This window comes from Nostoc sp. DedQUE02, assembly GCF_034531035.1.
Classification (GTDB): Bacteria; Cyanobacteriota; Cyanobacteriia; order Cyanobacteriales; family Nostocaceae; genus Nostoc.
Map to the genome: position 1 here is coordinate 57672 of NZ_JAVRBY020000019.1, position 56548 is coordinate 114219.

A 56548-nucleotide genomic window follows, 5' to 3' on the forward strand; every position below is an offset into this window, starting at 1 on the left:
AATAGAATATGGTGTCCCAGATGTAGCTAATAACTTTCTAAATTCAACTGGCTACGATATAAATAGCTTGGTGTTTGATTTAAAAACGCTGTCCTATAATAATCCAGATTCTACTCCACCAATTGAGAATGAAACAGTGGAGTGGGGAGATGTTAATGGAGATGGGAAGATAGGCAACTCTATTAACCCCGATCTGAAGGATATTTTTACAGACATTACCATCAAGGGTAGTACTATCACTTTTAGTGGTGGTGTAATCCGAAATGGAAGCATATTCTACAACCCATTTGCGACCCTACCCAATCTCGCGCCAGGTGGTGGAATTATTCCACCAATACCAGCAGAGCAAGAGGATAAAGATGGGCCGATCAGAGTTGCTGCTTATTACACCGCCGTTCCTGAATCAACTAACGTTTTGGGTGTACTAGTCTTTGGTACTTTAGGCGTAGCTTTAAAACTAAAGCGATCGCTCTGTTAAATCTGTTACTGGGGACTGGGGAGACAAGGAAAGAATTTCTTTAATGCCCAATGCCCCATATCCCATGCCCTCATTCTGTAATTAACTCACGATACACTGTCATTGTTTCCTGATGGACACGGGCAACACTCAACCTTTCTAGGTTTTTATTTGCCCGTTGTTTCCACTCGTGCAACATCTCGGCATTACTAAGTAATTGTACTAAAACCCCAGCTAAAGCATTACTATCTTTTACTGGCACCAAAAGCCCAGCTTGCCCATTATCCAAAGCTTCAGGAATCCCGTCTACTTGAGTACCAACGATCGCAGTTCCAGTTTCCCTAGCTTCCGAAAGTACTAAAGGGCAAGGATCGCGGTGGGAAGCTAGCACAAATATGTCACAAGATATTAGATAACGTTGAGGTTCCGGTTGAAAACCTTCAAAATGAATACGTTCTTTTACAGAAGTTGCTTGTGCCTGTGCCTCAAATAGCTGTTTATCAGGGCCATTTCCTACCAAATAGAGATGGGCTTGGGGAAAATCTGAGGCAATTTGTTCAAAGGCAGCAATTAACTCAGCAATTCCCTTACGTTGATACATCCCGGCAACAGTGGCGATCGCTGGATGCTGTAATGGTAAAGGTTGATAATCTTGTATCTGTCGGGTACGGGGACTGCCCAAAGTCCCGTTACATACCACCCGCAACTTATTTTCTGGAATACCACGCCTAATCATAGAATCTTGCACAGCTTTACTGACAGCAATTACCCTGTCAGCTAAACCCATCAGCAGACTGGCACGCTGAAATTCGTTATGAACTGTGGAAACTAAAGCATATTTGTTTCCTTTAAAAATACGTGCTAGTATTACCCCCGTCATCATGTGGGCATGAACGATATCCGGCTGAAATTCAGCTGCGATCGCTCGGTAACATATAGCTGCTTTGATCGTATTTATCGGTTTCCTGCTTTGGTCTAATTGGTAATGTTTAACACCACAAATATCTAGTAAAGTCTCGTATTCCCCACCAGCAGAAACAACCGCTACCTCATAACCAGATTTTGCCTGTAGACAAGCCAAATCCACAGCCACATTTACAATACCGTTACCTATTTCTTGAACGTGGTTCAAAATATGTATGATTCGCATAATTTTTGAGATGTGTATAAAAAATAAAGATAAGTAACTGAGTATAAATCAACATAATTTTTGAAGTCTTCAGCGACAACTCAAAAGTGATCAGTAGTGCGTAAAATTGACCACTTTCTACTGATTAAGAGCGTTTATAACCAGTTACTTAGCTTAAAGACTTATTCAGTAACGGCTCAATAAATCGGGGTAAAACTTCAAAATTCTGAAGACTGAATCTGCTATCTTAAGTCGCTACAGCCTTATTTTCTATTTCCCAATACCTGACATCGAACTCTAATACAGCACAGCAGATATATAAATCCCATTCAATACAGCAGCCAAAACAGAGAATAAAAGTCTTTTAATTTTGAGTTACAAGTACTCTAGATTGAAGCAGGTCAAGCATCGCGTCCTTGTTTCAATCCCGTGTTTCTCTCAAGAGTCTGTTAACAGTTCATTTATCAGCACTCCTGAAATACTGCTTTACAAAAATAGCAACTTGCCTGATGATAAAAAAGGAAATTAATAGTAACAAATAATTCATTATTACTGTTAATAATTGTGTGAAAACCCTGTAATGGCAAAGCTTCAGTCAGTTTGAGTTGAACTCATAACCTTAATTTGAGGTAACAAAATGGCAACGTTACATACTCCACACTTCCAATTAAATACCGTAATTCCCAACTTATATACACATAACCTGGTCTTCATTGACACGAGAGTTGAAGACTATCAGAGTTTAATTAACGGTGTTATCTCCAACACCGAAGTATTCGTTATTGACCCGACACAGAACGGTGTTGAGCAAATTACGGAGATTTTGGCAACTCATGCTGACCAGAATATTAGCAGTATTCATATTGTTTGCCACGGTGCCCCTGGTAGCTTGCAATTGGGCAACACTTACTTGGAACTCGATACCCTCGAATACCATAGCCAGCAACTCCAACAATGGCAAAAAATATTTTCTACCTCGTCCAAAATCGTTAAACCGTTAGTTACATCTGCCACAACAGTAACCAACTTACTCATCTATGGTTGCAACGTCGCTGACGGTGATGTGGGAGCAGAATTTATTGCCAAACTGCACCAACTTACAGGGGCAAATATTGCTGCTTCGCGTCAGATGATAGGTAGTGCGGCATTAGGAGGTAACTGGGAACTGGAAGTACGCACTGCCGAGATGGAAGTGAGTTTAGCGTTTGCAGAAACGACGCAGCAAGCTTACGTGGGAGTATTGGCGACATTTACGGTGAATAATACCGGGGACGCAGATGATGGTAATGCGAACAACGGTATTACTACACTCCGCGAAGCAATAAACTTAGCCAATGCGACTGCTGGAGATGATACCATTACCTTTGGGGGAGTGTTCAACGATACCACCCCAGATGTTATCACCCTCACCTCTGGGCAACTGACAATTACCGATGATCTTACCATCTTGGGGACTGGGGTATCCAAGCTCACCGTGAGTGGAAATAATGCTTCCAGGGTGTTTGAGATATCGGGATTAGGAAGAGATGTCAGTATTGATGGTTTAAAAATTGCTAACGGTAATGATAGCGGTATTTTGGTTAATAACAATACCCTCCTTAGCCTGACCAATAGTAATGTATCTGACAATACAGCAACCTCTAACGGCGGCGGTATCAATAACAAAGGCACTCTTAAGCTCACCAATACTAATGTATCTGGCAATACAGCAACCTCCAACGGCGGCGGTATCTCTAATCAAGGGGTTCTTAGCTTAACTAAAAGCAGCATCTTTGACAATACGGCAACCTCCAGCGGTGGCGGCATTTATAGCGAAGGCGTCCTCAACCTAACAGAAAGCAGCGTCTCTGGCAATACAACAACCTCCATCGGTGGCGGCATTTATACCGAAGGCGACTTAAAGCTGACCAATAGCACTGTCTCTAACAATACGGCGAATAACGGGGCTGGCATTTATAACGGAGGAGATGATCTTCCTTTTAATGTCGGTACAGCTACCCTGACTAATAGCAGCATCTCTGGCAATAAGGCATTAGATAATGGGGGTGGCATTTATAACTTTACCAACCTTAGCATCATCAATAGCACGATTACGAATAACACCGCTGACTCAAACGGTGATGGTGTTGGTGACGGTGGTGGCATTTTCAGTAGTGAGTTTGGTTCATACAAGGACCCACTCGCCGTTGTGGGCAACACCATTATTGCAGGCAACTTCGACAAATCTAGCTCTGGCGATATCAACCCCGACGTGTCCGGTAGCACTTTCATCGACTCGGGCAATAACCTAATTGGTAATCAGACTGGTAGCATTATTAGCCAAAGTAGTAATGGGATTGATAGCACTGGTTTTATCACCAGCACCTTAGTGGGCACAAACGCCAACCCCATTGACCCAAAACTCGGCCCTCTGCAAAATAACGGTGGTGCAACTTTTACTTATGCCTTACTTGCAGGTAGTCCCGCCATTAACGCAGGCAATAATTCCTTAGTTCCAGCTAATGTCACCACTGACCAAAGAGGTGTTGGATTTAACCGATTTTTCAATAGTAAAGTTGATATCGGTGCTTATGAAGTCCAGTCTCCCATCACCCCGCTACCTGTTAACACTGACACAGTGGTGACTAATACCAACGATTCTGGGGCAGGGTCATTGCGGCAGGCGCTCCTGAATGCCAATGCAACTGCTGGGGCGGATACGATTACCTTTGCAGGCAGCGTGTTCACTGATGCTACTCCAGATATCATCACTCTTACCTCTGGCCAACTGACGATTACTGATGATGTAACCATTGTCGGAACTGGAGCATCTAAGTTGACCATCAGTGGTAATAATGCCTTTAGTGTGTTCAAGATCGCGGGGACAGGGACAGATGTCAGCATTGATGGCTTGAAGATTGCCAATGCTAATGATGCGATATATGGCAGTATTTTTCTTGATAGCAATACCAGCCTCAACTTGACTAATAGCACTGTCTCAGGCAATCAAGGAGCCGTGGGAGGCATCTTTAACAGAGGCAACCTCAGCCTGACCAACACTACTATCTCCGGCAATCAGGGGTCATCATTAGGCGGTGGTGTATTTAACACAGGTACTCTTAGCCTGACTAACAGTACTGTCTCTGGTAATAGTGCATACATTTACAGATCATTCAATGCCTACGGTGGCGGCATATTTAACACGGGCACCCTTAAGATAACAGGAAGCACTGTCTCTAATAATACAGCATATGCCAAAGGTCTGGAGTACCGTACTCCTAATATCTACCCGTCTTATGGTGGTGGCATTTATAACTCCGGCACTGTCGATATATCGAGAAGCACTATCTCTGGTAATCGAGCAGGAGACGGCGGTGGCATCTTTAACGATGGTACTTTTAGCCTGACTAACAGTACTGTCTCTGATAATAATGTAGATATTAGAGGTGGTGGCATCTATAACAACAGCGGCACCCTCACCCTCACCAACGACACTATTACCAATAACAAGGCAACAGGTGGCTACTACAGTTATGCTGAAAATGGAGGCGTTTTCAATGAATCTAATGGCACTGTTATCGTTGGAAATACCATTATTGCAGGCAACTTAATAGGTAGTGTTTCCACCGACGTTGAAGGAAACTTCACCGACCTTGGCAATAACTTGATTGGCAATAACACTGGTAGCACTGGCTTTACTACCAGCACCCTCGTAGGCACCAGCGCCAACCCTATCGACCCTAGACTCAGCCCCTTGCAAAATAACGGCGGTGCAACTTTTACTAATGCCTTAATTGGAGATAGCCCCGCCATTAATGCAGGCAATAATGCTCTGATTCCAACAGGTATAACCACCGACCAACGCGGCGCTGGATTTGACAGAATATCTGAGGGTACAGTTGATATTGGTGCCTTAGAGTTCAACGGGGTGAATGGAACCAATGGCGCTGATAATCTAGTGGGCAATAATTCTAATGAAATAATTAACGGTCAAGCCGGGAATGATACCATCACAGGTAATCAAGGCAACGACATCTTAACTGGTGGCGGTGGCAAAGATGAATTTGTTTACAATTTAGGTGATGGTGTTGATATCATCACTGATTTTGGTGGGTTAGGTAAAGGCTCAAATCCCTCGCCAGCAATCATTGGCGAATTGGATACCCTCAAATTCCAAGGTGCTGGATTGACTGCCCAAAATCTGCTACTCACGCAGAATGGTAATAATCTAGAGCTTACTTTTGAAGGGGTGGCTGATGACAAAGTAATCTTGCAAAACTTTGCTCTGGAAAACCTAGAGAACCTATTGACACTTGGCAATATCTTATTTGATGGGCAAAGCAGCATTCGTGACAGCTTTGATGTCTTCAATGCCAACTCTACCCAAAACACAATCTTCAACAAAAACACAGTCACCTTTCTTAATGACCTGAACAACAATGTCAATGGTTTTGACAACTCAGCTGATGTCATTAATGGTCAGGGTGGTAATGACCGCATCGACGGCAAGAGTGGCAACGATCTACTACGCGGCGGTGCAGATTACGGTTATGATACGCTCATTGGTGGTGCTGGTAACGATACCCTGGTTGGAGGTAATGGTAGTGACATCCTGGTTGGAGGTACTGGTAATGACATTCTTATTAGTGGCGGAGAGTACGATACCCTGACTGGCGGTGGCGGTCGTGACCAGTTCATCTATCAAGCCTTGAAGTATAACACTGATACAATCACTGACTTTAATCAAAGTGAGGATAAGTTAGTCCTGACTGATGTGTTGAAGAGTCAAGGCTACAGTGGCAGCAACCCCATCTCAGATGGCAAGCTGCGGTTTGTGCAATCAGATGCTTCTACACAAGTTCAGATTAACTACGGTAGTGGGAGTTACTATTTTTATACCTTGGTGACTTTGGATAATTTCACTGCGACAAATCTAGTAGTTGGTAGTAATGTCCTCGTCTAGCGTTCGGAGTTCAAATTAACACTCACTCTGAAGTCCACCAGTCGCCAGGATTTAAAATTAAATTCTGGCGACTGGTGCTTTTATTCTGGGTATTTTGCCAGATATCATAATTACGACTCAATCAATACAAGTTTACGCACCTGAGAATTGTTTCCCTGTGAACGGCGTGATGAGGTAGCAGTTAGCAAAAACTTCCAAGACTGAGGAGAAAGTATAGACGAATCTATCATTGAAAGAAAACTCTTGAGATTTTTTTGCTTTAGTGCTACTAAAATCCAATGAAGTTTCAGGTAATTTTTTATATCCTCAAAGACGGGAATCTTTGAGCGATGTTGCTCGTTTACCAAGGCGTAAATTTTTTCCTTCATCAAAATATTTGTTGCCAACCGCCGAGACAAAGAAAACTTTTGATTATACGCACCCGGCCAGATAGTCCGGTAAGCAAGACACTGGTTGAAGAAAATAGCATCGCCAAACTGAGCAATCCGAATCCAGGAATCGATGTCATCGCAGTTAGCATCGAGTGTGGAGTCCCAACCACCAGTTTGGAGGAAAGCATCACGCCGACAAGCTACTTGTACAGGTGTGCCAAAGGGTACAAGCTCTAAAAGCATACCGTAGTGAATATCGGCTTGGGGGATATAAAAAGCTAAACCGGGCCCAACTTGGGGGGTGCGAGAGAGTTCAACTTCATTACCATCTACCTGAGCCGCCACACAAGAGCAGATTACAGCATCGGGACGAAGTGCGATCGCCTTTGCCATCTTTTCTATGCAGTTGGGCGCTAAATAGTCGTCATCATCTAAAAACTTGATCCAGTCGCCGCTAGCTTTGGCAACTCCCGCATTTACCGTTGCTGCATGACCAAGGTTGACTTCGTTACGATGGTAAACAACCTTGTCCCCTAAGCTTTTGAGATAGCTTTGGGTATCATCAGATGAACAGTCATCGGCAACAACCACCTCGCACTCGATTGTTTGGTTCCGAGCCGAATCAATTGCTCTTTGCAGCAAATTCAAGCGATTATAGGTACTGATGACGACGCTAAATTTCATAAATTTCACCCCTGTGGTACAGCATTCTGCAATATAGCTTTGATATGCAGGCTGTTGTATCAGTAAAATTATCAATCCGAACAACTAGACTGAAATAGGATTATCGATTTATCATTGATGATTGTGAGTTTTTTTTAAGCAGATAGAAAGACTATGAACGCTCAAGAGATTATCCGCTCCATTGAAGCGGAACAGATAAAATCAAATGTACCCGACATTTATGTAGGCGACACTGTAAAAGTGGGAGTGAAAATCAAGGAAGGCGAAAAATACCGCGTACAACCCTACGAGGGAGTAGTGATTGCCAAGCGCAATGGCGGCATCAACGAAACTATTACAGTCCGTAAGGTTTTTCAAGGCGTGGGCGTTGAGCGGGTATTTTTGTTGCATTCTCCCCGGATTGACAGCATCAAGGTATTACGTCGTGGTAAAGTCCGCCGTGCTAAACTGTATTATCTCCGCGATCGCGTAGGTAAAGCAACCCGGATCAAGCAACGGTTTGACCGCCCTTTGTGATTCGTCCTTCAAAAATATGGGAGAAATCTCAAGCCTCAAGCGGCATCTGCCGCTGACTTGTTTTCCCAGCGAAATTGAGGTATGATAAAAATCGCATATTGCGTTAAACTGAAATCTAGTTCAGCGCAATCAGTGAATCAAAAACAGCTTGTGCGCTCTTAGTTCAGTTGGTAGAACGCAGGTCTCCAAAACCTGATGTCGGGGGTTCAAGTCCTCCAGGGCGCGCTCAAGAGCAAAAAACAAAGCCCGAAATAATTACGCAACTGCTAATATAGCAGTTAGCGATAATAATTTCGGGTAAAATTATTGTATTTGCAGTTGTTTTGCTTTCAATTGAGTGGAATAGAGTCGAAACTGCAAACCTGGACGAACAAAGAGTAACAAACAAGGGGATAAACGGTCGTGGCCAAAAAAAGTGAAGCAGAATTGCCAGAAACTCCCAACGGATTTAGCTTTGGCAACTTCATACAGGGAACCAAAGAAGAACTTGAAAAAGTAGTTTGGCCCAGTCGGCAACAGATTGTAAGCGAATCCGCTGCTGTGTTATTAATGGTAGCGCTCTCCGCATCTTTGATATACTTGGTCGATGGATTGTTTCACTGGGCAGCAAAACAGGTGTTCTGATGACTTTTGCAACAGATGAACCACGCAACTCAACGTTGCAGTCGGAGGAAACAGCAGAAACAGCAGAAACAGCGTCCAAAGAAGCACGCTGGTATGCAGTGCAAGTAGCCTCAGGCTGTGAAAAGCGTGTAAAGACTAACTTAGAGCAACGCATTCAAACTTTTGATGTAGCTGACAAAATTGTTCAAGTAGAAATTCCGCAGACGCCGGCGGTGAAAATCCGCAAAGATGGCAGTCGCCAGCATACAGAAGAAAAAGTTTTCCCTGGCTATGTGCTGGTGCGGATGATGATGGATGATGATACTTGGCAGGTGGTACGTAACACCTCTCATGTAATCAACTTTGTCGGTTCAGAACAAAAACGTGGTAGCAGTAAGGGTCGCGGTCATGTCAACCCCATACCACTGAGTGCTTCAGAAGTCGAACGTATATTCAAACAAACCAGCGAACAAGAAGCTGTTGTCAAAATTGACATGGCTACTGGTGATAAGATAATGGTGCTTTCTGGGCCGTTTAAAGATTTTGAAGGCGAGGTAATTGAAGTTTCTCCAGAGCGGAGTAAACTCAAAGCTTTGCTCTCAATTTTCGGTAGGGATACACCAGTAGAATTGGAATTTAATCAGGTAGAGAAACAGAGTTAAATACAAATGGCGAAGAAAGTAGTGGCGGTCATTAAACTGGCCTTGAATGCTGGAAAAGCCAACCCAGCACCGCCAGTCGGGCCCGCCTTGGGTCAACATGGTGTTAACATCATGATGTTTTGTAAAGAGTACAACGCCAAAACAGCAGACCAAGCTGGAATGGTGATACCTGTAGAAATTTCGGTTTTTGAAGACCGGAGTTTTACATTTGTACTCAAAACTCCGCCAGCATCAGTGCTGATTCGGAAAGCAGCGAAAGTTGAAAAAGGCTCGAATGAACCCAACAAAAAGAAAGTTGGGTCAATTACCAAAGCACAATTGCAAGAAATAGCCCAAACGAAACTCCCCGACCTCAATGCCAACGATATCGACGCGGCAATGAAGATTGTGGCAGGAACGGCTAAAAATATGGGCGTAACAGTCACCGATTAGTCATTGGTCATTGGTCATTAGTAAAAAATCAACAAATGACAAAGACAAATGGCAATGGACTCATAATTAAAAATTATCGGGGGAGAGGCGAGGCTTCGGAATTACCCCAGGAGAAAAAATGCCAAAAATATCCCGTCGTTTGCAGGGACTGCAAGCAAAAGTAGAAGACAAGGACTATCATCCTCTAGAGGCTTTAACCCTTCTTAAGGACACAGCAACAGCTAAATTTACCGAAGCTGCGGAAGCGCACATCCGGTTGGGAATTGACCCCAAATATACAGACCAACAGTTGCGGACAACGGTAGCATTGCCCAAAGGTACAGGACAAATCGTCCGGGTGGCGGTGATAGCCAGAGGCGAAAAAGTAAACGAAGCTAGCAGTGCTGGTGCTGATTTAGTTGGGTCAGAAGAACTTATTGACGAAATCCAGAAAGGTAGACTGGATTTTGACAAGCTGATTGCCACACCCGATGTGATGCCACAGGTGGCAAAACTGGGTAAGTTGCTTGGGCCGCGTGGTTTGATGCCATCGCCCAAGGGTGGAACTGTGACATTTGATTTAGCAGGTGCGATCGCAGAATTCAAAGCTGGTAAATTAGAATTCCGAGCTGACCGAACTGGCATTGTCCATGTTATGTTTGGTAAGACAACATTCTCGCCTGAAGATTTGTTAGTCAACCTGAAGGCATTACAAGAGACGATTGACCGTAACCGTCCTTCAGGGGCTAAAGGTCGTTATTGGCGCACATTTTATGTGTCAGCCACAATGGGGCCATCGATTAAAATTGATGTCACCGCCCTACGAGATTTGAAACTGAGCGAAGCTGGTTAATTTTTAGTCATTTGTCCTTAGTCATTAGTCATTTGTAAAGGCAAAGGGTAAAAGACAAAGGACAAATGATAAATAACAAAATTAAATAGGCGAAGCCGGAGACAGCAGGTGCTAATAGCTTAAATATCCTGCCGAGGTTAAAACTCTAATAGTCAGAATTACCACCATTAAAGGTGTGATAACTATGGCGTTAAGAGTCTTAATACTCGACCCCGGCTAAGTTAGCTGGGGTTTGTTGTTTGGGTTCAGATTTAGAAGAAACTTACAAGTAGGGCACTTCCCCGATTATTTTAAGGAGGTGAGATTGGAATGGGTAGAACACTAGAAAATAAAAAAGAGATAGTAGCCGACCTCAAAGAAACTTTGAGTAAGTCAACTCTGGCACTGGTAATAGAGTATCAGGGACTAACTGTTGCTGAAATTAGCGATTTACGGCGGCGGCTGCGTCCTAGTGGTACTGTTTGTAAGGTGACGAAGAACACCCTAATGGGCATTGCCATTAAAGATGATGAAAAATGGCAGCCTATGTCGGAATTGCTCAACGGTTCTTCCGCCTTTTTGCTGGTAAAAGAAGATTTTTCATCGGCAATTAAGGCATACCAAGAATTCCAAAAAGCCACCAAGAAAACAGAACTTCGTGGTGGTGTATTGGAAGGTCGCCTACTCAAAGAACCTGATGTCAAGGTATTAGGAGACTTGCCATCTAAGGAACAACTCATCGCTCAAATTGCTGGGGCTATCAACGCCTTGGCAACCAAGATTGCTGTGGGTATCAACGAAGTTCCTGGTTCACTGGCTCGTGCTTTGCAGGCTGTGGCTGATCAAGAGCAAAGTGGTGGTAGCACCGAAGCTGCTGTTCAAGATAGCAGCACCGAAGCTGCTGAATAGACTTCATGGTTCATCAGTCAACAGTCAAAAGCTAATGACTAATGACTAACAAATAATCAAAATTACAGGAGTTATATCAATGTCTGCTGCAACCGATCAAATTTTAGAACAACTAAAAACCCTTTCTTTGCTGGAAGCTTCTGAGTTAGTCAAGCAAATTGAAGAAGCTTTTGGCGTGAGTGCTGCTGCACCTGTTGGCGGTATGATGATGATGCCTGGCGGTGGTGGTGGTGGTGCTCCGGCTGAGGAAGCTGTTGAGCAAACTGAGTTTGAAGTGGTTCTCGAATCAGTACCAGCTGATAAGAAGATTGCCGTACTGAAGATTGTCCGGGAATTGACTGGTTTGGGTCTGAAAGAAGCTAAAGACTTGGTAGAAGCTGCGCCCAAGGCAGTTAAAGAAGGTGTTGCTAAGGATGCTGCTGAAGATGCTAAGAAGCGCATCGAAGAAGCTGGCGGTAAGGTGACTATCAAGTAGTCATAATTCCATTACTAGTTTTTTATTAAGGAGCCTAAGTTAGGCTCCTTTTTTATTTACTTTCCACCAAGACGCTCAGATCGCCGACTTCTTTAAGAAGTCGATGAGCTTTTTGTTGATAATTTATTTTAGGATTGCTATGGACTACATTAGTGAACCAATTCTGTCGATTGCGATCGCTGATTAGAAAATTTTAAGGCTTTGAGGTTCCTGTTTCTGGCTGGATCAGAATAGGCACTGCGCCTTTTTCAGAACCAATAATTACAAGCTTAGAATTATTAGATTGAGCTAACTTTTCTGTGGCTTCAATGGCTCGTAATTGTAGCATTTGGTTGCTAAGTCCACCAGAGATAATTTTTTGGGAATCGGCTATGCCTTGCGCTTCAATACGCTTTCGTTCTGCCTCTTGACGCTCTTTCTCTAAAACAAATTTCATCTGCTGATTTTCTTGTTCTGTCTTGAGTTTGTTTTGGATTGCAGCTTGTAGAGTATCAGGCATTTTGACGTTTCGTAAAAGAGCTTCCTCAACGATGAAACCTAAAGCGGGTATCTCCTGGGTGAGTTGTTGGTCAATTTTCTGCGCGATTTCTTGGCGTTTGGTAGAGTAAATAGCACTGGCTGGGTAATTTGCCGTGATGGCGCGGACAGTAGAGCGGAATCTGGAAATCACCAGTTGTGTTTCATCAGTTCCAATTGTTTTATATACTGTAGCTGCCTTCTGCGGATCGAGCTTGTACTGAAGACTGACATCAAGATTTAGGCTCAAACCTTCTTGGGATGTTGTATCTACGTTTTCCTTCACATCCTTAAGGCGAGTGGAAAAATTCAGCACCTTGCTAAAGGGGTTAAGCAAGTGGACACCAGGATTAAGAGTAGTTTCGGAAACCTCACCAAAGAAATTGACGACACCGACATTACCAGGTGGGACAATCACTAAAAGCCTAGAAATAGAATTCAGTACTGCAATACTACCAATCAATATCGTAATTGTGCCTATTGCTAAACGTGATTTTTCGCTAGATATCCTACCAATATTGAGATAAACAAGAGTTGCAATTAGGCTAGTTAAGAGAGAGACTATAAAGCCCATAAGTTTTTGTCTGTGCTTAAGACGAATATACTTAATCACATAATTCCCAAATACTTTTATGAAATTAACCTATAGAAATCCGGTTTGATTACTGAAATCATTTGCGTGGGTAGGGAATAGGGAATAGGAAATAGGGAATAGGGAATAGGCAATAGGCAATAGGCAATAGGTAATAGGATTTCAGAAGATTAAGGTATACCGAATTTCTTTTTTAAATCAAATATGAGTCCTATAGTGATACTACATTGATTAATCACTTGAGGAGCAGAAGCATAATAAATGCCCCTCAAAAGATTTTTTAATTAGAGTTAAAGAATCAGAAAAAGATTTGATAAATAAATATCTCAATCATTTTAGACTCCTGATAACTTCTGACTTCTGACTCCTGGGTGCTGAATTCTTCCGAGGTCAAAATACATTAGTTACAAAGTAATATATTGTACTCAACGGATACGCACAAATCCAGCTTCATTCATAAGTTTTTGCCCTTGGCTTGTTAGCAGCATATTGGCGTATGCCTCGCCTGCTTGTTGTTCTAGACCGCCATTTTGTTTGACAATGACAAACATCTGGCGTGTAATTGGATACTCACCTGTTTTGAAAGCATTGATATTTAACTTGTTGCGGTGATTTGGACATTGCTCGGCTTTAATCAAAGGTTCTGTATAAGGAGGTACAAAATTGTTTCCTTGTTTGGCGATTGGCAGTGCCTTAATATGACATTGTGGGACGACTTCTGGAGCGGAAGCGTAGTAAATACCACTGCGATCGCTTGCTAATTTTCTCAGGGCTTCTGTTGTATCTTGGACGTATACTACATTACTTCCTAGCTTTTCTTTACCGAGTATATTGTCAACTAAAAACTCGACAGTGCCTCCGTCTTCAAAACGACGAGAGTAGGCAGTAATTTTGAGGTTAGGCCCACCAACCTGATTCCAGTTAGTTATTTTACCAGTGTAAATATCTTTGATTTGCCTTAAGGTTAGCCCTGGAATTTGGAGATCGGGGTGAACGGCGATCGCTAATCCTTCCAAAGCCACTGGAATTTGTTTGAGACTCAATCCCCGTTGTTGAGATTGTTGATATTCTCTGTCTGCGATCGGACGGGAAGATTGAGAAAACGTCAGTTGTCCTGACAACAACATCCGAATTCCCGTACCGGAACCTGGTGTAGCATTAATCGCATCGGTATAACGTAACTCAAACTGCGGATGAGCTTTTTTGATTTCAGGATCTACATATTGTCGAATTGGTGCCCAAGATGTGCTACCACCATATAACCATGTTCCTTCAGGAGCAGTTACAGAACTAAAATCGGAGTTGACTTTTTTCCTAATTAAATATGCTGCACCACTACTGACAACCACAGCCAGTAAACCAATTAATAACCACGACTTGATATTTTTCTTGGGTTGATGAGTTGAATCCTCTAGCTTGATTGGAGTCAGCTTTGGCGGAGAACTTTCACGCAACCCTTGCCAAGTCAACGGTTCAACATTGGCTTCAATACAAATTGTTGGCAACCAAATTGCACCTGGGTAATCAGATTTAAAATGTTCTAGGCGTTTGCGTGCTTTTTTGACAGAAGTAAATAGTGACTTATTATTATGGGTAAATTCTTTAAAAAAGTACCTTAAAAAATCCACTGCTACCGGGTCTGGCACGGGTTCCCGCATGACAATAACTTGAGGCAAATGTAGTTGTGCAAGTTGGTTAGCTAATCCCAAACCATCACAAGAATTAAAAATTGCTAACTGTAATCCCTTATCAATAGCTTGCTTCAAAGCTTCCTTAAATTCTTCAATAGTCAAACTCTCTTCGTCGTTAAGTTCAATCCAACCTATTTGCCCATCTTCTTGACTTCCACTATGCCCGGTAAAAACGAAAATATGATAGCCTTGTTCATCCCAAAGTGCTTCGCACAAATCCCTGCGGCTAGGCTTAATTAAACAGCGTACTTCTACCCCATCTGTCTCTAAATCTTGAATTACCTTTAAGTCATCTTTTGTATTAATACCGTTACTCCTACCAACCGCAACTAAAATTCTGACTTTTGTACTTTTAGGAACAAGCTTATTTATCTTGGGATTGAAGCTTTTAGGTGCGCTGAGGGCGACTTCGGCATTGGGATAGTGTTCTTCAAATAAATTCCATGCCTGCCAAGGAAGGCGGCGTAAATCGATATCTTTGGCATCAATGATCACGCGAATCTCATCATTTGACTGATGCAATTGTTGAGCGATCGCAATTAGTCTATCTCGGATTGGTTGCCACTTGCTATCTCCAGAGTTGAGCCATTGATTTAGATAATCTTTGACTGCTCCTGTATGTTCAGCATGAGAATGAATCGTGATACTTTTGGGTGTAAGACGTAACCCTGGCGCGGGAGCAACACAAGAACGCACAGCCTCAATTTGACGATAGGCTGACTGCCATTTATTGAAAGATGATTCTAATTCTGGTAGTAATGGAGGTAGAAACCCTTCTGTTTCTTCATCCAAATTCTTTGCCCTGAGAATTACTAAAAATCCCTCATCTGAGGTGCGCCTGAGTTTCAAGTTGACGATTGCCATTGCTGTCTCCTTTTGTTTGTCTTAAACAACAAACTCTTCCATCAGACTTGTTTCCCCTAACACTATCTTGACACTGAATTTTTCTTCGTGTTGACAACTGAACTCTAGTTGCATCCAGTCATCTGCACTTCTTGATTGCACTTCCATCCCGGTGTTTCCTGCTTCATCCAGAACAATCAGTTGTAAATTTGGTGGTAGATGAATAGCATTATCACCTGGATAAACCCGCAGGCGAATGTCGAAAACTGCACTATCGGTGGGAGTTAACTGCACTAATAAGAGTACTTGGCTTTCCAAATCAATCACCTTTGCCCGACTGATGGAGTTAGTTGAGGGGCGAGTTATTGTACTACTGCTTCTCAAATTGCTAGCAAGCAGTAACTCTGGGGATTGCCAATCTGGCTGGAAGATTCCCGTAATCCATTGACGCAGATTTATTAATCGCGTTCGCATCTGTATAATCTCAATCAAAGCATCAAAGGATTGCAGTTGTGCTATTTGAAGTATTGCTGGTGATTCAGTCATTTCTCTTACGGGAAGAAATCCCAGCAATTCTACATAATCTAATTGCTGACTAAACTGAACTCCTACATAACCAATGCGGTCTTGTGTCATGCTTGGAGACAAAGCGATCGTAACCTCACCCGGTAACACTGGACGACATTCGAGTTTGCCAACATCCGGCAACACTAAATCAGCAACATCAAAAATTGCCCTAAAACCGCGATGCCAGCTATCGCCTTGATTTAGTGCCGTTTTGATGTTCAGCCATTTCAGGTAGCTGTGAACGGCATAAACAGCCAGAGTATTGAGATAAACTTGTTTTCCCTTTTGGGGGTTATCTTGTTGGGCGGCAAATTCTTCAGCCCAACGGTGGGCATTTTTGGGGAGAGGGACGCTTAAAATATCTGGTTGTGTGTTACTCATTAGTCAGATCCGAAATTCATACCAATTTCTCTTAACAGAGGAAGACAATTTTTCTTCCAGTGGGAGTAAAGAGTTTGATTGCTTATATTTAACTCTCTAGCAATATCAGCAATTTTATGAGGTGGTTGTTGGAGAAGTAAGCGCATTGCCAATAAGTGACAATGGCATTCGGGATTTTTGCGGGGATGGCTAGCTGTTAATTTACCCTCTTCGTCTTGCTCAATATATTGCCAGATGCGTTTGCCAAGGCACTGGCGCTCAGTTTCTTGGATTTGGGCAATTTTGATATCCAGCAGATTTAAAGAAATAGTTTCTGACTGCCGATCTGGCAAGATATCTAACAAGGTTGTTTCGTCACCCTCATCGTTGCGGGTAAGTCTGTCTAAACTGATTGTATAGTTGCTATCTGGTATATATAAATCTTTAATGCGCCACTTAAGATAGCCATTAATCCAAGTTACTATGCTTTGTTGCAACGAAGGCGATACTCCTTCCCTTCGGGACGCTACGCGAACGGAGTCACTTCGTGAACGCACTTCAAACTCGCAAATCTTCCGGCTCACCCATTCCCAAGTTTGATTCAAAGCTTCTAAATAGTCTTGGTGTCCAGACTTATAAATCCCTGGTAGTTGTTGAATGAGTATAAGCACTCTATTTAGTGCTTTCTGCCTCTCTGGACTGGGATCTGGGTAACAGCACACTTCATCTATAAGTTTTTTAAGTTGTTCATCCACAACGGTTTTGCTCCCAAGCTGCTATGGCGCTGTTAATTGCTTACCTGAAAGACAACAAAGCTTTTGCTGCTTGAGTTTACCTGATTTTTAATTCACTTATTACGTGTGGATGTTACAAATATCAAAAACTTTTTATTACTCTTGCTAGAGAAAAATTTCTCAGTGAATGGCACGAACTTAAGCCAAAATCCAAAAGCCTTTTAGAGCAATGGCATTGGCTATACTACTTTTGCACAGGTAATGTGTAGGGCATTGATTTTAAATAAATCCAAAATTACTTGCCGTTGCCATTACCACTATTTCCATTGCTATGAATGACTCGTTCGGCGAGTTTTTCCGGTACTTCTTGCAGATGGTCATATTCCCAGTGGAAAGAACCAACGCCCAAGGTGAGCGATCGCTCTTTATAAGTAGTTTTTGCACCGACCTACTTATCCGGTTTAACAATAGATAAAAACTTTCGACATATTGGGCTAGCTACTTGATTAACAATAAACTCTTTATGTAAAGCAATCTCAGCATAAGTTGTCCTGCTACCATCTATTTTAAGAGTAATAGTTCCTCCACAACAGCTATTACTATTAAGCCCTCTGGCAGGAAGTGTCGTTAAATGTGTAGGCTTTGAACTAGGAAGACTAGTAGTACATTGTTGAGATAATTGAGTACATAAAATATGAGCATCTGGAACTGAAGAAATAATACCCTCTACTATTTCTGTGCGGGGATTATTAAAACGATTACGATCAATTGAGAAGATTATTAACTTTGGTTGAATAAAAGTACAAAATTGCTGGGCAAATATTCTAGGATCTGCACTCCCTGGTCTTCCACCATGATGAGGAAAAACAAGTATGTCAGCAGGACAATGATGTATGTCTTCAACAATATTCTCAAATCCTACATCGTCAATATCTCCTGCCAGTACAGCTACTCTATGAGAATCATGGACTATACCAATCACCGCTGATATTGAGTTAGAATTCAATTTTCTTTTTTTTAAATCAGTTGCACCTGCACCACCAAGTATTAATTCATAGGTTGGTGCAAGTACTTCTAAATTGACTGAGCCAATATTAAACTTTCCTGTCTCTGTTGTCGTTAGTTTAGAAAGTACAGTTCCGAAACGTTTTTTTGAATCTGCTAAAGCAATACGTAAGTCTAACCAAATTGCACTTTTCTTAATTGCATCAGGGTTTATATGTACGTTGTGAATTTTGATATCTTCATTTGAGAGTAAGTCAATCATACCTCCAATATGATCTGCATCAGAATGGGAAATGAGGATATGTAAAATTTCTTTAATAAATAGATGCTCAAGAGTTTCTGCCAACGTACCCCCAGGTGGACAGTCAATAACGATTACACCATTTACATCTCTGATTAACGCACAATTTCCATGTCCAACATCTAAAATAATCAGTTCAGGCGAGTCCATCATCTTCATCTGGTTCAGGTGCTAATTCAAATTTTTCAAAATACAGGTCATCAGATTTTTCTGCTCCTGTGTTTACGTGAGCAAATAAACGGATATTTGGTTTTAATACAACTCTAATATTTTCTGGAATCAGAGAAGCTGGAAAACGAACAGCCTTATGGGGATTCCAACCTGGAACAAATGCATCTACAACACGTTCATGAGATTCTTCATCAATATTAGTAATCCTAACTATCGTTCTACGAGGTTTTCTAGTACTAGGTATTTTACCAGAAAGTTCTAAGGTACAATCTTCTATTCCCTTAGCAATACTTGAAGCATCGGCTTCTTCTCGACTTAGTAGTACAGGTATTTTATGTCTCCATTTTCTAATCGAAAAAGATGTATCCATTTCTGTATACTGAGTTATTAACAATGATGGAAATTTACAATCGTAAAGATTTGCAACTAATTCTGCTCCATAAAAATTAGCAAATCCAGAATTACTCAATCGATGATCGCACACAGCACCTTGAGTATTTTCTCTAATAAGTGATACCAAGTCACTGACATTGCGAAAATGTCTATTGTCTAATAAAAATGGTTGGTAGCCTGCTTCTTCTACTTCCCAAGCTGTTACCTCAGCTAGGTTTTTATCATCATCAATTATAGCTATTTTCCTATCATTCACAACTTGTGTCATACTCATAAAACTTACTCTCTAATAAGTGTTAATTCTACAATAAATTCTGCTCCACCTAATTTACCCTTTGGAATTGCATCTACCGAGCCTCCCAGATCAGTTACAGAATCTCTGACAATTGTCAATCCTAAACCTGTACCACCTTCCCTAGTAGTTTTACCAGGTAGCCAAATTTCATCTATTTTGATATTATGAATTCCTGAACCATTATCTAAAAATTTAATTTTTAAATTACTTCCTTCAATTTCAGTTCTGATAATTACTTTACGTTCTTCTATACGTCCACCTTCAATATTAAAAGCATTGATAGCATTTGTTAAAAAATTTGTAATAATTGCTTCTAGCAAAGCATCGCTTCCATAAATGCAAGGTTTAGTATCAACTTTTTCTTTAATAACTTGAATTTCACCTTCATCAAAAAAAGGTTGAAAAAGTGCAATTATATCATCAATAACACTATGGACATCTACAACACCTGCACGACGTTTTTCTCGTTTCAACAGATGCAGGGGAAAATTGGAAAAGCGTTGTAATGACTTACTTACTTGATAAAGCTTTCTAACTGGGTCTCCTAAATAGTGTTCATATTTTTCTCCCAGAAATTTTTTACCCATTTTTTCTATTCTGTTAGCTATTTTTTCAATTGAAGTCACTGGTTTGCCAGATTCATGAGCGAAAACTGCTGCGGTTGTTCCGGCTGTAGCTAGACTACGATACAACTGAAGGTCTTCACGTAATACCTTGGTTTCACGTTCTGTTACAGTTTCGTATTGCTGAACAGCTTCTAAGACTTTAGGACGAGATTCTTGAGGAACTTCTGCTTCAATAACTTCTTCAATTCTGGCTTTAGCTTCTGTAATATCACGAGGAACTAGTTTCTTAACCCTTTGTCTTTGAGTTTCAGTGACTTTAAGCCTTTCTTTCGCCATCCATTCCAACACATCAATTGCGAAGCGTTTTAATTCTAAAAAAGCTTCATTTTCAATAAAACCAAGCCGATCAGTTTTCTGAAGTAACATATCTTCCGGGTCATTAACAATTACTCTACCAATAACTGTTTTTGTTGAAGGGCGAACCTCTGGATTTCTTGCTCGTGCATAATTTAAGTTCAACCAATCATCGTCCGGATCTCCATAGGGTTTTACCCGCAAACCTCTATGGTAGAGACGAACATTCCCTACTTGAGCAAGCCATTCTCTAACTTGTGTGAAAGAAACAGAAGTCTTTCTAGCTGAAAAAGTTTGAGGATTTAGAAAGAATACCCACAGATCAAATTCTGTTGCAGGTGTTTTGTAAGGCTCTTGAGAAATATCACTATGTTTTGCATGAAAAATTACGTTCTTCTGCCAGTCTAGCAATCTTGCTTCAGCAATCCCAAGTTCATTTATGCTAGTTTGCAATTGATATTCTGCATCATCAAAGTAAGCATTATTTACTTGTTTTTCAATTTCAGAAAATTCTGGAGCAATAAGTTTAAGGCGAAAACCTACATGATTTTCAAATGGATCTGCTAGTAGTAAAAGTTCCCTAGCTAGTCTTTGGATATCACGTTTATTAAATATATTTTTAAGATTGCTAACTATAATATCAGTTCCATACCGTTTATCTGTGCTACTTTTTTGGACATCAAAAGCAACATCTTCTACTACATCAGCTTCCTGAAAATCATCCCAATTAATCGTTAAAAAATATTCAACTCCTGGCTCATCTTTAGGTCTAGTTTTTAAGAATACTTGAGAACCCATCTGTAGAGCGGCTAACCTACCTAATCCTTTATTACCTACAGGTGAGCGACCTAATTGAGTTACTTTACGGATAGCTTTTTTTGAGCGACCTAACACCAGCCATCCCTCGCTAATGGCATCTTTATCCATACCAACACCGTTATCTGAAATAATAATCGAGCCACCTATAGCGTTAGTTTTGATAAGTTCTACTGTGCATTCAGTAGCATCAGCATCATAAGAATTCTTAACTAATTCGATGATTCCTTGGTCTGGATTTGGAATGAGTTCTTCTCCCAGCCTTTGCAGAATTTTAGGTGAAAACTTAAAATGCATCATTATAGTTAGTAAGTATAAAGAGTTAACATAATGGAGTGACACATAGAGAGTATTTAGCCTTGATTATCTATCTAAATTTTAAATCTTCCGCTTTAGCCTAGCAAACAAGACCCGATCTTTGAGCGATCGCTAATATTCGCCTCGACGCAGGGAGTTTTTTGATAAGTGATTAAACGGACATAATATTAATCCTTGCTTATCAATCGCAAACACTACAAAAGAAGAAAAATCTGTGTAAAATCAAGGACACCCAGAAGAGGTGTCCTTAAATATAAACTTAATGGATTTCCAACAAATCCCAAATTACTTGCCGTTGCCGTTACCAGCATTGCCATTACTGTGAATGACTCGTTCGGCGAGTTTTTCCGGCACTTCTTGCAGATGGTCATATTCCCAGTGGAAAGAACCAACGCCCAAGGTGAGCGATCGCAGCTCTACAATAAAGTTTTGCATCTCTGCTTGTGGCAAGTATGCAGAGACATTATCCCAGCCTTGCCAATCGTTTCTCCCCTCATAGCCTAAAATTTGCCCCCGTCTACCACTCAACAGTTGCAGCACTTTGGAGGTGAATTCGCTCGGTGTTGTTACTTCCACCCGCAGAATTGGTTCTAACAAGGTAGGTTCCGCTTGGGGTATCCCCGTTTGCATTGCCAATCGCGCAGCTTGCTTAAAGGCTTGTTCAGAACTATCAACGTTATGATACGAACCATTAGTCAAAGTTACCGCTAAATCCACTATTGGAAAGCCCAAAGGCCCATGTGTGAGAAATTCCCGCACGCCCATTTCCACCCCAGGAATGTACTGTTTGGGAACCACGCCGCCGACAATAGTTTCATTAAAATTAAAACCTGTACCGCGTGGTAAAGGCTTGATGTCGAGAAAAACATCACCAAACTGTCCGTGACCACCGCTTTGATGTTTGTAGCGCCCATGAACTGAAGCCACTGTTTTACGGATGGTTTCTTTGTAAGGCACTTGCGGTAACTGGGTTGTCATCGGCAAATTATATTTGCGGCGCAGTCTATCTAGGGTGACTTGCAAATGAATCTCGCCTTGACCCCACAGAATAACTTCATGGGTGTCGCCGTGTTGTTCCCAAGCAAGTGAACAGTCTTCTTCTAACAACTTGGTAATAGCACTGCTGAGTTTGACTTCATCGTTGCGCTTTTCTGGTGTAATAGCTAGAGCATACACTGGTTCCAACTGTACAGCTTTGGGTAATTCCATCGCCGCCTGAGGTTCTGTAGAGATTGTATCGCCTGTCTTGATTCCTTCTAAACGGCTCAATGCGACAATTTCACCAGCAGCAACTTCATTGACGAACTGCTGTTGTTGTCCCATGAGGCGGTAAATCCCGCCAGTGCGAATGCCATTGAGGACAATACCATCAGTTAATTTGCCACGCCAAACACGCACGAGAGAGAGTTTGCCACCTTGCGGAGTGTAGTAAGTTTTTAATACCTGCGCTAAAGCTGTATCACCTTTTATGTTTTTTAAACGACGTTCTGCTGTGGTTTCTGGTTCGGGGGCTTCCCGTAACAAGGCTTCTAATAGAGGTCTAACACCATAATCTTGTTCTGCGACACCAAAGAAAACGGGCACTACTAAATCTGCCCCTAATTCCATTTTTAAATCTTTGAGGATTTCTTCTTGAGGAGGTTCGATATCTTCTAAAAGTTCTTCGAGTAAATGGTCGTCAAAATTTGCTAGGGCTTCAAGCATTTCTGCCCGTGCTGTATGTTCTTCTTCTTTTAAACTTTCGGGGAAGGGAATGGGGTCTGCTGGTGCGCCTGGATGATATTGATATGCCTGTTCGCTCACCATATCGATAAAGCCAGTGAGTTGTTCCCCGTTCATGATCGGATATTGATGCGCTACCAAAGGACGGCTAGATACTGCTTTTAGGGCGTGTAACGTTTCTAAAACATGAATATTTGCCCGATCCATTTTGTTAACAAAGACGAGATGGGGAATTTCCCAATCATCCAGGAATTTCAATAGAGGGGCAAGGGTGAGGACTCGTTCGCGGATGGGTTCGCAAACTACAATTGCTGCATCGACTCCAATTAAAGCATTGTAAGTTTCTTGAGCAAATTCTACACTTCCCGGACAGTCAATAAAGGTGAAGCGGATGTCGTTATACTCAGTGCTAGCGGCGCTGACTTCTACACTCATGTGGCGATCGCGCGACTCGGCTGCACTATCTCCGACTGTATTACTGTCTTTAACACTGCCTTTGCGAGAAATTGCCCCTGTGACAAATAACAAGCTTTCTAGTAAAGTGGTTTTTCCACTTAAATAAGGCCCAACAATTGCAACGTTCCGCGAACCCGATTTTACTTTTTCGTTCATAAAACCCCCCTTGCGGTAAGTCTTTTATAACCGCATGATTCTGTATATATCAAGGGTTAAAGAAGAATCCAGAAGTCAGAATTCAGGATTAAGAATCAAGACGTTTGCGGACTCGCTACCGCCTTAAACCCATTTATTCAGATACCAGTCGTAAAAATTCATTCTGAATTCTAACTCCTGATTCCTGAATTCTATTTGATAAAAAATGGTTCTCTGGAGTCAAAGTTACCCCTTCTTTAATTCGTTATTATCCTCCCTTTAATTGGAAGTTAAAAAAATTGTAGCCTGTCGTAAGATTTAGCTTAAGAAAAATTAAGCATCAAAAATTTTTATGCCGAATCAAAAATTTTTGTAAAAAACTTTTTCTGAAGTAAATTTAACTGAAAGTGTTGTGAGTTAGAAAATCGATGAGATTATCATTCTTTAAATATCGTATAGCAGGGTTAGTAAGTTTGATGCTGATTATGAGTATTTCCTCCCCCTCTCTTGCTCTATCTCCTCCTCTCGCCTCCAAGTTGGCACAATCTAATCCTAAAACTGCCATAGACTGGTTAAACCAGGGTTTACAAGCAATTCAGGCGGGAAAGGTACAAGATGCGATCGCCGCCTTTAAACAAGCAGCTAAATTAGACCCGAAATTAGCACCAGCACACTATAATCTAGGGCTAGCATTCCGACAAACGGGACAATTGCAACCCTCTGCGGATGCATTTTATCGAGCGACGCAAGCCGATCCGAAATTTGCTCCAGCTTTTGCCAATCTAGGCGGTGCGTTATTAGAAGGCAATAATTTACAGTTAGCTAACGATTATTTGCAACACGCCTTAGAACTAGATCCCAAACTCGGATTTGCCCACTATAACTTGGGGTTGGTGCGAGAACAGCAAGGAGATTGTAAGCAAGCGATCGCATCTTTTAAAAAAGCCATAGAATATAGCAAAAATGCACCAGAACCTCCTTACCATATAGGGATGTGTTATCTCCAGCAAGGTAAACTCGATCAAGCCAGAAGTGCATTTTATCAAGCATTAAAAATTAATCCCAAGTATCCAGAAGCTTACTACAATCTCGGCTCAATTTTTTTTCAGCAAAGTAAATTGCAAGAGGCATTAGAGGCTTTTAGAAAATCAGCCGAGGCTAACTCTAATTATCCCAATGCTTATTATGGTGCTGGATTAGTTTTTATGCAGTTACAGCAATATGGAGATGCAGTACAAGTATTGCAATTTGCTAGAGATTTATATAATGCTCAGAAAAATCCTCAGTGGGCAAAAAATGCCGAGCAATTGTTGCAACAAGCACAAAATTTAAATTACAAACCTCGCTGAGGCGCAAACGCTTAATATTGCATAACATAAAACTATTGGGTTGACTCGCTGGTGTTGTCTGAAGTTGTCCCGATTGGAAAAACGTACATGCAAAAGCGCCTGAAGAGTCGATTTTTATTTAGCGATCGCTGGCTTGATCGGCAATCCATTGTTCGCAATATGGAAGCCTTTCAAGACTTAATCGTGATTGTTTTGTGTTTGGGTTTGTTCGCCGTTATGCTAATCCAATTGTGGGGGATAGCTATCGCCCTCACGCAGCCACTAGATTATAAACATGTGACTGCAAAAATACTATTTGTGTTGATTTTAGTCGAGTTATTTCGACTATTAATGGTTTATTTGCAAGAACATAGTATCTCTGTAGGAGTGGCAGTTGAGGTAACAATTGTATCTCTACTGCGAGAGGTAGTAGTTCACGGAGCGCTGGAAATTTCTTGGGTTAATACGCTTGCAATTTGTGGTTTATTGTTTGTTTTGGGTGGATTACTCGTGGTATGTGCTAAGACACCACACATGGATTGTATGAGTGCTAATACTAAGTTTTGTCCGGTTGTGTATAGGGGAGGTAGAGAACGGCAAAACGAGTTGGAATTACAGTATTCACGTCAATGTGATGAGAATCAACCGCTTGGATAAATTGTTATGAAAATGAGGAGTGGGAGAGACACGATTAATCGCGTCTGTAGTGGAGAGTGGTGAAAAAGTATTTTACTACTCTCCATTCTTTTGTTTGACACTGTATCAGTAGACCTCTTGCAAAAGTAATTTTTGCAAGAGGCGGGAAAAGGGGAAAGGTTATGGTTCGGCAAGCTCACCAACCAGGGAAAAGGTTTTTATTGTTCCTTTAACCTTTCCCCCTTACCCTTTTACCGACTTATGCAAGAAGTCTAGTAACTTGGATGGATATAAAATCTAAAAGGGTATAACCTACTTTTACAAGGTACTTCCGACGTATTGAAATATACTCTTTTTGGAAGATGAATCGCTCTTTAAGGGTGAGTATAACGTTAGTTAGAAATCTGAAAAGAGGTTCAAACAATGGCTACAAATACTGGTAACGGACAATCTCAAACAGCGATTAGCGACTTGGAATATGATTTTGTCACCGTTTTGCACAATAAGGCTGAAGCTGTTAAAGCTTATGATACCTACATCAAAGATGCAGAACAAGTAGGTTCTCAGCCTTGTGTAGAGTTGTTCAAAAAATTGCGGCAATCTGATATTGAACACGCACAAGAAATTCGCCAACATCTACAACAAGTACTACAACACGGTAAGATGTAACCCAGGTTTGGAAATGCATGGGCGTATATGCACTTGCTGATTACATTAGACGCAAAGCGAAAATTGGATATAGAAAATCTATCAAAAATAGTAAACATGCGTCTGTTTCAGCAAAAAAAAGCAGATGGGAATAACCATCTGCTTTAATAAAATATTTATTCTCCCTTTTACATAGATACCAACTGATTAACTGGAGCAATACCAGCCAAATCTAAAATTGGTGCGATCGCATCTTCACGCTTCACCGCCATCATGTGAACCCCTTGACACAATTGCCGTGCTATCTGCACTTGCTCGGCAGCAATTTTTTTGCCTTCTTCAAAAGGGTCTTTGGCTTTTGCCAATCTATCAATAATATGTTGGGGAATATTTACACCCGGAACACATCTATTAATAAACTGGGCATTTTTTGCCGATTTCAACAGAAAAATTCCTGCCAAAATCGGTTTTTTATAGTCAGCAGCAATCTTATCCATAAACTTTTCTAGCAGATCAAAATCAGTAATCAACTGACTTTGAAAAAATTGCGCTCCGGCTTCGATTTTGCGTTCAAATCGACTTTGCAAACCCGACCAACTTTTACATTGCGGATCTACTGCTGCACCAACAAATAAATCTAAGGCTCCATCAGTCAAGGGTTTTTCATTGCAATCAACACCTTGATTCATCTTGCGGATCAGTTGCAGCAGTCGCACTGCTTCAAAGTCAAACACTGCTTTGGCATCTGGATGATCGCCTGCTTTTACTGGGTCGCCAGTTAAAGCTAAAATGTTATTTATGCCTAAAGCATGAGCGCCCATCAAATCAGCTTGTAAACTTATGCGGTTGCGATCGCGGCAAGCAATTTGACAAATCGGCTCTATACCATTTTGTGACAAAATCACCGACGCCATTAACGAAGACATCCTTAACACGGCGCGGCTACCATCAGTTACATTGACGGCATGAACCCTCCCCTTAAGAGTCGCCGCCATTTGAATCATGTGCGCTGGATCTCCCCCTTTCGGCGGTGCTACCTCGGCGGTAACTAGAAATTCACCTGCTTGTACAGCTCTACGAAAGTCATTTAAGCCTGTGGGGCTGTGGGTGTGATGCATAACATTAAGGTCTTCAATTTCTTAAATGGTATAACAAATCACACCTAAAGGTGAAAACTTATAGAGGAAGAGAATAGCCTAAAGCAGTTTTGACTTGTGATAAAGTTTGATTTGCGATCGCTCTAGCTTTTTCTGCTCCATCCCGTAATACAGACTCTAAATAACCTTTATCGCTCATTATCGAGTAATATTTTTCTTGAATTGGTTTGAGGGACTCAATAATTGTATCTGTCAACAATGGCTTGAACTGTCCCCAGCCCATATCCTGACACTCAATTGCCACATCTTCCTTTCTCTTGCCAGCAAGCAATGTATAGAGCGTTAACAAATTATTACACTCTGGACGCGCTGGATCGTCGAAAGTCAGACCACGAATCGGATCGGTTTTACAACGCTTAATTTTGTATTGAATCTGTTCCGGTGAATCTAGTAAACCGATCCGGCTTAACTCCGAAGGATCGGACTTTGACATTTTGCGTGTACCATCCGCCAAACTCATCACCCTAGCCCCTTCCTTACGAATCAAAGGGTCTGGTAACTTCAGAACTGGTTGATCTGGTTTACCAAATTGGTGATTTAACCGAGCTGCAATATCCCGTGTCAATTCCAAATGTTGCTTTTGGTCTTCACCCACTGGCACTTTATCTGCTTGGTAAAGCAAAATATCAGCCGCCATCAGCACAGGGTAATCTAACAAACCTACACTCACATTTTCTGCCTGCTTAATGGCTTTTTCTTTAAACTGGATCATATCTTGCAGCCAGTTTAGAGGTGTAATGCAGTTGAGCAACCAAGTGAGTTCGCTGTGCGCCGAAACGTGAGATTGTACAAAAATGGTGGAGTGATTTAAATCAAGACCACAAGCTAGATAAAGAGCAGCAAGAGTGTAGGTATCAGCTGCTAACTGTTTTGGATCGTGTGGCACTGTAATCGCGTGCAAATCAGCCACAAAAAGGTAATTTTCGTATTCGCTCTGACCTTCTACCCAGTTGCGAATGGCTCCCAAGTAGTTACCTAGATGGTAATTGCCGGTTGTTTGAACTCCAGAAAGAACACGTTGCTTGCCCATAAATTTCAACTTACTTATCTCAAATCCGCGCTATGTCTAGTGGCGATGTCTGGCGAAAAGTCACTTGCGCCTACACAAAACTCATTTAATTTTGACATTTTCCAAGTCAAATCGCCGTTGTGGAATGAGAGATTTTAACTCAACTTGGATTGCTATAGAAACTTTTCACAAAAGAAAAGGATAACTTAGTGTGATAACCACAGAAGTCTCTCCGACACGGCTACGGTGTACACACAAGTCCTAAAAACCTAGCTTGATTGGGCTTAACTCATTCTCATACAAAGTATCGAAACGAGAGAAATAGCATTGTCAGTCGATACAATGCCATTGTCAGTCGATGCAATGCCATTGTCAGTCGATGCAATGCCATTGTTATTCGATGCAATGCCATTGTTAGTTGATGCAATGCCATTATTAGTCGATGCAATGCCATTGTTAGTCGATGCAATGCCATTGTCAGTCGATGCAATGCCATTGTTAGTCGATGCAATGCCATTGCAGGTTAAGAAACTTGTGTGTACACCGTAGCCTAAAAGGCGAGGCAATACGGTTCGGTTAAAGGGGAAAGGGAAAAGGTATTGGTTTTAAATACATCCTTTACCCAATACCTGCAAACCCATTCCCCAGACCACAAAGAAAATGAAAAATGCTTATCCGAACCGTATTGAAAGGCGAGGGAGGTTGTCCGGGAGAGTTTCATCGAACTCACGTTAACACACAAGTCGAATAACCCCCCTTAAGGGACTTCCAACTAAAAAAATAATCAATCGTTTTGGAAGGCAGGGGAAGCAGGGGAGGCATTTGATTTATTTTCTCGAAATGTCTAATGATGCGATCGCCTTTACCAATTCTTCTGGATCTACTGGTTTGGAAATATGCTGTTGAAATCCCACTGCGATCGCTTGTTGATGATCTATCTCACCAGCATAAGCAGTTAAAGCGATCGCTAGAATTGTCCCCCCTTGTTCTGGTTTGAGACTCCTGATCTGTCGCATCAACATATAACCATCCATTTCTGGCATCCCGATATCACTGACGATCAGATTTGGCTGGGATTGACTCAGGACAGTTAATGCTTCACTAGCTGAGGCGACAACGGTAACAGTTGCACCATACTGCTCTAACATAAAGGGCAAAAACTCTCGCATATCTGCATCATCATCCACCACGAGGATCTCTAAGCCAGACAAGGGCGAGGACTGAGCCGCCACAAGTGAGGAGTTATCTTTTGCATCCTTAATTTCTTTGTTTTCATCCTCTAAAGAGGGAAATCTGACGGTGAAAGTTGCTCCTTTGCTTTCGCCCAGACTTTCTGCTTGCACAGTTCCACCGTGAAGTTCTACGAGATGGCGGACGATCGCTAATCCTAAACCTAAACCACCAAATTTTCGAGTTGTGGCACCATCTGCTTGACGGAAATAATCAAATACATAAGGTAAAAACTCAGGTGCAATCCCCTTTCCTGTGTCAGTGACGCAGATTTGTATCTGTGAACCAACTTGTTCTAATTTAATTTTTACCTCTCCCCCAACGGGAGTAAACTTAATGGCATTGGAAAGAATATTCCAAATGACTTGTTGCAATCGATTGACATCACCTAAAACTTGCCCGACACCAGATTTAAAAATTGTCTGAATCTGGATAGATTTAGCCTCCGCCGCTAAACGCACTGTCTCGATCGCAGCTTCAATAACTGATGCCAAATTAATCCGATCGAAGTTGAGGTTAAGTTTACCCTGAAGGATGCGCGAGACATCCAGCAAATCTTCAATCAATTGAGTTTGTAACTTGGCATTGCGCTCAATGGTTTCTAAGGCGCGATCGGTTGTTGCTCGATCGAGTTTGCGGCTTCGCATCAGTTTTGCCCAACCCAGAATTGGATTGAGTGGTGTTCTCAATTCATGGGATAGCACAGCTAAAAATTCATCTTTAACGCGGTTTGCGCTTTCAGCAGTGCTTCGTGCCGTTCGTTCAGCTTCATAAAGATGAGCGCGAGCGATCGCTTGGGCGCATTGTTGAGCAACAGCTAAGATAAATGCTTGATCTTCTCCACTCAGTTGTTGAGGCTGGGTAAATCCCAAACTTATACCGCCAACTGCCGAACCTTCTACTATCAATGGAATAGAAATCCAGGCATTAAAATCATATTGGGCGTAAATTTCTGCTAAATGTGGGTAACGAGCTACTCGATTTTCTGTTGGTTGTGCCCAAATAGGTTTCCCAGTTCGCACAGCTTCTGCTAAGGGAGAGGGTGAATCGATGGCAAAAGTACGCCAAGCGTCGATCAAATCCTGCTTATAGCCAACCGCCCGCACAATTTCCAGTTCCGTTTTACTTTCATTCACCAAAGCAACGAGGGCAGAACTGGCTACCAAGGCAGCCATGCTTTGCTCTACAATAACTTCAGATACTTGGGCTGGTGTTAGAGATTCTGAAAGAGCGGCCGTAATGGATTGGAGACGGGCAATGCGCTCCAATGCTCTTTCTGCCGTTTTTTGTGCTTGCTGTGCTTCTTGGTAAAGTCGGGCATTATCGATCGCGATCGCTGCTCGATGGGCAACATCTTCCGCTAATGACAAGTCAGCCGTGCCGTAACGGCGTTCTGATTCCGCAGTAAAAAAGGAAATTGCACCAAAAATTCTTTCACGTGCCATCAAGGGCAACATTATACAGGACTTTAAACCGATTTCACGTATAATCCTTAGATGTTCTGGATCTGAGATGCCTTTTGCTAATAGTGCATCTGATATTTCAGTTACCATTTCAGGAATTCCTGTACGCAGCACTTTAGGCACACCCCCTGGTTCATCCAACTTTCTCGGATAACGCTGATGAAGTTCCCAACCGAGTTTCACTTTCTCTGAATCTCGGTGAGCAACTGCTACCCGATGAATTTGATTATCTTGCAGCAAGTCTACGCTGCACCAATCTGCGAAGTAAGGCACTACTAGATTGGCCACACTTGCTAGGGTACTTTCGTAATCAAGGGAAGAGGCGAGGGTTGCACTGACTTGAGCCAAAAATGTTGCCCGTTGCTGATCGGCTTCTGCTTCTTGTCGGGCAGTTTGCTCTTGAATTAGTTGGATACGTTCGGCTTCAGATTGTTTGCGATCTGTAATATCAAGCACAATACCACTCATGTGTGTGGCAATACCAGCTTCGTTAAAAAAGGCTTTTCCCTGACAGGCTGCGTAGCGAATACTGCCGTCATCTTGAATAATCCGATATTCTAAATTCTGCTCCACGCCTTCATTAATTGCCCGACTCAGCGATTGAATAAGCAATCCTCGATCATCTGGATACAAACGAGCTAAAATTGCTTCGGAAGTGGCAGTAAAGGTTTCCGGTGTTAACCCAAATAATTGATATATCTGCTCATCCCAGTCAAAGCGATCGCTGGCGATATCCCAACTCCAAACACCGATTTTGGCAGATTTCAATGCCAAGTTGAGTTGTGCTTGGCTGTTTTCTAGACCTTGATAAAGACGAGCATTTTCTAGAGAAATGGCAATTTGAACTGTCAAAATTTCCAGTACAGAAAGTTTTTCCTGTGTAAAGGCACTGAAGACAAGATTGTTTTCTAGATATAAAATACCAAGCAATTTCGACTGACGAGCGATCGGCAAACAAAGTACAGATTTAGGCTGCTTTTGAATTACATATTCGTCTTGAGAAAACAAATTTTGCTCAGTGGCATTCTCTAAAATCACTGTTTCTTGAGTTTGTTGGACATAATTCAGTATTGATTGAGGAATTATCTGTGAAATTTCATCATCTAATACAAGTCGAGAAACATTAAGGTTTTCTGCTTGGAAATTAACCTTAGCTTCTACTTCAATCGCCAAATTTTGCTCATATTCCAGCAACAAATAACCGATTTCTGCTCCTGCTTGCTCAATGACAATTTGCATTAATGTCTTCAACAAACGCGAAAATACAATTTCACTAGATATAGTTTGAGAGGCTTTAACTACTGATAAAAAGTCTAAATACTCACCTGTGGTAATAAACGTTCCGTTAGAGACAAGCTGTTTTTGTGGCAATAGCTGAGGATAGGATTCTTCTAAGTGTTTGACTTCAGCAAATGCCTGCCAACGCATATAGGCATTTTTAGCTGCTTCCAAATAAGTTTTAGCAATTAGTTCAAAATCTCGCTCAAAGTAAAACTTAGCAGCTAGTTCATTAGCTAAAGCTTCATGTTGCACAAATCCCTGCTGACGGGCTGAAGCAATTGATTGTTCATACAAACGCATTGCTTCCAACTCTCTACCTTCGATGCGAGCTATTTCGGCAGCTACTAACTGAGACTTATGTAAAAATTTTTCAGGACAGTGATTAGCCCAATATTGCAATTGCTGCTGATGAGATTCTAGGGTTTGCAAAAACTGTTCTTGCTCTTGAAAAGACACTGTTGGATAAAGAGCCGTTAGAGTCTCTAGTTCTCGCCCATACAATTTTTGAGGAATTTGAAAGCGTTCTGAGATATCTTGCTCACCCAAAATAAAGGATGGGATTTGTCCAGTTGTCTCTAATTGTTTTAAGCACTTTTCCAGATCAAATTGCAAACCTAAAGCGCTCTGATACCTGTGTTCTGCAACCTTCGACAGCAATTTCATGATAATCTCACAGAGCATTTGGGGAATATCAGAGTTTAGCTTGCTTAGGAATAGTGGGGATTTGGCAATATGACAATGCACCCACTCTAAGGGGTCTTTACCTTGAAATGGTAGCTGACCTGTCAGCATCTCATAAAAGGTGATTCCTAGAGAATACAAATCGCTGCGATGGTCAATTCCTCGATTCATCCGCCCGGTTTGCTCAGGTGATAAATAAGGTAGACTGCCTTCAATGCGACTGGAGCTGCTAACTATTTGCTGTTGGTATGGAATGAAGGCAGCAATTCCAAAATCGGCAATTTTGACTTGATTAGTTTCGAGGTTAATTAAAATATTTTGCGGCTTAATATCCTTGTGGACAATATGATGAGTGTGAATTTGTGCAAGTTTACTAGCAATTTCAATCGCAATTTTCAGAAACGGTACAGGCTGTTGAAATTGGTTTAGCAATTGGTCTAGCGATCGCGCCTGAAAATCCTCCATAATTAAATAAGGGATTCCCTGGTGCATCTCTAAGGCGTAAGCTTTGACTGCTGCTGCGGTATTTAACCTTTGTGCGATCGCATACTCATGTTTGAGTTGTTCAATATTATTGGGTGTACACTGTTCTGGACGTAGCCCTTTGATAATTACCGGACACTGATCTTTAACCTTAATTCCCCGGTATATGACTGCTTTTACCCCTGCTTTTAACAAAGTGACAATTTTAAATCCGGGTAATGCAATCATCATGCCAAACACTCCAGTCGTGGCTTCTTCAGGGATAATCCGAGCTTAATTGTATTTTAAATACATTTCCTTGGGCAGATGAAATTTAGATGATATTAGATTTGGATAATCATTTCTGCTGACTCAAGAACCAAAAATAAGCTAAAATTCAAGCAGAGTAAGCATTTCCCGCTCAGAAACTCCCCATGTTTGATAACCTGCAAACCCAAATTTACCAACTAGAGCAATTTGCCAACAGCCTCGTTTCTAACCAACTGACACACCTTAGCGTGGTAAGCGTTGGTATCATCTTTGCAGCTGGCTTGCTCACCAGTCTCACACCCTGTATGCTTTCGATGCTGCCAATTACTATTGGTTACATCGGTGGTTATGAAGCCAAAAGCCGCTTGCAAGCAGCAGCTCAATCAACTTGGTTTGCTTTAGGTTTAGCAACTACATTGGCAGGGATGGGAATTATAGCAGGTTTTGTTGGAAAAGTCTATGGTCAAGTGGGAATTGGTTTGCCGATTATCGTCAGCATTATCGCCATTCTCATGGGGCTGAACTTATTAGAAGCACTACCTCTACAATTTCCATCCTTGGGCGAAACGAATTGGATTTCGCCAGATTTGCCAGCAGGATTGCGTTCCTATTTACTGGGGCTGACTTTCGGCTTAGTCGCATCCCCTTGTAGCACGCCTGTTTTAGCTAGCTTACTAGGTTGGATTGCCAATACACAAGATTTAATTTTAGGTGCTGTTTTGTTACTTTCTTATACAGCCGGTTATGTAGCACCGTTGATTTTGGCGGGTACTTTTACAGCTTCAATTAAAAAATTACTAGAATTGCGTCGCTGGTCTGGTTGGATTAACCCAGTTAGTGGGGCACTATTGGTAGGATTCGGTGTATTTTCCTTAATTTCTCGGATTCCCCTTGGCAGTTTTTAACATCAATACTTTTGTTAGATTTTACACCTAATGACTTTAGAAGATTCAGCGTCCAAAGAAATAAAATGGTGGGCTATACCTGGGCAGTTCCTACGCCAAGAGCTTTTGCCCGTACTGACTAACTTACGACTAGCGATCGCCCTACTGCTATTGATTGCAATCTTTAGCTCTACTGGTACTGTAATTGAGCAAGGTCAGTCACCCGCATTTTACCAGGCCAACTATCCAGAACATCCAGCTTTATTCGGTTTCTTAACTTGGAAGGTAATTCAGGTAGTTGGGTTAGACCATGTATATCGTACCTGGTGGTTTTTGGCATTACTCATCTTATTTGGCACTAGCTTAACTGCCTGTTCATTTACCCGTCAGTTACCAGCCTTAAAAGCTGCCCAGCGCTGGAAATATTACGAAGAACCACGACAATTTCAAAAATTAGCTTTAAGTGCAGAACTAGATACTGGTTCCCTAAATTCCCTCAGCGAAATATTACAAAAACACCGCTATAAAATTTTTCCAAATCAAGAAAAAGAAAATCTCCTTTACGCCCGCAAAGGAATAGTTGGACGCATCGGCCCAATTATCGTTCATATTGGCATCGTCGGTATTTTGCTAGGGGGAATTTGGGGCGCGATGACTGGGTTTCTGGCTCAGGAAATGGTTGCTAGTGGCGATACATTTCAAGTGACAAATATTGTCGATGCTGGGCCAATAGCTGCAAAAATCCCGAAAGATTGGTCTGTGCGCGTCAATCGTTTTTGGATTGATTACACTCCATCTGGTGGCATAAATCAATTTTATTCAGATATGTCTGTCTTGAATAATCAGGGAAAAGAAGTTGACCATAAGAAGATTTTTGTCAACGAGCCTCTGCGTTATCATGGCATAACTTTTTATCAAACTGATTGGGGAATTGCAGGTGTTCGCGTCCAATTTAACAACAGCCCGATTTTTCAGCTACCAATGGCGCAATTGAACACCAATGGTAACGGGCGGATTTGGGGAACCTGGGTTCCGACTAAACCGGATTTGAGTGAGGGAGTCTCTCTGTTGGCGAAAGACTTGCAAGGGATGGTATTAATTTATGATGCCACTGGCAAACTTGTTGATACAGTCCGCGCGGGGATGTTCACCGAAGTTAATGGCGTGAAGCTGAAAATTCTAGACATCATTGGTAGCACTGGCTTGCAAATTAAAGCCGATCCAGGTATACCAATTGTTTACACAGGGTTTGGTTTGCTCATGCTGGGTGTGGTGATGAGTTACTTCTCACACTCGCAAATATGGGCATTGCAAAAAGGCGATCGCTTGTATATTGGTGGCAAAACTAATCGTGCCCAAGTTGCTTTTGAACAAGAGGTTTTGGAGATTTTAGACCGGCTGAGTTCACAGCCAAAAGGTGAGGAGAAAGAGGCGGCAATTGAAGTTTAAATACAGAAGGGCACAAAGGAAATCGCAGAGGTACGCAGAGAATGACTTTGCGTACCTTTGCGTTAACCTTTGCGTCCCTTTGCGTTTCAAAATTATTTACAACTAATTACGTCCACACACCTACAAACATTGAAATTACTAGAGGTATTTATTAAACATTGGAACAAAAAATTTCTATGTCTGCCAAACTTCAATCTCAGGAACGGGTTTGCCTTCTACCTTTCATCGCTATCTTGTTAAGTATTGCTTCTTGCGCTGCCGAGCAAAAAAACATAAAGCGTGTTTCCCTTGTTGGTACTGGGGCAAGTTTTCCCGCACCTTTGTATGAACGCTGGCTTTCAGATTACAACCAGCAAAATCCCAATGTAGAAATTAACTATCAAGCTATAGGAAGCAGTGCTGGAGTACAACAACTCATCGACGGTACTGTGGACTTTGCAGCTAGTGATGTGGGAATTACAAATGAACAGGCAGCTAAGATAAAACGCGGAGTAATCGCTTTGCCAATAACTGCCGGTTCTATTGTGCTGGCTTATAACCTCACATCAGTTTCACAGCAGTCGCCTCAAGTAAGTGTGCCACCTGCTCTCAGGCTACCACGCCAAGTTTACGTAGATATCTTTCTCGGAAAAATTACGAATTGGAATCATCCGAAAATAGCCGCAGCTAATCCAGGTGTAAGTTTGCCCGATTTACCGATTCAAGTTGTAAACCGAACTGATGGTAGTGGAACTACAAGCGTGTTCACACAACACCTAAGCGCCATCAGTCCAGAATGGAAAAGCAAAGTTGGAGCTGGTAAATCTATAGCATGGCGAGTGGGAGTTGGTGGAAAGGGTAACGAAGGTGTTACCGCCTTGATTCAACAAATACCAGGAGCTATTGGCTATGTAGAATACATTTACGCCAAACAAAATAAGCTTGCTGTGGCTGCTTTAGAAAATAAATCAGGTAATTATATTACACCAACAGTAGAATCTGTAGCACAAACTTTAGAGGCAGTAAAATTACCCGCCAATAACTTAATTGCTTTTATCACCGATCCTACAGGTGCCCAGTCTTATCCCATCGTCACTTACAGCTGGCTTTTAACTTATCACCAATATCCAAACCGAGTCAAAGCTCAAGCCCTGAAAAATTTTGTTGATTGGGCTGTGATTGACGGGCAAAAATCCAGTTTGGAACTCGGATATATTCCTTTGTCTAAAAAAGTTGTGCTTCAAGTGCAATCTGCTGCAAAGAAGATTGCAGAATAAAGCCGATTAATCCCATTTGCACTCATCAGCAATGATGTTACTTTTGGTGACGCACTTCAACTACGGTATGTACATTACCGCGAGGCGTAAAATCTGCTTTCACCGTGACTTCCAAGGGATCGCAAGCAGCCACAAAATCATCCAAAATTTGATTAGCAGATTCTTCATGGGAAATGTAGCGATCGCGGTAACTGTTAATGTAAAGCTTAAGCGCCTTCAATTCCACTACCCGCTCATCAGGCACATAGCTAACATAAATTGTCGCAAAGTCAGGATAACCGGAAAACGGACATTTGCAAGTAAATTCCGGCAACGTAATCTGAATATCATATCGCCTTCCTACACGCGGATTCGGAAAGGTAATTAGTTTGCCTTCGGCAATGTCGCGTTCGCCATATTTCATTTCTTGGCTTGCCGGAGTTACATTTTCAGATAATTTATCAGTTGTCATTTATCATTTACTCCTTCTACCCCTTTGCCCATTCAATACTCTTCCTTCTCCCAGTCTGGACAATTCTCATCTTCACAACCGTGGGGATGCATGGCACAAACTAACAAATTACCATTATAAACTTGACCGTGGTAGTGAGTACAACCAATGCAAGCAGGATTTTTTTCGGCTGTGGGTTCAACTGAATAAGGAAAACCCGGATCTACATCTGCTACAATGTCTTCCAGCTCCCAGTAAACTTCCAACATTGGTTCAGCAAAATCATGTAAATACTGATCGACTTCATTAACAATGTTATTGTGTACTTGCTCAGTGACTTCTTCCGTTAGCTCAAAAAAGGCGTCTACCACTTCACTCATTCCCAGGAAGAAACGCTCTACTTCATCAGCCACTGTTTCGACGATTTCTACTAAATCTTTTTGCCACTGTTCCATAAACTTGACACCTTTGCAGGCTATAAACAGGACGCTTTGTGTTATCTGGCTTAAAGCACTAAAATACACACTAGGCAATGTATCTTATCAAGTTTCTATCCGAAGTGTCATGTCAAAATGCCACTTATTATTAGTATTTCTATCAAAAAATATTTTTTATTGATCGCGTTGCAATCGTTTTAACTCGTCTTGTAGGTTTAGCACTTCTTGACGTAATTTATCTACATTCTCATCATTTGATGCCTCTTTCACCGTTGGTTCTTCATCTTCCTCTAAAATTTCAATGCGGCGAGGTTGAGAAGGGGGCGTTTCTGGTGAGGTTTCAGCAGATGGTTGGGCTTGTTGGGCTTGCTTCATCATATCTTCAACGAAGCGGCGGGCTTCTTCTGTGTTCATTTCGCCCTTTGCCACCATTTCATCTGCCAGTTTTTGGACTTGCGATCGCACTTCGGCTAATTTTCCCCCTGCTTTCTCACCTGCGTAAGAAGCTAATCCAACACCGAGGTAAAAAGCTTTTTGAACAATATCTCCAAAACCAGGCATGGTTGCTGACCGCTCCTAAAAATAGGGCGACCCGGAGACTACGCCTACCACAAGCCTCCCGTGTTGCTGCTACCTTCCGGTTCTGACAAGATTTGGGTGTTGCGATCGCATAGATCCAGGTCTTCTATAAGCATAACATTAAAATTCAGTAACGTGTGTGTTATTCCATAACAATTCGCCATTCATAAAGCTGATAGTTGACGCAGCCGTGTTTCACCAAGGGATCATCAGCCACAATCGCTTCTGCTTCATCCTTTGAGGCTGCCTCAAACAGCAACATTCCGCCTCTTTGCTTTGCCCAATAGCCTGTTCGTGCTTTGTGTCCCTTAGCAATCAAGTCCTGAATGTAGGCTTTATGGGCAGGTACATATTGGTCAAAGGTAGATTTATCGACTTTGCCTTCTTCAATCTTTACAAACCACGGCATAAGCTTTTAACTCCAGTTACAACAGACATCCTGCTTTATTTATGACTGTTTTTGAGTAGCATTTGAGTAGCATTTTGATCAAAAATCTGGGCACTCCGCCTCGACTACATTCGGGTGGCAGTAGAAACGCAAAACTGTTTCGACGGTATCGCCGATCCACAGTGCTACTTTTTCTGGCGATACCCCATTGCTAATGGCCCATGTGACAAAGGTGTGACGAGTGGCATAAGGCTTTAAGTAGGGAACTCGTTTTTGTGCTGCTAATTCTTGGACTACTCCCATATAGCGGTAGGTCTTCCCGCTTTGCCTGGTGCTATATCCAGTCCAAGCTGGTTTAAATAGATCCGAAGTAATCGGCAGACCTGCCTTAGATCGAAAAATCAACGATGAATTATTCTCAGATCGAAGGCTTAACAAAAGTTCCTGAAGCTTTGAGCCTTGGGTCGTAGGGAATATTCGCTTTCGATTATTTTTAGTACTTTTTAAAATTTTGTACTTATTGCAAGACTTGTTAATGATTATCTTGCGGCAATCTGTAGAAACGTCATCCCAAGACAACGCAAAGGCTTCTCCTGGACGGCAGCCAGTCCAAAAAAGGAATTTTACGATCGCACTGTAGTGGGAATATAATTCGTGATTCTCGAAAGCTTCTATGATGGCATTCCTTTGCTCCAGGCTGAACGCCCTGCAATCTCTCTCTTCAACCTTTGTCCGGCGTTTATTCAGCACCAACTTTTCAAACGGATTGTCATAAATTAACCGTGAGTCTAAGGCCCAACGACAGCAGTTGTCAAAATAATCCAGAATTAGCCGAGCAGTAAAGCTGCTGGCATTTTTTACCAACCAATCACGAATATCAGAAGCCTTGTCTAGAGACAAGGTAGGCAGCCTATTACAGTAATTCTTGATGTATACGTATCGCCCCAAAATCGTTGTTTGCTCAAGCTGTGTCTCCTGAAAGTCAGTAAACTTATGCCACAGTTCCAAAATGTTGTATTGATATTTTGGTTTAGCATCTTCAACAATTTGAAACTTGTTGTCTCTTCCTGTTGGACTGAAGTTATAGCTGACAAGTGTTAAGTCAAATCGCTCCAATGCGATATCTGTTGCGATCGCATCTCTCTTGCTCCTCACAATCTCTCGGTTTCGCTTGGTATCTTTTAGACCAGTACTGATAAAGAATTGTTTGGTAAATCCTTTTACCCAAAAACGAATAACCAGTTTTTTGGTGCGAGAATCAGAGCTAATCCATTTATCTTCAGTCATCAATTTCTTTCGCTTTTTTCCTTTAAAAACTTCGCAGCACCAGTACATATTTCTAATCTCTTGACTTCATCTAGTTCGTAGTCAGTCATACTGATGATCAAATATCGCTGCTCCCTGAAAATCAAATTAAGGTGTCTTACGTACATATCTGGATAGTCAAACATCCCAGGAATGACCATCTCACGAACTACCAATGATTGCTCAGTAAGTGGTTCTCCAATAGAAAAACCGTGCTTATTTTCCTTCTCCAAGTCGTGATAAGTGAGATGATTCATAGTTTTAATTATTAAGGGTCATACTCATCATTGAAATCTTTTGGACGAACCTTGCCTGTGATAGCTTCGCTAACTAGCACATTTATTAAGCGTTGCAAAAACAATAATTTGTCTAGTTCTGATTCCAAACTATCGCAGTAAGAAAAAACTACTTGCGGCAGATGAGATAGAGGATATTTGAGCATCTCGTCCGCCACATAATGAGCGTAATAATCAGGTTCTGTTATCTGTCTTGCCACCAATTCAACGATTCTCAATAACTGTATTTGACCAAGATTTTGAAAAATATGGGCTTGATAATCGTTCATACCGATCCACTCCCGTCGCATCGAGGACAATTTGTTTGAGTCATTGCAGATTTAAAAAATATTTCGATTTTTTAACTTTTTTAAACCCCAGAATTTTTGTCTACAATCGCTAAAATCCGCTCTGGAGGCTATTTTCAGCGCCTACAACCGAATTTTTGGGGCTAAAAAACTGTAGACGGTGTAGACGCACTCTTAAGTGGTTATCGGTCATGTGGTCAGCGATCGCACTTCCGCCCAAGTGCTGCTTATTCAAGCTGTAATTTACCCCCAAAGCGTTGCCTACAGCCTGTAGACGGACTGTAGGCAAACTGTAGACATTACTTTGACCACCTCCAGCCCAGGCGATCGCCTTTTCCTTCCACATCCCCCAATCCCCTGTCAGCCATAGAAGCGAAGATAATCCGCACCTCATCCGGCTGCATCCCCTCAAACAATCGGCTAGCTTGCAGCAGAATTCGGGCTTTTAAAACCTCATCTGGGTGCTGTTGACCCCAGTCAAGGATAAATTGCTCAAACTCATTCATGGCTGACGGTTGAGATTGCACCTTATCTCCATCGCTGGAGGTTTCCGGTGTTGTGATCGCAGTTGTCCCCCAGTTGCTCAGGTCAAGTTCACAAGGGCAGTCATCGACCATAAATCGTTTTTTACCACCTGCCTTTAACCACTGCTCTAGTTGAGGATCTTTTAGTTTAGTCCTCGCGTAGTCGCGCCCAAACTGCCCCAGGCGGACGAGACAAAAGCAGCTGTAAAGGGTGTCTTTGTCACCTTCCAAGCCGAAATTCTCAGCCGTGTCGTTTTGGGCCAGCGCACAAATGAACTGTTTATATCGCCTGCCCCGTTTGGCGTGGCGTTTGATCCACGGTCTAGCGTGGTCGCATTCATCGACCAAGATCGGGAATTCTTCGGCAATCATGAATCGTTCCCGACCGGCGATCGCGTTGTCTCCCCCCTCTCCGCGAAGCTCTACAAGCTCCTCTAAGGTTTTGAGGTCGTTGCCCATTGCGGTGTCAATGGCTTTAAAGTTGCCTTTTCTGCCAATGACATCTTTTTGATCTAGCCATGCCCAATCGTCGGGCTTGGCATCGGAATCGTAGGCAACGACTCGCCCACCGATTTTTGATGATAAGTATTGGGTAAAGGTCGATTTCCCGTCCCCAGTCCCGCCAACCAGAGCAACGTGTTTCTGTTTTTTCTGGATGTATTCAACTGGATCTGTAATTAAGTTCTCTGGTTTCCAGTTGGCATCAATAGCGCCAACTGTCAGCGCTAACTGTGCCGTGGGTTGGGTGTTGGCTCTCGCCCAGGCTTGGAAGTTGACCCGTGAGGCTTGGTCGATGTCGCCAAGCGATTCTCGCAGTAGCTTGGCTGTTTGGCGATGTCGCCGTCCTAGTTCTAGCGTGCCAACGGAAGCTGCAAGCACCCAAGGCTTGACACTCGGCTTTTGGCTAACTCCTAATGACAGTAAACTCAAGCTGACTATTAAACCACCCCAGGATGACCACTTGGCACGGGCATACATTTGTAAGTGCTGGTGTAACTGGGATGGGTGCAAGCTGCTAGTCATAAGCCGATCAATACTCCGATCGCAATTAGCCCGACGCGAAGTAACAAGACATCTTTAACCTCTGGCACGGCTTGACGCACATATAACAGAGAGATTCCAGTGATGGACAGCAAACCCACTATTCCTAATCTCATAAAACTGGGAATGGGTAAGCTTACCCAGCAGCTGCTAAATAGAGCCGGAATTGCAACACAGCTTGTCAGTTCAAAAGCCATGTCTAGCAGATTATCAGGGAGCGCGATCGCGTCTCTCCACCCCTTTTTAAATTCCTCCAATTTAGATGACTGGGGAATGGGGACTGGGGAATAATGACCCCGATCGCTCGGAACTTCAACAACGATTTTTTGCTCATCTGCCATACTGCACCTCGATTTTGAGGTAAAAGGGGCGATAGCTTTCCTGCTTGCACAGGGCTGCGATCGCAATTACTAGAGCCGCTATGGTGCAAAAAAGGATGATTGCTTGATTCACTCCTGTTCCTGCTCCTTTTCGCGTATAGCTTTCCAGGTTTCAGGGTAAATTTTCCTATCCATCCGCCGAATCTCTGTTTGTACTTCTGGCGGTTGTTTTTTTAGTTCTTCAGATATCGCTATAGCCGCAACCAACCAAGGGCTAGGAGTGTTACTTTCTGTCATTGTTATTCCTCCAGTCGCTGTACTGCCCATAGCCGCTAGTTTCGGTGAGGCGGTCTGATATCCGGTTGATAACACTGTTATCGCTGACTGGCAGTGGTTTTCCTTGGAGGTAGGCGGCTGAGATTTCCGCGCACTCCTCCACCGTTGCACCGTTGCCTAGTAGCTGCCCCTCTGGAAAGCCTACATGGTGAATTTCGTTGCTGGGATTTGGCTTTTCAGTCATATAATTTGGTTACGTGTTGTTTTCTTTGAAACAGCCGGCGATCGCGGATCTATGCGGATGGCGATCGCCTTTAAAAATCCGTTTTTACAGCAGATGTTGAATTGAAATTCGTAACTACCCAAACCTGTAAGGAGTTCCGAATAGACGGCTTTACCTCGATTGCTTGTCGCGTATCCAAGCAAATGGCGCGGCCATGGTTCAGCTTGACGTGTAAGTTCTTCCCACCCTTGGAACGAGAAAACAGTTGTCCGACTTCGAGCAAAGCCCAAGTCATCGGAGCCTTGCCCGTCACGTATTCAGCATGATGGCTGTCAGACCCCTCGGATAGTGGGTCAACAGTCAAGTCTTTCCACTCCTTCTTACGACCTTTACGGCTGTTAATCGGGCTTGGTCGTTGCCCGTTAAGTGGTTTGTCGGTGGTCTGTTGATCAGTCATAGTGGCTTAATAGTCGCTCAATAAACTGGGTTGATTTTGTGGCTCAATTGCTTGTACAGTATGGTTTTGAGCATTATTCGCAAACATTGATTTGTTAGTTAGTTCGTCTAATAAGTGGGTGTTGATCGCTGTTGCGATCGCTAAAAGGTATTGGTCTGGGAGTTCATCGCACCAACTAGCAATAGGTACGGGGATATCATCAAAACCGCATTCCTTTCTTTGATGCATGACGGTGGTCTGTTCCCGCAGCGCTAGGAAAATTAGGCTGTTTAAGCCTGTTGCCTGAGTGCGGTTAAAGTTTCGCTCAATGTGGGTGATGATTTCTGTTACAGTCATCCTGTCCTCCCTTTCAATGTTGTTTTTCTCTGTTCGAGTTTGGAAATCCAGGGCACTTTGCTCTGGATTTTTAATTGCCTGCTAACCCTGCGACGCTACGACTTACAGGTGAATACAGTTATCAATTAATACATTCAGCATGGATGCAAGCTCAGTACTGCTAACCCTGCGACGCTACGACTTATGGGTGAATACAGTTCTCGGTTACAGTGCAGCTATTTGAAAACGTGGAACCCTCCTTCAAGGTATGGATCTGAGATTTCTATTTTTGTTAGTGGTGTGGAGTTAAGTTCTGTTACCCCTGAAAGCGCTTTTTCGCTTAGACGGGTTTCTGTACCCCGTGCATTACAAAAAACGAAAATCGGTCTAACACCTGGTTCGCTGTATTTGTAAGTAAGCTCCTTGCCTTTGTAGACATATCTTTTACCTCTTAGAAGTAGAGTGCCTTCCATTCGTTTTTCTCCTCGTTTTTAGTTGAATGCGAGCGCGCTTCGTGTAGTGGTCGCCTTTTTATTTGCACTGCTAACCCCGCGATCGCTACGACTTATGGGTGAATGCAGTTGTCAGTTATTGGGTACAGGGTGTTTCCGCGCAAGGTAAAGCTAGTATCTCTTCGTCTGTGCGGTCGAGGTTTGTGAATGCGAACCTTATTAGAGTGTTTCCAACTACTGTGCAAGTCACTTGACCTGCCTCTGTGCCTAGCTTCGCATCTCCAGGCAGGCATCGTAGTCTTCTAATCAATTCGTCAACAGTGATTGTCATATTGTCTCCATCTCGTTTATGAGTCGCTCGGTTCTTGGTGATTACAGGGTGTTTCCGCGCAAAGGACGAGGCGCGGGTGCTTGCTCCGGTTGCAACGCAAAGGGTTAGGCGTTGGGGAGCGGTCTTGTTGTGCAAAATTAACTTGCACGTGCTACTATCTTTTAATAGTTATTGCACGTGCAATAATAGAAGTCAAGCATATTTTTTGTAAAGCACGTGCAGAATCATCCGTTTAGCACGTGCAATAATTTAGGGGTTGCTATGGCTATCACAGATGACAGAAGAAACCACGACAGACAAAAAGACGATCAACGCAACTGTGAGAATATCACCGGAAGATTGGGAGTCCCTGAGAGAGAAAGCATCTCAGTTAGGCATGAATCGGACACAATTTTTTATCCAGATAGCGAGGGGAGAAATCAAGCTAGATCATGGATTGCTCATACAGGAGAAACAACTCCTGGGGGAATCTATCGTAGGCTGAAGGAATTACATGAATCCTGCTTAACTGTAATCGAATCCCAGCAAAAGCAGCTTGAAAACAGCCTACACAACACTAAGCAACTAACAGAGGAAGTTGAAAGCTTACACGTACTATTAGCAGAAGTTCTGCAAGATATACCGCACAAGGAATAAAGCCGTTTACCTGCTTGGGTAGACGGCTTTATTCGTGGCGATATCGTCTCACAAAGCCGGAGTGCGATCGCCACGAAGCAATGACCAGTGACAGACTATTCGGGATTGAGTTGCGACCGGAGGTCATCCAAAGGAGATTCTGCACCAGGCACTTTGTCGGGAGTGAATTCCACGCGATAACTGATCACTAGTTTGAGCCTCCCCTTCTGCCAATCTTTTCCTGGTTGGAGAACCTCTACTGGAACGCCGTCGTATCCCTCAAGTTCAGCAGTCCAAACTCTGTAATTAGGAAAATGCGACTTTATCGCTTCTTTAATCTGTTTGTCGATTTGCTGAAACTTGACAAGTTCAGCATTTATGAAACTCAGATTTTTATCTAGGCTGATTATTTCATTGCCACTCAAGATCACTACGTCACTCATTTCGATTTTCTCTTTCGGTTAACAACATGGCGGATAAAGCTACCAACTTGATCCGCCTTCCCTAATCTTTCCCAATGCCCAATGACCAATGACCAATGACTTTTGACAGATGACCGCTAATGACTAAACAAAAACTTTCATCAAAGGAAGTTAGGGCGCGCAGCCTAGCCTATTACGAGCTAGAGAAATTTTTTGGCTATATCCTCACCATCGACCCCACGATGAGATCCGATGAAGTGATCGTGCTAGCTGCATTCATCTTGGAAGGATTGCCCCAACTATTTCAGCAGAATCCTGCACTGCTAGATCAAGTAAAAGAAATAGCCACAAATATGAAGCTTAAGCGTGGCACTCACAACTCTCGTAACTAATGACTAATGACCAATGACTAACACCCAACCGACCAGCAAAAGCAAAGACCCAACTCAACAGCGAATTGAGAGATTAGAACGCACAGTTAACGCTTTGCACTATCACCTGGTGACTACCCTGGAGCTAACTTATGCCTTAGCCGCAGAACTAGCAAAATCAAACGGACGCAAGCAATCACAGGATGCCACCTGCACCAAAATCCTCGCCGAGTGGAACACCATCAAAGGACTAAACCCAATTTCTTTGACCCAGAAGAGATGACCGAGCCACCGTACCCAAACTTTCAGAAGCTAGTCACCCAAATCGACGCCCAAATGCAGCGATTGGGCTGGACAGAAGCTCAAGGTCGAGAGCATTTGGAGAGATTTTATGGAGTGCGATCGCGCCTCCTGCTGAGCGAAGAGGAGTTAGACAATTTTCTGCTTTACCTGCAACTTACTGATACCCCAACCCCTAATGCCTAATGTTTGGTTTTGATGGCTCAACTAAAGCGATCGTTCACTTCCTTGAACGAATAAAGGAGAACAAGGAAGGCAACAAGCTCACCCACAAAGAGGTACGGGCTTACGCAAGGCTGATGTTAAACCTACTTCCTAGTTTGCAAGTTGATGTTGAAGATGAAGAAAAAATCCAAGCTCTACTTGCGTCTATTTCCAGTGCTGGGCTGCCACACTACGATCGCTCCTTCGCAGCAGAGCAGATTCTCAAATTGTTAGAGGAGCAAGAGAAGCGCAAGCTCAGTTGTCCTGATGGATTTTGAAATGAATGCGATCGCCAAATGAAGGTCTCAAAGAACAGCTAACAAATGCTTATCATCCTGTTAACTAACCAAAAAAAAAAGACCCCAGGAATCAGCTAGAGTCAAGGAATAAATTATGAAAAATTACTTTCAAAGAAAGATTAAGGAATCTTTCTTCATTAATGCCAATTCTAGCATTAATTGGGGGGTAGAACAATGACTTCTACTACTCAAACAGTTGATACCATTGCATCACACCACTGGGAAGAATGGCAATTAAGTGGTGTCTCTGCAAAAATCATACAACTAAATGTCAGAACCTTACATGACTCTAGAGAAGTCGATAAAGTTCTAAATCGCAATACAAAATCCAGACAGAAACACTCAGATCATTTAGTACCTTGCTGGATGGTCTCAGGGGTAAATCCACTGACCGAAGAAAACACCTTAGATGGCGTACAAGTAAAGCCTGATGTCTCCCCATTAGGCAAAGACGGCAAAGTTAATAAATACTTAGGAGCAGTTGGTTACGGTGCATTTCCTCTCTTCTTAAATATCGGAATAGAGCATTATTGGCAACAAGTTCTCGCCGATAAATCAATCCCCATAATCATCACTGAAGGAGCCAAAAAAGCAGGTGCGGGGCTAACAATAAACTTGCCAACCATATCTATCCCTGGAGTATCCACTTGCCGCAAACTGGGCCGACTTGACACGTGGCTCGAAGCCTTTGCTGGATTTGGAAGAACTTTCTACCTATGTTTTGACGCTGACATATTACATAAACGTCCCGTCCAGCAATCCTTAATCAACATAGCCAGAGATTTAACTGCGACAGGTTCAAAAGTTATGGTAATTAAATTACCATCAATTGAACTTAAAGGCATGGATGACTTTATTGCTGCTAAGGGAGAACAAGCTTTCAAGCAACTAATAGAAGATGCCCCAACCATTGAAGAGTGGAAGAAGGATTTAGAGGAGCAACGAAAAAATAACACAGAATTTGATGATGAGGAACGCACCTCAAAAATTTACCGCGCTTACAAAATCATCAAAGATGGATGGGGCGACAGTCTCCGGTTAAATCAACTAAAAAACATCATTGAACTGAACGACCAAAAAATGGACTTAAACCAATTACGACTATACATAGCACTAGAATTTGATCTGGATGTACAAATCGGAGATGGTCAGGCGATCGTTGAAGCGATCGCTTCTCGAAATGCTTACCATCCAGTAGTGGAATACTTAGATGAAGTTGCCGCAAGATACAGCACCGTTGATACATCAATCCTTGACACTCTAGCAACTAAATACTTTGGCACTAACGACCCACTTCATAACATTTACTTGAAGAAAATGCTGATATCAGCCGTAGCTCGGGCCCGTCGTCCTGGGTGTAAAGTTGATACCGCTTTGATATTGGTAGGGGAACAGGGAATAAACAAATCTAGCTTTTGGCGGGAACTGTTCGGGCGAGACTGGTTCACAGACGAACTCAGCGACGCGAACGAGAGAGATGAGCTAATGAAACTGCATCAGTTCTGGGGTTTAGAAATCCCAGAAATTGAACACATGTATAAGAGAAAGGACATCAGCAGCATCAAAAAATTCATGTCGTCGAGCGTTGATGCCTTCCGCGCTCCCTATGCCCGCGAAGTAAAAGAGCATCCCCGCGCCTGTGTCCTCGTGGGGACGAGTAACGAAACAGAACTACTCAACGACCCCACAGGCAACCGACGATTTTGGATTATCCCGGTAATAGACGACATCCCAATTGATATCGAGCAGTTAGTCCGAGAACGCGATTTAATCTGGGCAGCTGCTAACGCCCTTTACGAGAAAGGCCATCAGTGGTGGCTATCGCCAGCCGAGTCGAAAGTCCACAACGAAGCCAGCAAAGACTTCCAATCCGTTGACCCCTGGACAGACACAGTATTGGCTTACGCTCGAAATCAAGGAGAGACAACCACCTCTGAAATTTTGAGAATTGCGCTAGGGATTGAGCTTGGCAGACAGGAGATGCTTTACACCAAAAGAGTTTCAGCTATTCTCCGGTCGAACGGCTGGGAGCAGTACAGACAAAAAATTGGTAATACTCGACCTTGGGCTTGGCGATTGAAGTCATCGTCAGAAAATCAAAAAAGTTTGGGTAACAAGGCAGATCAAGGCGGATCACCCGGATCACTTTCCCCAAATTTAGAAGTTGAAACTGAATTAGAAAATCAAAAAAGTTTGGGTAACAAGGCGGATCAAGGCAGATCACCCGGATCACTTTCCCAAAATCTCCAAAGTGATCCGCCTAGCACTCCACAGAGGCAGATCACACCTGAACCCTTGCGACAAGAGACTTCTGAGCATTGTGATCTGCCTGTGATCCGCCTTGATCCGCCTAATTTACCCAACTTTTCTGAAAATAATATTGCAAGCAATAACGAAGTAACTAGCGCTGCTGTCACCCGTCCCGCAAAGTGTCGCTACTACCAAATAGTTGAAGTTGAGACCACTAGCTTTAAAATCGAAACAGACTTTGGGACGGTCAGCGTCAGCGCTGAACCCTACCACCGCTTTGGAACTGGTGAGAGCAAAATCTGGTTTGAATTCCAAACTCCCGAAGGGCAGACACTAACCAAGAACATTAAGGCAGATCCAGATCAAAGAACGTTCCCCAGATTAGCCAAAGAATGTGGTGTGATTCAGCAGTGGCAGGAGAAGCGAAGAAAAGACTTCATCTCCAAAATTGAAACTGGCAACTTCAAAGTAAGAATTTTAGGAGAGGAAGATTACGAGTGGATTGCTGATTGCATTCTCCAGGATGTACCCAATTCCCCTTCTAGCACCCACTTCACCTTCAAAACTCCTAACAACACAGTCATCACTGCTTACTTTGGGGAGTTTGAGGAGACTTAAGTAGTAAAACGCGATCGCCCTTCTACCTTACTTAGGGAGCGATCGCGCCGGTGCAATTTATCTACCCCAAGATATTCGCCTGAGAGTGCTAAGGCGATGCGGATCATACTGAACTCTTGGCAAAGTTTTCATCAAATTCGCCTTAGTTTAAAGATTTGTATAAATTATTTTTTTATCAAAATCAGTACAGCTACTCAGGCTGTTAAAAGTCCAGTTGGGGGTATGACTTCCGGTTTAACCATCCCACAAGGTTAAACAGGTATATTTTAAATTCATAAAAACAGTAATGTTCCTAGAACTCAGTCATTGCAATATGTTGGTTTAGTAAAGTACTTCCTTTTTTACATAAAAGTGGAACATTTACATAAATTTAGCTTGCCGCTACAACGGATTTATTCACATCAAGAAAAAATTCGCTTTATGACGACAGAGCCAACATTAACGCAAGTTTTCGGAGCAAATGCAAGTCAGACAAGTACTGATTTAGTAATCAAGAAGTCCGATCTGGCAACAGTGGGTTTAACAGCAAGTGCAAACAACACTGCTGAATCCATGATGGTAGCCTTGCTGCTTTTAGCAGCTTTGTACTTAAATACGAGTAATCAAGATTCTACAAATACTGACATTCAACTAACTATTGTTGATAGTGATTTTCCTCAAATAGTGACTAGAAATAGCACCAAGTATCGACAAATTACATACAACGTAAACTTACAAACTGTAGACACTGGTTTTACAGTTGACCCAGACAACTATTAATTTATGACTTGCACAAGGACAATCACAACTTTAAACGCTGGATTTACTCAAGCCCAGTTAAGTGCAGCGCTACAAACAGCGTTTGCAAACGCTGGGTTTTCTTCTTTATTTGATAGTTTTACTAGTGGCACAGATTTGTGCTTGGTTTATGCATTTACAACTGATGCAACTAAAACTTACGGTATAACTTACATTAGAATTCGGATTACAACTGGGTTTGTAATTTATCAGCAACCTTACGGAAGCTGGAATACTTCAACGCATACAGGAACAGGTACAGGGACAGGGACAGAAATTAATTATGGAACATTAGTTAATACTGTTAACGTAATTTTCAACTCACTTACCAATGGCAACGAAGCAAGATTAGTTTGCGTAAATCAAGGGTCAACCTTCCTTTTATTAGGTGCAATTACACCTAGCATTTTGCGGGGAAGCTGGGATTTGAACAGTTACACAGCTAGCTTTATTCCTAATACAAACACTCTAACTTCCATCATCGGCACAATATTTAATCAGTACTATTCAATTAGTACCTCTACCTCAATGATTAATACTTTGCTTGGTGCAGGTAGCGCTTTGTTGGCAGGCGCTAACATTGTGGATTTACAACGAGATATTTTAACAGGAGTACCATTACTGAACAATACAAATGGTGGGTTTTTAGGACAGTTGTCTAGTGATTTTGCTATCTGTGCAAGTAATGGAAGCACTAGATATGATGTCATTGTTCCCACAGGAACTTCACAGCAATATTTAGTAATTGTTCCCGGTAGTGGTGGTATAGCTGTAAGGATAAATTAATGCTTGCAAACTGGAATTTAATAGCAAGTAGTAAGGTAATTTATAATTCCACAAAGATTAATTCTTCTGTTGTTCAAAGTGGAAACATATCTACATTTGGGCAAGTAATACCACAATCTTCACAGCTTTCAACCATATCAAATACCATTAAAGGGCTAAAAAACTCGCAAGGATTGTTAAACTTTGGCAACATTCAAGCTAGAGGTATTTTATTTACTGAAAAACCATTAATAGCTCCAAATATATTCAAAGCTTTATTTGGGGCTAATGCGGTACAGACAGCTACTACACTTACTATCAAAAAATCAGATATTCCATTGCTCACTCCGAGCAACAATAATACAGCAGAATCGTTATTAGTTGGATTACTATCGATAGTTTTAAACAACAAACTAGTAATTGAATTTAATGAATTAACTTTTACTTATCAAGGGTATGGAAAAACTGAAGGCAAGAGAATTGATACGATAACTATTGATATCAGAAACTCATTAACTCCAACAAACAAGTATGAATTACCTGAAATCAATGCAGTAATAAACCCTAACAATTATTAATCATGGTATGCACCAAAGGTGATAAACCTACAATTACTTATAAATTTGGTACTGGAAACGATAGGATTTATCAAGCACAATATGCACCTATTGATATCGTCACGGGCACTTTACCAATAGATGCTACTGCTAATTACAAAAATGCTGGATATCAAATTAATTTCCAATCACCACAAGGACAATTCGGATATATATCAGCAATAGTTGTGGACTACCAGATTATTTATTATCCTGGAGGGAATCAGTTTGACCCTTTAAGAGGATATTACATTGCTTTTATTGGATGTGGTTCTACGAGTTTCGCTGTCAATTCACCATCTAAAGGTATGCCAACTGATTACGGTGGACTTGTTTTGTCCGCCAGCATGACAACAGGTGTAATTGATTCAATCAATACCAATATTAAATGCGCTTCACCTAATAGCAATAGATGTACTTTTCAGGTATTTAGCAACAATTTATTGCTGTTTCAAGACCAGGGTAATTGTCCTTGTACATACACTATTCAATGCGGTAGATGTCCGGAGGGTACTTGCGAATGTGCTTCGCCAATTTACCCAGGCTATTGCTGCAATGATTGTGAATCTAGTGCTGCAAGTATTAGAAGCATTACCAATGATTTAAGGAGATTAAATAATGGCTGATTCTTGTGCTGGATTATCAAATGAAATAGCAGCACTTAGGGCGGAGGTTGCACGATTAAGGATACTAACAGAGGCTCAAGTTAGAGCAATTGCTCAAAGTGTAATTAATGAAAGTAAACCAGGTATTATCCAAACAACTAAATCAGCATTAGAACCAGGTATTGCAAGCGCTGTAGCTGGTGGTGTCGTGGTTGCGGTTGACAAATTGAAGCCAAGTATTGATAACGCTGTAGAGCAATCAAGACAAACGTTAGAAAGAGTTTTTAAAGTAGAAAGAACGGCTGATAATGGTTTGGCTAAAGCTTTAAAAATTGCTCAAGATGCTGGTGCTGATAGAGCGGAACTCGCGAGAATAAGCAGGCTTGCATCTACCGCAAACACTACAGCTAATGAGGCTTCATATATTGCTGGTACTTCCGCCAAGGTTGCGAATAACGCTTTTAATGCAGCAGATTACGCAGAAAAAAAAGCTGCGTTGCTCGAAAAACAATCACTTGATGCTTTTAGGCGATTGAATCAAGCAGAAGATATTGCGGCGGCGGCAGCACGGGAATCATCATTATCAAAGGGACTGTCTAATCAAGCAATTACAAAATCAGGGCAAGCGATATCAGAAGTTGCAAAAAGTTCAAAAGCGATCGCTGACAGCGTAAACGAAATTTCTGGATTGCGTGGTTTAGTAAACGGCTTGGGCGCTCGTGTCGATTCATTTGGTCGGGCGATCGCCAATCTTGAGACAAAGGTAGGTAATGCAATCACCAGCGCTGCAAAGGCTGTTGGTATCTCAGAGCAAGCTTTAGGTGCAACTGGGCGATTACTGGGTAGAGTTGCGGAACTATTTCAGATAGTTGGCACGTTTGCAACGCTTGCAGAAAATTATTTTACATTGGAAACTTTGGGAGGAAGAATTGACGCTATAGAGCGAGAAACACAGTTTGTTGGAGATAGTGTCTCTAGAGTACTTGGTAAGCTTTTAGGATTACAGAATCGTATCGGTAAAACTGAAGCTGATATCAATATTGTTCGTGATATTGCTGTTGATGCACGTAGTCTTGGTGAAGCAGCCAAACTGCAAGCTGGTGCAGCACAAGTAACTGCTGTACGTGCTGAAAATTTTGCACAAATCGCTAACGCCAACGCCAAGACAGCGCAAACGACGGCTGACGGTGCGGTACGGAATGCCACAATTGCGAATGAAAATGCTACTACTGCATACAAAAAAGCAACAGAAGCTCAAGGGATAGGAGAGCAAGCCAAGCGTGTTGCCGGGGATGCACTTGGGAAGGCTGGAACAGCCCTTACTACTGCATTAACGGCTTTAACTTTGTATCAATTTGTCAAAGGAGTACGCGGTATACAGGGGATACCTGGCATACCTGGCATACCTGGAAAGCAAGGAGAGAGAGGGATACAAGGCATTCCAGGTAAAGACGGCGTAACAACCGTGGTAACTTTACCCGGTACACCTGGCAGAGATGGAAAGAATGGTATTAACGGATTGCCGGGTAAAAATGGCAGGGATGGTAAAGACGTGAATCCAGCAGATGTAGCAAGCTTAAAAGCTTTAATTATTCAGCAACACGCGTCAACACGAACAAGTATCAATGCCACATCAACAGGGCTAGTTAATGGGGTTAAAGTCTTCTTTACCACGCAATTAGCAGGAATTACAACATTAATTACTGCAATTGCAAACAATACTTATGTTGAAAAAGCGTTATCAGTTCTTACGTTCGCAGCTACAATTCACAATGCTTTAATGTTAAGTAATAATCTTGCTCAAACTTTGGGAACAATCATAGATCAAGTATTGGGCTTTATATTGCCAAAAGGACTTGATGGTAATCCTATTAGCATTAATAATGTAATCGGAAAAGCTGTACACGAAATCATTGCCGACACTGTAGGCGAAGCAAATTATCAACACATATCTGAAGATTGGGCGAAAGCCAACAGAATTTATCAAGCAAGCGTTAACGTTTTTAATCAAATTGGCAACGCAGTTGGCTTAGTTACTGCTGGCATGGAAGTAATCGGCGGCAATGTTGCCAACGACACCTTCTCAGGAATCACCAATAGAGCATGAGAAATCTGTCAGATTAATGAAATTTTCTTGTGCTTCTGGAGACAATGATGGAAGTATCAAGCCAGCTATTACTAAGGCGAATATGACAGAGATTGCAAACGAAATCAAAAACCTTTTTTTATCAAGTGGAAGTGGTATAACTTATACCTGCGGGAATAAATCAGCATCATATACTGACCCAGAAAATGGTTTTGCTAGAGGTAATTATTTATTAGTCAATAACCGAACTGATGCTGTAGAAATTTATCAAAAAATTTGCAACGTAATTGATGTACCCTTCAAACTAGAAAAGCTGATCGTTAACGATCCAGATAAAGCCAGCACAACAACGGCTACAGCCGGGAAAATCACGATTTTAGGGAAGCAAGTACAAAATCGCAGGTATAGACCCGTAGCAGTTCTCAGGTTCAGAAGCGCTTACATTTCTTTAGGAAATCTTGTCCCACCAGTATTTTTGATAGACACAACGCTCAGAAATCGGGCATTAGTCAAATATCCCTGAGCTTAATTGACTGGCTTCGGGAGACTCCGGCAGAAAATAAAGGTAAAAACCTATTAGGTTTGACCACAGAATTCTAAGGATTTTAAAGGGTTAGAGTTGGTGACATCTGTAGCAACTATCACCAGTAATTATGGGCTTTAGAGATTTACAACGATTTGAGTCGCAGAAGTCACGGTACGACAAATACAAAGCTTGGCTTGCAATGACTCCAGACCAGCGACAAGCTGCTTTCGCTGCAATCACCGACGAAAGCAAGCGGGCAAGGGCAGAAAGAGAAGATGGCTATATTTCTCCTTTTGGCACGGCTGGGACTACAAAAATTTACCTTCCGGCCCAATTGCTCAAGAGTGGACAAACCGGACAAGGGTCTGGTGTGGCTAATGTACTTCTTTCGCTGCTTGCTAGTCGCACTACTACAGCTACCGAATTTGGCGCATTAACTACGCCAATTAAGATTGACACGAAAAAATTCAAGTTTGCCAAATTGACGCTTACTTCTGTTGTACCTGGCACTGTTAAGAAAAATAGTAGGATCACTGGCGCAGCATACAAAAAGCCTGAAGTTGATTCTGTTACTTCGCCCTTTGGACAAGGTACTGGTGGCGAAGCTTACGATGCGGCTGTTTTAGCTATAGAAGAAACAACGGAGTACGTGACCTTCATTGAAGGAAACGGCGGTAAAAATCGGGCTAGATTCACTCCTGAAGGCTAATGAGCAAGATAGCAGAACGAACTGGAATTATTTGGACTCCAGATGACCCGTTAGACCTGCTGTCTGTTGATGTTGAGGGCAACTGTTCCGATTCTGAATTCAAAGGAATGCTTGCCATCAATCAAGCGGGTAGAGATTGGCTGACTGGGAAAATCGATATAGTT

The 56548-nt window shown here is 42.2% G+C and carries 60 protein-coding genes, 1 tRNA gene, 1 other RNA gene and 1 other annotated feature (2 of these 63 only partly in view); of the genes, 31 read left to right on the forward strand and 31 right to left on the reverse strand.

Translation table 11 applies throughout. The features are described 5' to 3' along the window. Positions 1-478, forward strand: the 3' portion of a protein-coding gene (locus RMX98_RS16665; RefSeq protein ID WP_322678469.1) for a hypothetical protein. Its footprint begins 179 nt before the window's first position; 478 of the gene's 657 nt are visible here — the last part of the coding sequence; its start codon lies off the left edge, out of view; its stop codon occupies positions 476-478. A 70-nt stretch (positions 479-548) separates the two neighbouring features. Here RMX98_RS16665 and RMX98_RS16670 read toward each other — a convergent pair whose 3' ends face one another. After that, the gene (locus tag RMX98_RS16670) at positions 549-1607 is read right to left on the reverse strand and encodes a glycosyltransferase (protein ID WP_322678468.1); all 1059 of its coding nucleotides are present in this window, start codon (positions 1605-1607) and stop codon (positions 549-551) included. Between the two features lie 616 nt (positions 1608-2223). Between RMX98_RS16670 and RMX98_RS16675 the strand changes: the two genes are divergently transcribed. Further along, positions 2224-6528, forward strand: a complete 4305-nt coding sequence (locus tag RMX98_RS16675; protein ID WP_322678467.1) for a DUF4347 domain-containing protein — start codon at positions 2224-2226, stop codon at positions 6526-6528. A 110-nt stretch (positions 6529-6638) separates the two neighbouring features. Here RMX98_RS16675 and RMX98_RS16680 read toward each other — a convergent pair whose 3' ends face one another. Further along, entirely contained in the window at positions 6639-7583 is a 945-nt protein-coding gene (locus tag RMX98_RS16680; protein ID WP_322678466.1) for a glycosyltransferase family 2 protein, read from the reverse strand. 153 nt (positions 7584-7736) lie between these two features. Between RMX98_RS16680 and rplS the strand changes: the two genes are divergently transcribed. From rplS to rplL, 8 genes are all read left to right on the forward strand, one after another. Continuing rightward, positions 7737-8099 carry a 50S ribosomal protein L19 gene (gene rplS, locus RMX98_RS16685; RefSeq protein WP_322671078.1) on the forward strand — a complete coding sequence of 121 codons (363 nt, stop codon included), beginning with the start codon at positions 7737-7739 and terminating at the stop codon, positions 8097-8099. Between the two features lie 152 nt (positions 8100-8251). Continuing rightward, positions 8252-8324 (forward strand) — tRNA-Trp (locus RMX98_RS16690). Between the two features lie 177 nt (positions 8325-8501). Next, the gene (secE, locus tag RMX98_RS16695; RefSeq protein ID WP_322678465.1) at positions 8502-8723 is read left to right on the forward strand and encodes a preprotein translocase subunit SecE; all 222 of its coding nucleotides are present in this window, start codon (positions 8502-8504) and stop codon (positions 8721-8723) included. Then, on the forward strand, positions 8723-9364 hold the full coding sequence (gene nusG, locus RMX98_RS16700) for a transcription termination/antitermination protein NusG (protein WP_322678464.1): 642 nt from the start codon (positions 8723-8725) through the stop codon (positions 9362-9364). The genes secE and nusG overlap by 1 nt, the downstream gene beginning before the upstream one ends. Before the next feature lie 6 nt (positions 9365-9370). Beyond that, positions 9371-9796, forward strand: a complete 426-nt coding sequence (gene rplK, locus RMX98_RS16705) for a 50S ribosomal protein L11 (RefSeq protein ID WP_094348918.1) — start codon at positions 9371-9373, stop codon at positions 9794-9796. Positions 9797-9914: 118 nt separating this feature from the next. Continuing rightward, a complete protein-coding gene (gene rplA / locus RMX98_RS16710) occupies positions 9915-10628 on the forward strand; it encodes a 50S ribosomal protein L1 (RefSeq protein ID WP_322678463.1) in 714 nt (237 codons plus the stop codon). A gap of 77 nt (positions 10629-10705) precedes the next feature. Next, positions 10706-10874: a sequence feature (ribosomal protein L10 leader region), on the forward strand. 63 nt (positions 10875-10937) lie between these two features. Further along, on the forward strand, positions 10938-11516 hold the full coding sequence (gene rplJ / locus RMX98_RS16715; RefSeq protein WP_322678462.1) for a 50S ribosomal protein L10: 579 nt from the start codon (positions 10938-10940) through the stop codon (positions 11514-11516). A gap of 79 nt (positions 11517-11595) precedes the next feature. Continuing rightward, on the forward strand, positions 11596-11991 hold the full coding sequence (rplL, locus tag RMX98_RS16720) for a 50S ribosomal protein L7/L12 (protein ID WP_322678461.1): 396 nt from the start codon (positions 11596-11598) through the stop codon (positions 11989-11991). Positions 11992-12184: 193 nt separating this feature from the next. On the opposite strand, the gene RMX98_RS16725 is transcribed toward rplL, so the two are convergent. The 8 genes from RMX98_RS16725 to RMX98_RS16760 all read right to left on the reverse strand — a co-directional run bounded on the left by RMX98_RS16725 (position 12185) and on the right by RMX98_RS16760 (position 23847). Further along, positions 12185-13081 carry an SPFH domain-containing protein gene (locus RMX98_RS16725; protein WP_322678460.1) on the reverse strand — a complete coding sequence of 299 codons (897 nt, stop codon included), beginning with the start codon at positions 13079-13081 and terminating at the stop codon, positions 12185-12187. Positions 13082-13524: 443 nt separating this feature from the next. Then, positions 13525-15654, reverse strand: a complete 2130-nt coding sequence (locus tag RMX98_RS16730; RefSeq protein ID WP_322678459.1) for a substrate-binding domain-containing protein — start codon at positions 15652-15654, stop codon at positions 13525-13527. A gap of 21 nt (positions 15655-15675) precedes the next feature. Continuing rightward, positions 15676-16581, reverse strand: a complete 906-nt coding sequence (locus RMX98_RS16735; protein WP_322678458.1) for a DUF1822 family protein — start codon at positions 16579-16581, stop codon at positions 15676-15678. Next, positions 16581-17315: a helix-turn-helix domain-containing protein gene (locus tag RMX98_RS16740; protein WP_322678457.1), complete on the reverse strand. Its 735-nt coding sequence runs from the start codon at positions 17313-17315 to the stop codon at positions 16581-16583. Before RMX98_RS16740 ends, RMX98_RS16735 begins: the two co-directional genes overlap by 1 nt. Before the next feature lie 427 nt (positions 17316-17742). After that, entirely contained in the window at positions 17743-18753 is a 1011-nt protein-coding gene (locus tag RMX98_RS16745; protein ID WP_322678456.1) for a ComEC/Rec2 family competence protein, read from the reverse strand. After that, positions 18737-19438: a hypothetical protein gene (locus RMX98_RS16750; protein WP_322678455.1), complete on the reverse strand. Its 702-nt coding sequence runs from the start codon at positions 19436-19438 to the stop codon at positions 18737-18739. Before RMX98_RS16750 ends, RMX98_RS16745 begins: the two co-directional genes overlap by 17 nt. Positions 19439-19443: 5 nt before the next feature. Further along, positions 19444-21495, reverse strand: coding sequence for an ATP-binding protein (locus RMX98_RS16755; RefSeq protein ID WP_322678454.1), 2052 nt, complete (start codon positions 21493-21495; stop codon positions 19444-19446). Positions 21496-21798: 303 nt separating this feature from the next. Next, positions 21799-23847: an elongation factor G gene (locus RMX98_RS16760; RefSeq protein ID WP_322678453.1), complete on the reverse strand. Its 2049-nt coding sequence runs from the start codon at positions 23845-23847 to the stop codon at positions 21799-21801. A 407-nt stretch (positions 23848-24254) separates the two neighbouring features. Between RMX98_RS16760 and RMX98_RS16765 the strand changes: the two genes are divergently transcribed. The 3 genes from RMX98_RS16765 (at position 24255) to RMX98_RS16775 (ending at position 26459) form a co-directional block, all read left to right on the forward strand. Continuing rightward, the gene (locus RMX98_RS16765; RefSeq protein ID WP_322678452.1) at positions 24255-25175 is read left to right on the forward strand and encodes a tetratricopeptide repeat protein; all 921 of its coding nucleotides are present in this window, start codon (positions 24255-24257) and stop codon (positions 25173-25175) included. An 87-nt stretch (positions 25176-25262) separates the two neighbouring features. Next, positions 25263-25811 (forward strand): phosphate-starvation-inducible PsiE family protein, encoded by a 549-nt coding sequence (locus RMX98_RS16770; protein ID WP_292717985.1) that lies wholly within the window; start codon positions 25263-25265, stop codon positions 25809-25811. A gap of 402 nt (positions 25812-26213) precedes the next feature. Further along, on the forward strand, positions 26214-26459 hold the full coding sequence (locus tag RMX98_RS16775; protein WP_322678451.1) for a hypothetical protein: 246 nt from the start codon (positions 26214-26216) through the stop codon (positions 26457-26459). Between the two features lie 167 nt (positions 26460-26626). Here the strand turns inward: RMX98_RS16775 and RMX98_RS16780 are convergent, their stop codons facing one another. Further along, on the reverse strand, positions 26627-27556 hold the full coding sequence (locus tag RMX98_RS16780) for a methylenetetrahydrofolate reductase (RefSeq protein WP_322678450.1): 930 nt from the start codon (positions 27554-27556) through the stop codon (positions 26627-26629). Between the two features lie 58 nt (positions 27557-27614). Further along, positions 27615-28625 (reverse strand): tryptophan--tRNA ligase, encoded by a 1011-nt coding sequence (gene trpS / locus RMX98_RS16785; RefSeq protein WP_322678449.1) that lies wholly within the window; start codon positions 28623-28625, stop codon positions 27615-27617. Positions 28626-28931: 306 nt separating this feature from the next. Here trpS and RMX98_RS16790 point away from each other — a divergent pair, with 306 nt between their 5' ends. Continuing rightward, on the forward strand, positions 28932-29153 hold the full coding sequence (locus RMX98_RS16790; RefSeq protein WP_409881555.1) for a hypothetical protein: 222 nt from the start codon (positions 28932-28934) through the stop codon (positions 29151-29153). 278 nt (positions 29154-29431) lie between these two features. Here the strand turns inward: RMX98_RS16790 and RMX98_RS16795 are convergent, their stop codons facing one another. Continuing rightward, positions 29432-33973, reverse strand: coding sequence for a protein kinase domain-containing protein (locus RMX98_RS16795; RefSeq protein ID WP_322678717.1), 4542 nt, complete (start codon positions 33971-33973; stop codon positions 29432-29434). A 182-nt stretch (positions 33974-34155) separates the two neighbouring features. Here RMX98_RS16795 and RMX98_RS16800 point away from each other — a divergent pair, with 182 nt between their 5' ends. The 3 genes from RMX98_RS16800 (at position 34156) to pstS (ending at position 37580) form a co-directional block, all read left to right on the forward strand. Then, positions 34156-34896: a cytochrome c biogenesis protein CcdA gene (locus tag RMX98_RS16800; RefSeq protein ID WP_322678716.1), complete on the forward strand. Its 741-nt coding sequence runs from the start codon at positions 34156-34158 to the stop codon at positions 34894-34896. Between the two features lie 30 nt (positions 34897-34926). Continuing rightward, positions 34927-36324, forward strand: a complete 1398-nt coding sequence (locus RMX98_RS16805; protein WP_322678715.1) for a cytochrome c biogenesis protein — start codon at positions 34927-34929, stop codon at positions 36322-36324. 176 nt (positions 36325-36500) lie between these two features. Next, positions 36501-37580 (forward strand): phosphate ABC transporter substrate-binding protein PstS, encoded by a 1080-nt coding sequence (gene pstS / locus RMX98_RS16810; protein ID WP_322678714.1) that lies wholly within the window; start codon positions 36501-36503, stop codon positions 37578-37580. Positions 37581-37617: 37 nt separating this feature from the next. On the opposite strand, the gene queF is transcribed toward pstS, so the two are convergent. The 17 genes from queF to RMX98_RS16895 form a co-directional block, all read right to left on the reverse strand. Further along, positions 37618-38031 carry a preQ(1) synthase gene (queF, locus tag RMX98_RS16815; RefSeq protein WP_322678713.1) on the reverse strand — a complete coding sequence of 138 codons (414 nt, stop codon included), beginning with the start codon at positions 38029-38031 and terminating at the stop codon, positions 37618-37620. Positions 38032-38063: 32 nt separating this feature from the next. Next, complete coding sequence (locus tag RMX98_RS16820) at positions 38064-38465, reverse strand: hypothetical protein (protein ID WP_322678712.1); 402 nt, start codon at positions 38463-38465, stop codon at positions 38064-38066. A gap of 156 nt (positions 38466-38621) precedes the next feature. Next, positions 38622-39008 carry a phasin family protein gene (locus RMX98_RS16825; RefSeq protein WP_322678711.1) on the reverse strand — a complete coding sequence of 129 codons (387 nt, stop codon included), beginning with the start codon at positions 39006-39008 and terminating at the stop codon, positions 38622-38624. A gap of 25 nt (positions 39009-39033) precedes the next feature. After that, positions 39034-39130, reverse strand: an RNA gene (gene ffs / locus RMX98_RS16830) — signal recognition particle sRNA small type. Positions 39131-39168: 38 nt separating this feature from the next. Beyond that, the gene (locus RMX98_RS16835) at positions 39169-39435 is read right to left on the reverse strand and encodes a YciI family protein (protein WP_322678710.1); all 267 of its coding nucleotides are present in this window, start codon (positions 39433-39435) and stop codon (positions 39169-39171) included. Between the two features lie 78 nt (positions 39436-39513). Then, positions 39514-40701, reverse strand: coding sequence for a tyrosine-type recombinase/integrase (locus RMX98_RS16840; RefSeq protein WP_322678709.1), 1188 nt, complete (start codon positions 40699-40701; stop codon positions 39514-39516). Beyond that, positions 40701-40976, reverse strand: coding sequence for a hypothetical protein (locus tag RMX98_RS16845; RefSeq protein ID WP_322678708.1), 276 nt, complete (start codon positions 40974-40976; stop codon positions 40701-40703). Before RMX98_RS16845 ends, RMX98_RS16840 begins: the two co-directional genes overlap by 1 nt. Before the next feature lie 11 nt (positions 40977-40987). Continuing rightward, positions 40988-41284, reverse strand: coding sequence for a hypothetical protein (locus tag RMX98_RS16850; protein ID WP_322678707.1), 297 nt, complete (start codon positions 41282-41284; stop codon positions 40988-40990). Positions 41285-41393: 109 nt separating this feature from the next. After that, the gene (locus RMX98_RS16855) at positions 41394-41648 is read right to left on the reverse strand and encodes a hypothetical protein (RefSeq protein WP_322678706.1); all 255 of its coding nucleotides are present in this window, start codon (positions 41646-41648) and stop codon (positions 41394-41396) included. Continuing rightward, a complete protein-coding gene (locus RMX98_RS16860; RefSeq protein ID WP_322678705.1) occupies positions 41602-42849 on the reverse strand; it encodes a hypothetical protein in 1248 nt (415 codons plus the stop codon). The genes RMX98_RS16855 and RMX98_RS16860 overlap by 47 nt, the downstream gene beginning before the upstream one ends. Then, entirely contained in the window at positions 42846-43208 is a 363-nt protein-coding gene (locus tag RMX98_RS16865) for a hypothetical protein (protein WP_322678704.1), read from the reverse strand. The genes RMX98_RS16860 and RMX98_RS16865 overlap by 4 nt, the downstream gene beginning before the upstream one ends. Continuing rightward, positions 43198-43320, reverse strand: a complete 123-nt coding sequence (locus RMX98_RS16870) for a hypothetical protein (RefSeq protein ID WP_322678703.1) — start codon at positions 43318-43320, stop codon at positions 43198-43200. Before RMX98_RS16870 ends, RMX98_RS16865 begins: the two co-directional genes overlap by 11 nt. Continuing rightward, positions 43317-43484, reverse strand: coding sequence for a hypothetical protein (locus RMX98_RS16875; protein ID WP_322678702.1), 168 nt, complete (start codon positions 43482-43484; stop codon positions 43317-43319). Before RMX98_RS16875 ends, RMX98_RS16870 begins: the two co-directional genes overlap by 4 nt. Beyond that, the gene (locus RMX98_RS16880) at positions 43471-43707 is read right to left on the reverse strand and encodes a hypothetical protein (protein WP_322678701.1); all 237 of its coding nucleotides are present in this window, start codon (positions 43705-43707) and stop codon (positions 43471-43473) included. Before RMX98_RS16880 ends, RMX98_RS16875 begins: the two co-directional genes overlap by 14 nt. A gap of 70 nt (positions 43708-43777) precedes the next feature. Continuing rightward, positions 43778-44143, reverse strand: a complete 366-nt coding sequence (locus tag RMX98_RS16885; protein WP_322678700.1) for a hypothetical protein — start codon at positions 44141-44143, stop codon at positions 43778-43780. Positions 44144-44149: 6 nt separating this feature from the next. Next, positions 44150-44479, reverse strand: a complete 330-nt coding sequence (locus tag RMX98_RS16890; protein ID WP_322678699.1) for a hypothetical protein — start codon at positions 44477-44479, stop codon at positions 44150-44152. Positions 44480-44694: 215 nt separating this feature from the next. After that, entirely contained in the window at positions 44695-44931 is a 237-nt protein-coding gene (locus RMX98_RS16895) for a hypothetical protein (protein WP_322678698.1), read from the reverse strand. Between the two features lie 584 nt (positions 44932-45515). Between RMX98_RS16895 and RMX98_RS16900 the strand changes: the two genes are divergently transcribed. After that, positions 45516-45725, forward strand: a complete 210-nt coding sequence (locus RMX98_RS16900) for a plasmid mobilization protein (RefSeq protein ID WP_409881252.1) — start codon at positions 45516-45518, stop codon at positions 45723-45725. Positions 45726-45972: 247 nt separating this feature from the next. Here the strand turns inward: RMX98_RS16900 and RMX98_RS16905 are convergent, their stop codons facing one another. Continuing rightward, positions 45973-46299: a KGK domain-containing protein gene (locus RMX98_RS16905; RefSeq protein WP_322678696.1), complete on the reverse strand. Its 327-nt coding sequence runs from the start codon at positions 46297-46299 to the stop codon at positions 45973-45975. A 119-nt stretch (positions 46300-46418) separates the two neighbouring features. Here RMX98_RS16905 and RMX98_RS16910 point away from each other — a divergent pair, with 119 nt between their 5' ends. From RMX98_RS16910 to RMX98_RS16970, 13 genes are all read left to right on the forward strand, one after another. Further along, complete coding sequence (locus tag RMX98_RS16910; protein WP_322678695.1) at positions 46419-46670, forward strand: hypothetical protein; 252 nt, start codon at positions 46419-46421, stop codon at positions 46668-46670. A gap of 13 nt (positions 46671-46683) precedes the next feature. Next, positions 46684-46932, forward strand: a complete 249-nt coding sequence (locus RMX98_RS16915) for a hypothetical protein (protein WP_322678694.1) — start codon at positions 46684-46686, stop codon at positions 46930-46932. Continuing rightward, entirely contained in the window at positions 46929-47135 is a 207-nt protein-coding gene (locus tag RMX98_RS16920) for a hypothetical protein (RefSeq protein WP_322678693.1), read from the forward strand. Before RMX98_RS16915 ends, RMX98_RS16920 begins: the two co-directional genes overlap by 4 nt. Further along, a complete protein-coding gene (locus tag RMX98_RS16925) occupies positions 47135-47431 on the forward strand; it encodes a hypothetical protein (RefSeq protein ID WP_322678692.1) in 297 nt (98 codons plus the stop codon). Before RMX98_RS16920 ends, RMX98_RS16925 begins: the two co-directional genes overlap by 1 nt. 195 nt (positions 47432-47626) lie before the next feature. After that, positions 47627-50320 (forward strand): VapE domain-containing protein, encoded by a 2694-nt coding sequence (locus tag RMX98_RS16930; RefSeq protein WP_322678691.1) that lies wholly within the window; start codon positions 47627-47629, stop codon positions 50318-50320. A gap of 420 nt (positions 50321-50740) precedes the next feature. Beyond that, the gene (locus tag RMX98_RS16935) at positions 50741-51079 is read left to right on the forward strand and encodes a hypothetical protein (RefSeq protein WP_322678690.1); all 339 of its coding nucleotides are present in this window, start codon (positions 50741-50743) and stop codon (positions 51077-51079) included. Between the two features lie 3 nt (positions 51080-51082). Then, positions 51083-51883, forward strand: coding sequence for a hypothetical protein (locus RMX98_RS16940; RefSeq protein WP_322678689.1), 801 nt, complete (start codon positions 51083-51085; stop codon positions 51881-51883). Continuing rightward, a complete protein-coding gene (locus tag RMX98_RS16945) occupies positions 51883-52440 on the forward strand; it encodes a hypothetical protein (protein WP_322678688.1) in 558 nt (185 codons plus the stop codon). The genes RMX98_RS16940 and RMX98_RS16945 overlap by 1 nt, the downstream gene beginning before the upstream one ends. Positions 52441-52442: 2 nt before the next feature. Continuing rightward, the gene (locus RMX98_RS16950; protein ID WP_322678687.1) at positions 52443-53084 is read left to right on the forward strand and encodes a hypothetical protein; all 642 of its coding nucleotides are present in this window, start codon (positions 52443-52445) and stop codon (positions 53082-53084) included. Beyond that, on the forward strand, positions 53077-55170 hold the full coding sequence (locus tag RMX98_RS16955) for a hypothetical protein (protein WP_322678686.1): 2094 nt from the start codon (positions 53077-53079) through the stop codon (positions 55168-55170). The genes RMX98_RS16950 and RMX98_RS16955 overlap by 8 nt, the downstream gene beginning before the upstream one ends. Positions 55171-55186: 16 nt before the next feature. Next, a complete protein-coding gene (locus tag RMX98_RS16960) occupies positions 55187-55672 on the forward strand; it encodes a hypothetical protein (RefSeq protein ID WP_322678685.1) in 486 nt (161 codons plus the stop codon). Between the two features lie 130 nt (positions 55673-55802). Continuing rightward, positions 55803-56384 carry a hypothetical protein gene (locus tag RMX98_RS16965; RefSeq protein ID WP_322678684.1) on the forward strand — a complete coding sequence of 194 codons (582 nt, stop codon included), beginning with the start codon at positions 55803-55805 and terminating at the stop codon, positions 56382-56384. After that, positions 56384-56548 carry the 5' portion of a hypothetical protein gene (locus RMX98_RS16970; protein WP_322678683.1) on the forward strand. 99 nt of this gene lie beyond the right edge of the window, so only the first 165 of its 264 coding nucleotides appear in the window; its start codon is at positions 56384-56386; its stop codon lies off the right edge, out of view. Before RMX98_RS16965 ends, RMX98_RS16970 begins: the two co-directional genes overlap by 1 nt.

Excerpts from the sequence above, each read along its gene's own strand:
- RMX98_RS16850 (WP_322678707.1), bottom strand. The coding sequence starts at position 41,284 with ATGAACGATTATCAAGCCCATATTTTTCAAAATCTTGGTCAAATACAG.
- RMX98_RS16840 (WP_322678709.1), bottom strand. The coding sequence starts at position 40,701 with ATGACTGAAGATAAATGGATTAGCTCTGATTCTCGCACCAAAAAACTG.
- RMX98_RS16765 (WP_322678452.1), top strand. The coding sequence starts at position 24,255 with ATGAGATTATCATTCTTTAAATATCGTATAGCAGGGTTAGTAAGTTTG.
- RMX98_RS16825 (WP_322678711.1), bottom strand. The coding sequence starts at position 39,008 with ATGCCTGGTTTTGGAGATATTGTTCAAAAAGCTTTTTACCTCGGTGTT.
- RMX98_RS16835 (WP_322678710.1), bottom strand. The coding sequence starts at position 39,435 with ATGCCGTGGTTTGTAAAGATTGAAGAAGGCAAAGTCGATAAATCTACC.
- RMX98_RS16735 (WP_322678458.1), bottom strand. The coding sequence starts at position 16,581 with ATGAGTAACACACAACCAGATATTTTAAGCGTCCCTCTCCCCAAAAAT.
- RMX98_RS16925 (WP_322678692.1), top strand. The coding sequence starts at position 47,135 with ATGTTTGGTTTTGATGGCTCAACTAAAGCGATCGTTCACTTCCTTGAA.
- RMX98_RS16910 (WP_322678695.1), top strand. The coding sequence starts at position 46,419 with ATGACTAAACAAAAACTTTCATCAAAGGAAGTTAGGGCGCGCAGCCTA.
- RMX98_RS16855 (WP_322678706.1), bottom strand. The coding sequence starts at position 41,648 with ATGTGGAAGGAAAAGGCGATCGCCTGGGCTGGAGGTGGTCAAAGTAAT.
- rplK (WP_094348918.1), top strand. The coding sequence starts at position 9,371 with ATGGCGAAGAAAGTAGTGGCGGTCATTAAACTGGCCTTGAATGCTGGA.
- RMX98_RS16730 (WP_322678459.1), bottom strand. The coding sequence starts at position 15,654 with ATGGCAATCGTCAACTTGAAACTCAGGCGCACCTCAGATGAGGGATTT.
- RMX98_RS16755 (WP_322678454.1), bottom strand. The coding sequence starts at position 21,495 with ATGATGCATTTTAAGTTTTCACCTAAAATTCTGCAAAGGCTGGGAGAA.
- rplJ (WP_322678462.1), top strand. The coding sequence starts at position 10,938 with ATGGGTAGAACACTAGAAAATAAAAAAGAGATAGTAGCCGACCTCAAA.
- RMX98_RS16760 (WP_322678453.1), bottom strand. The coding sequence starts at position 23,847 with ATGAACGAAAAAGTAAAATCGGGTTCGCGGAACGTTGCAATTGTTGGG.
- RMX98_RS16885 (WP_322678700.1), bottom strand. The coding sequence starts at position 44,143 with ATGACTGATCAACAGACCACCGACAAACCACTTAACGGGCAACGACCA.
- RMX98_RS16680 (WP_322678466.1), bottom strand. The coding sequence starts at position 7,583 with ATGAAATTTAGCGTCGTCATCAGTACCTATAATCGCTTGAATTTGCTG.
- RMX98_RS16820 (WP_322678712.1), bottom strand. The coding sequence starts at position 38,465 with ATGGAACAGTGGCAAAAAGATTTAGTAGAAATCGTCGAAACAGTGGCT.
- RMX98_RS16860 (WP_322678705.1), bottom strand. The coding sequence starts at position 42,849 with ATGACTAGCAGCTTGCACCCATCCCAGTTACACCAGCACTTACAAATG.
- RMX98_RS16805 (WP_322678715.1), top strand. The coding sequence starts at position 34,927 with ATGACTTTAGAAGATTCAGCGTCCAAAGAAATAAAATGGTGGGCTATA.
- RMX98_RS16745 (WP_322678456.1), bottom strand. The coding sequence starts at position 18,753 with ATGATGGACTCGCCTGAACTGATTATTTTAGATGTTGGACATGGAAAT.
- rplL (WP_322678461.1), top strand. The coding sequence starts at position 11,596 with ATGTCTGCTGCAACCGATCAAATTTTAGAACAACTAAAAACCCTTTCT.
- RMX98_RS16935 (WP_322678690.1), top strand. The coding sequence starts at position 50,741 with ATGACGACAGAGCCAACATTAACGCAAGTTTTCGGAGCAAATGCAAGT.
- RMX98_RS16750 (WP_322678455.1), bottom strand. The coding sequence starts at position 19,438 with ATGAGTATGACACAAGTTGTGAATGATAGGAAAATAGCTATAATTGAT.
- nusG (WP_322678464.1), top strand. The coding sequence starts at position 8,723 with ATGACTTTTGCAACAGATGAACCACGCAACTCAACGTTGCAGTCGGAG.
- RMX98_RS16775 (WP_322678451.1), top strand. The coding sequence starts at position 26,214 with ATGGCTACAAATACTGGTAACGGACAATCTCAAACAGCGATTAGCGAC.
- RMX98_RS16920 (WP_322678693.1), top strand. The coding sequence starts at position 46,929 with ATGACCGAGCCACCGTACCCAAACTTTCAGAAGCTAGTCACCCAAATC.
- RMX98_RS16965 (WP_322678684.1), top strand. The coding sequence starts at position 55,803 with ATGGGCTTTAGAGATTTACAACGATTTGAGTCGCAGAAGTCACGGTAC.
- pstS (WP_322678714.1), top strand. The coding sequence starts at position 36,501 with ATGTCTGCCAAACTTCAATCTCAGGAACGGGTTTGCCTTCTACCTTTC.
- RMX98_RS16875 (WP_322678702.1), bottom strand. The coding sequence starts at position 43,484 with ATGACAGAAAGTAACACTCCTAGCCCTTGGTTGGTTGCGGCTATAGCG.
- RMX98_RS16890 (WP_322678699.1), bottom strand. The coding sequence starts at position 44,479 with ATGACTGTAACAGAAATCATCACCCACATTGAGCGAAACTTTAACCGC.
- RMX98_RS16945 (WP_322678688.1), top strand. The coding sequence starts at position 51,883 with ATGCTTGCAAACTGGAATTTAATAGCAAGTAGTAAGGTAATTTATAAT.
- RMX98_RS16880 (WP_322678701.1), bottom strand. The coding sequence starts at position 43,707 with ATGACTGAAAAGCCAAATCCCAGCAACGAAATTCACCATGTAGGCTTT.
- RMX98_RS16950 (WP_322678687.1), top strand. The coding sequence starts at position 52,443 with ATGGTATGCACCAAAGGTGATAAACCTACAATTACTTATAAATTTGGT.
- RMX98_RS16940 (WP_322678689.1), top strand. The coding sequence starts at position 51,083 with ATGACTTGCACAAGGACAATCACAACTTTAAACGCTGGATTTACTCAA.
- RMX98_RS16845 (WP_322678708.1), bottom strand. The coding sequence starts at position 40,976 with ATGAATCATCTCACTTATCACGACTTGGAGAAGGAAAATAAGCACGGT.
- trpS (WP_322678449.1), bottom strand. The coding sequence starts at position 28,625 with ATGGGCAAGCAACGTGTTCTTTCTGGAGTTCAAACAACCGGCAATTAC.
- RMX98_RS16930 (WP_322678691.1), top strand. The coding sequence starts at position 47,627 with ATGACTTCTACTACTCAAACAGTTGATACCATTGCATCACACCACTGG.
- RMX98_RS16905 (WP_322678696.1), bottom strand. The coding sequence starts at position 46,299 with ATGAGTGACGTAGTGATCTTGAGTGGCAATGAAATAATCAGCCTAGAT.
- RMX98_RS16670 (WP_322678468.1), bottom strand. The coding sequence starts at position 1,607 with ATGCGAATCATACATATTTTGAACCACGTTCAAGAAATAGGTAACGGT.
- rplA (WP_322678463.1), top strand. The coding sequence starts at position 9,915 with ATGCCAAAAATATCCCGTCGTTTGCAGGGACTGCAAGCAAAAGTAGAA.
- RMX98_RS16770 (WP_292717985.1), top strand. The coding sequence starts at position 25,263 with ATGCAAAAGCGCCTGAAGAGTCGATTTTTATTTAGCGATCGCTGGCTT.
- queF (WP_322678713.1), bottom strand. The coding sequence starts at position 38,031 with ATGACAACTGATAAATTATCTGAAAATGTAACTCCGGCAAGCCAAGAA.
- RMX98_RS16795 (WP_322678717.1), bottom strand. The coding sequence starts at position 33,973 with ATGATGATTGCATTACCCGGATTTAAAATTGTCACTTTGTTAAAAGCA.
- RMX98_RS16960 (WP_322678685.1), top strand. The coding sequence starts at position 55,187 with ATGAAATTTTCTTGTGCTTCTGGAGACAATGATGGAAGTATCAAGCCA.
- RMX98_RS16955 (WP_322678686.1), top strand. The coding sequence starts at position 53,077 with ATGGCTGATTCTTGTGCTGGATTATCAAATGAAATAGCAGCACTTAGG.
- RMX98_RS16895 (WP_322678698.1), bottom strand. The coding sequence starts at position 44,931 with ATGGAAGGCACTCTACTTCTAAGAGGTAAAAGATATGTCTACAAAGGC.
- RMX98_RS16900 (WP_409881252.1), top strand. The coding sequence starts at position 45,516 with ATGACAGAAGAAACCACGACAGACAAAAAGACGATCAACGCAACTGTG.
- RMX98_RS16800 (WP_322678716.1), top strand. The coding sequence starts at position 34,156 with ATGTTTGATAACCTGCAAACCCAAATTTACCAACTAGAGCAATTTGCC.
- RMX98_RS16675 (WP_322678467.1), top strand. The coding sequence starts at position 2,224 with ATGGCAACGTTACATACTCCACACTTCCAATTAAATACCGTAATTCCC.
- rplS (WP_322671078.1), top strand. The coding sequence starts at position 7,737 with ATGAACGCTCAAGAGATTATCCGCTCCATTGAAGCGGAACAGATAAAA.
- RMX98_RS16725 (WP_322678460.1), bottom strand. The coding sequence starts at position 13,081 with ATGGGCTTTATAGTCTCTCTCTTAACTAGCCTAATTGCAACTCTTGTT.
- RMX98_RS16865 (WP_322678704.1), bottom strand. The coding sequence starts at position 43,208 with ATGGCAGATGAGCAAAAAATCGTTGTTGAAGTTCCGAGCGATCGGGGT.
- RMX98_RS16915 (WP_322678694.1), top strand. The coding sequence starts at position 46,684 with ATGACTAACACCCAACCGACCAGCAAAAGCAAAGACCCAACTCAACAG.
- RMX98_RS16780 (WP_322678450.1), bottom strand. The coding sequence starts at position 27,556 with ATGCATCACACCCACAGCCCCACAGGCTTAAATGACTTTCGTAGAGCT.